We start from the raw sequence: 57671 nt of genomic DNA on the forward strand, positions 1-57671 counted from the left end.
GGTTAGTGACCGAGATCCTATTTTTCCAAGCGCATCTAGAATTTCTTTAAACATTAATCAAGCACTCAGATTTTGGTGTTTTCTCGCCCGCGAAGTTCGGCTTCACTTACATGAAGAGGCCATCATAAAGTTGCGAAGTTGCCGGGAATACTGACTTCACAGGCAAAAATCTATTTGCCTCAACAGAATTTTATAACGACACCAGAAGAAAACAAGCCACATCGCAACCTGGAGCTAGGTTACGTCCTTCATTCTCATGACGTCTATAAGAATTACTCCACCCGTGGCGTCGTCTATGATTACGAGGTTATGCGCAAGATAATGCAGTTATTACTTTCCCTGCTTCATGGCGAGCCTTGCGGTGTACTATCAAAACAACGAACAAGTGGCGGTCTCCCGGAGGCAGCCGCCGTCGCACCATTCTCCTGAGGGCATTGCGCAATGGATCTCGCACGTTTACAGCAACTCTTGAACGGACAGGGAGAGATCGTCAAGGGTTGTGACTTGTCAGCTGAAGACGCAACTAATTTTGTCCAAACCAATTTTGGCCAGTATTCGTTTTGCTTGGTGCGAAACTGGGTCTTGCTCGAATTGGAGCCCTGCGGCGAGGAATATGACGCTTTGCGTTCCCGTGGTTTGGAACCCGCGCTGGTCTACGCGCACAACGTCGTGTTCGACAGTCTCGGGCGCTTTAATCCAGGGCACTGGGTGCGCAGCACGTTTCAACAGAAATATGAGGGCGGAGGGCTCTTTTTCACCAAAAACACGCTTTATGTCCTGCTTGGTATGGGCACACGCCAGAGCATCACGCTGGGTGATCTCCTGAGTCTGAGTTGAACCGGCCACACCCGCGCGGCCCCTTGGCGCTCTTGTAATGACCTAACGGGTCCGCGACTGGGCGGCTCCAGATCTTTTGTCCAACGCCGGACGGACCACTTATCGCAATTTCAGGCCCGTACTTGGCCAAGTCTCTTTTATTCCATGACAAGCGTCGCTTCACGCGCGAGCATTGAGCATCCTTTTTGCTGACGACATGTCGGGTGGATTACTATGAGGAAAAGCATACGCTGCACCGTTTCGGCCCAAGCCACCCACGACGGCAGTGGTGATGTGATCGTCGACTTGCCTGCTGCGCTCCTTGAGGAGATGGGCTTGGCGATTGGGGACGATCTAGAGATCGCCGTCGCCGGCGACACAATTATCCTGACGCCAATCCGCGACCTTGAGCATGAATCTCTCAGAGTGCCCGACCTGAAACGTGCTCAAGCCAACGCCACGTATCAAGGCCGCATGACGGTGTTGCTTGGCATTCCCGATGACGCCACTGTCCAGCACATACACAACATGATCGAGGGAGGCCTTGAGGTAAGCGCAATTACGCCCTTGCGCGAACTGGCACTTGTCAGCCTTGGGTCCCTAGACGCACTCGTTCCTGCCCACACTCTCAAGGCAAAGCTGGCCAGCGGCGCGCGACTGAGCAGCAGTGAAAGTGACTGCCTTTTTCGCTTGGCACACACCATTGCCTTAGCCGAGCTCTTTTTTGGCGACACCGAAAAGGCCATGCGCTGGCTGTCCAAACCGAAGTCTCGCTTTTCGGGCAAAACCCCCATAGAAATGCTCTCTACGACCGCCGGGTCGCACCTGGTGGAGGAGCTTTTCACCCAAGCTACGGAAGGATTGTCACTCTGATTCCGTTCGCCATGATGCGAAGAAACGATCAGACAGCGTTATCGATTGGTCACTTGGTGTTAGTGCTGATTGAAAACTGACCCACCCTGCCGATTGAAAATTGACCCAGGGCGGATTGCTGATTTTTGCCCCAGCAATTGTGGATAAGCTTAGCAGTCGTGTTCCGGTTGAAGGCTCATCAAACCCCCACTAAGGAAGTAACGATGGCATCGGATAAAAAGCAGGCCAAACGGGCTAAGCGCGCCAAAGCGAAAGCCAAGCAGGCACGGACGGTTCGCAATGGCTCGTTTCAGGGCGAGTATGTGGAAACGGTTGAGGTCTCCGAGGGAATGGTCAGCTTACTCGTGCGGATGGCAGAAGCCGAGGCAATTAGCCAAGTCGAAATGCTTACCACCTTAATCAGTGACTCGGGCATGTCTAAAGCGGAAACATTAGACGACGAAGTCGATATGCAGATCGTGCTTCTCAAGGTGTACGGAAGGAGGATCGAAGGAAGAACAGAGGATTGGATGGAAGACGACGGATTCCTAGAGGCTTATGCACAAGCTGCACGCAGGCTCGGCCGGGAAGAACTCATCGAGGCTTGGCATGACGCTCATGACTTTTAACAGCTGATAGCCGCCAAATCGTACCTGTCGGGCCCGTGCAGGTACATCGCTGCACTTCATGAATAGCCCGAGTTTCGTAGACACTTCTCACAGGCCGCTTTTGGCCGAATTCGGTCGTGCATGCGTGGCAGCTATCGGCCAAAAGCGGTCATCCACGATCAAGTAGCTATTGGAGTCTTCGGCTAAAAGCTGCTCTGAAATCCATCTGTGCTCGGGGCGCTGCGTCCGGCATCATTGTTGCGATGTTAACGCCAACGCTTAACTGACCAGGTGCTGACGTGGGATTAACCCACCCTCAACTCGACACAAATCCAGCAAAGGTAGTGGTTCGCGAGCAGCCTGTTCGGGTCAGTGATATCTCGGCAACTGGGTCAATTCGGCGCAAGCGCCAACAAGCATCAATTTAACGGGGAGTTGGTGTCCGGTTTTGTAGGGGCAAGTCCAGTTTGATACGTTCCCGTTTTAGCAACTGGAAAAAGCTCTCGGCTAAGGCGTTGCCATGACAGTTGCGCTGCTCCCCTTCAACAATCAATTCTAACGGTCGCCAGTTATTATAACTCCGTAACAAAGCCACGTATGGGAGAGAGCGTCACCCACCGAGGGCCATGTAGATTAAGTCGCGGGCGTCGCTAAAATGGTGACCTTATCGACGCAGACTCATCACCCAAGTGCTGCTGCAAGTCATCTACCTGATCGAAAAGAGCTTTGAATACTTCCACTAGCTCAGGGTCAAAGTGCCGGCCGGATTGCTCGCACATATAAGATTGGGCCCGCTCTTGAGTCCAGGCTTGTTTGTAAGGTCGATGCGAAAGCAGGGCGTCGTAGACGTCACAGATAGCGACGATTCGTGCCGCCAGCGGAATGGCCTCGCCTTTGAGCCCATACGGGTAACCGCTACCGTCCCACTTTTCATGGTGGTACAACGCGATTTCGGCGGCCAATTCGGTCAGCGGTGACGCCTGTTCATCACGCAATATCTCGTAACCGATACGTGCGTGTTCGTTCATAATCACACGCTCTGCAGCGGTCAGTATTCCTGGCTTGCCGAGAATTGCGTCGGCAATGCCGATTTTACCGACATCATGCATAGGGGCCGCCAAGCGTAACTGCTCCACCCATTGAGGCGCATGCCCCAGGGCCGTGGCAAGCAATGCCGCCGACTCGCCGATGCGCAGGACATGATTGCCAGTCTCATTGTCTTTATAAGCTGCCGCCCGCGACAGGCTGCGGATTAGGGCTTGAAAGCTGCAGTTTAGTTGCGCTGTTCGTTCCTGAACCTGCTCCTCAAGCTGGTCACGCTCCTGATGCAGGCTTTGGCTGGCCAGGCTCAACTGCAAGTTGTTACGCACACGAAGGATGAGATCGGACAGATCGACAGGCTTGCAGATGTAGTCTTGAGCGCCCATTTCCAAGCCTTTACGACGATCTTCAGCGCGGCTTAGGGCAGAGATGATGATAACGGGGGAGCGGCTATGATCGCGCTGCGCCAGTTTCTGGAGAATGTCGAACCCGCTGGGAGTTGGCATGTCCAAATCCAGTAACAGGAGATCCCATGGGTTCTTTAGGAGCCAAGCCAAGCCTGCCGCCGAGTCGCTGAATGTCTTGATGTGTTCGAGGCCGAAGGTCCTCAAGCTGGACTCGAGGAGACGCAGATTGGAGGCTACATCATCGATAACCACCACTCTGGAAAAGCGTATCGCTTCAGACATCATTAACATGTACCTCTGATAGTAGTTTGCGCACCAGGAGGCGTAGTTCGCCCAAGTCTACTGGCTTGCTTAACACTCCCTGACAGTTCAAGGCCAGCAAGTGCTCGATATCTGGAGTGGCACTGAGGAGTATTACCGCCACGTAGCGGGTGGAGGGGTGCGCTCGCAGCTGATTCAACAGCGCATCTCCATCCATGTCGGGTAGATGGAAGTCCAGTAGCACAAGCGCTGGCGACTCTTCAAAAATTCGCTGTAGTGCTAAGTGGCCAGTGCCGACGACATGGACTTGAGCAAAATCGGCCAATGCTTTGCGCACCAGAAGTTGGCTGGCCGAGTCGTCTTCTACATAGAGCAGATGAGGTAAGTTGACCGTGGTTAGTCGCGACTCTTGATGCGGTACAGCAGCCGGCAGGGTCGCGCGGTCGAGCAGCGCCAATTCGATCCAAAAACGGCTACCTATGCCTAGTTCGCTGTGCAGGCCCATTTGAGCCTCCATCCTCTGGGCAAACCCGCGGCACAGCGACAGACCGATACCAGTGCCCGGAATTGCTGTATTTTCTCTGCCCAGGCGCTGAAAGGGTTCAAACAACTTCCCCTGTAGGTGCGCATCGATACCCAGACCGCTGTCCTCGACCATCAAACGGACATAGCCGCCAACCACCTGATAACTGAGAGTCACATGTCCTTCTGGCCTGTTGTACTTAATGGCATTAGACAAAAGGTTGATCAGCACCTGCCGCAATCGCTGTGGATCTGCACGCACCCATAGCATCTCATCCGGCAGAACAAGGTTGAACTGCAAGCGCTGCTCCTGCGCTTCGGCCCGGATCAACTCGGAGCATTCTCTCATCAGGCTGCTGATGTCCAACGCTTGCAGGTCGAGGGGCATTTGGTAAGTCTGGATGTTCGACCAGTCAAGAATATCGCCCACCAAGCGTTTGAGGTGACGGCTAGCTAGCAGAATTTCGTCTAAATAGTCAGCATCCTCGGTCTGCTCCGAGGGATTACGCTTCATGGTCATCAACTGAGCGAACCCCTGAATGGCATTCAGCGGAGTGCGCAGCTCATGACTCATGCTGGAAATAAAGCGAGACTTGGCCTCGCTTGCGGACTGTGCTTGCAGGGTGGCGTCACGCAGTTGGGCTTCGATTATCTTGAGCTCATCAATATCCACATAAGTACCGGCAACGAGGCTGGGCAAACCGCTATGTGGGTCGTCCTCCAACACTCGGCCACGGCTTAGTAGCCAGTGATAGCAACCGGAAGCATCAGAGAAACGAAACTCCGACTTGTAAACCCGGTTGAGCCCGGAGCGGACCCGCTCATAGGTCTGCCTAATAGACAATTGATCGTCAACATGGACCCGCTTAAGAAACTGCTCACCGCTCAGCTCTCCGTTCGGGAGGCTGAAACGCTGGCAAAATCGCCTGCTCAGCGCGACAGAACGGCTATTAAGATCGTACTCCCAGAGGCCTTCGGTAGCACAGTCGAGTACTAGGTCCAGACGTTGTTGTGCCATTACGCGCAACTGTGCGCTTTGCTCCAGCTGCTCGCCCAGTGCCGTTGCATGTGAGGCCATCTCGTCCAGCTCGTAAATATGCGAGCTGACTTGCGTGGGCCGTCTCTGTCCTTGGCCAATCTCACTCAACATCTGAGAAACTCTCGTGATGGGCGCTCGCAGTTGGCTGCTAAGTCGCAGAGCACGCATCCACATAAAGGCAAAAAACAGCAGATAAAAACCAATCAGACATACAATCATCCAGTAGCCAAGCTGCTGATAGTGTCCGGCCAATGCATTCGTCTGGCTGAAAATATCGACCTCATCAACCACCGTCAGTAAGCGCCAGCCCGTTTTTTTGATGGTAGTCCAGGCCACCCAATGCACTCGCTCACCAAGAATGATCGATTGAATACCCTCTGGCTGGGTAGCAATGATCTTGGCCAGTTCGCGGGTTTCATTGCGAGTGCGTAGATCGAAGTCTGCTGGCTTGAACAGCTCGCTGCGGATAGCCTCATCGTAAGAATGACCAGTCAGTTCATCGAGCCCAAAGTCGGCCTCTCCAGAGCTGGGCATAGCCATGATCCGCAGATCATTACTGATCAGCATGGCGTAACCACTCCATGGCACGGACAACTGCTCAATCTGCTGAAGGATGCTTCCCACCGTTATGTCCATTCCACTGACGCCCTCAAGGAAGTCGTCTCGGTACACGGGGGCAACGGCCGACATCATCCACCCCTGTCCTGCCGGATCAAGGTACACATCGGTCCAGACCACGTTGCGCCCAGGGTTATGTGTGGCATCGGCCAGGTAATAGAAGTTGTAGTTGGGGATCACCATGTCATGGGGGTACTGGTCCTGCGTACTGAACCAAGGGTAAATATAATTGAGACTGTCCCAGCTGTTGAAATACACGCTGGCAATAAGCGGTTGGTGCTCCTTGAGCTGCTTCATCAATGGAGTGATGCTCTCCAGTCGAGCCACTTTCGCCAGATCCTGACGTGCTAGCGGCGTGCCGTTAGCGTAGAACACTGCAGCGCCACCCAAGTCCTTGGGGCTATAGCGCACACCATCATCGGTGGTCATCAATTCTTCGGTCGTGCCGAGAGGGTCATTTTGCAAGGCTTTAGCGGTGAGATTGCGGTAGAGGTCGGTGAGTGCGCCCAAGTTCGTTAACTGCTCATCAATGATGCGTCCCTCGTTCTTGGCCGAGTACTGCAAGTCGGTCAGAGCGTTCTCCCGCAGATAATCGATTTGCGCCTCGCGAATGGCACCGTTGGTCAGCAAGTACACGGCAATCAGCAACGTTTCTACTAACAGCAAGGGTATCAGGGCGCTTTTTGCAAAAGCTCCCCAGATCCACCTACGAAGACTGATGAGGTTTGTTGCGGACAAGGGGCAGCACTCCAATGGCTACGCACGGAACAGAGTGACTGATTACGTAAAAATCACGAAATAAGCAGTCACCCGACAATATCATGGCGCCATTTTTTTAACGAATTTGGTTTCCACCTTCAAAGTCCTACGTAAATATGGCAGGCGATACGCACATTACCTATCAGCTTCTGCGTGTGTCGTATGGTGTGCTAAGACCTGTAGCGCTTATAAATCAGGACCCAGCCTTTCGCTCCAGCTGTCCCCATTATTCACCGTTGATGAGCCGGGCTACCTCCATTTTATCTGCTGCCTTCAATAGCTCGTGGTACTGCTACTCGGCACTCATCCAGGCTACTGGGTGCCCAAGTATCCTGCGCCATGAGGCCAGCGCCGATGGTCTCTTTTCATTTATGTATGCACCATAACCCCTCCGAATGCGATATCAAAGGGCCGCTATACGTGGCATGTAGTGTTCTAATGAAACCGGACACCCATTTAGGCGCGAATGCTCGCCAGATCGAGGTGTCAGATGACCAAACAACACCGTTCCTTTTCTGCTGAATTCAAATGCGAGACTGCCGACCTCGTGCTCAAGCCAACCTACAGCTACATTGAAGCCAGCCGCTCACTTGGCATTGGTGTGTCGGCGCTGCGTCGCTGGGTTGACCAGGTTCAGAAGGAGCACCAAGGCGTCACTCCGCAGAGCAAAGCGCTGACCCCAGAGCAGCAGAAATTCAGTAGCTGGAAGCCCGGATCGCAAGGGTTGAGCGATAAAAATCTTTACAAAAAAGGCTACCGCTCTCTTGATGTCGGAAGATCACGAGCGTTTGAGCTGATTGATCATCTGAGTGCCCATGAGCCGGTTGATTGGCTGTGCAAGGTGTTTGAGGTCACCCGCTCGTGCTACTTCGCCCAGCGCGGCCGCGCCGCACGCCCGATGTTGAACGGCTTCAATTGCGTAGCCGGGTCAGTGAGCTGTTCTCGCAAAGTCGCAGTGCTGCGGGCAGTCGCAGCATCCTGTCACTGATGCGTGAAGACGGTGAGCAACTCGGTCGATTCAAACTGCGCAGTTTGATGCGCGAGCTAGATTTAGTCAGTAAACAACCCGGCTCACACGCCTACAAAACGAGCGACAGTAGAAAGGCTCGATATCCCGAATACCTTGAACCGTGAGTTTGATGTACCAGCCTCCAATCAGGTCTGGTGCGGTGACATCACTTATATTTGGGCACAAGGAAAGTGGCATTACTTGGCTGTCGTTCTGGATCTCTGCACGCGCCGGATAGTGGGCTGGGCACTGTCGGAAAAACCGGACGCTGAACTCGTGATCAAGGCCCTGGATATGGCCTACGAGCAGCGTTGCAGGCCTTCGGACCTGCTATTCCAATCGGATCAAGGGTCGGAAGCCGACTATTTCGCCAACGATTGTGGCGATACCGCATACGCCAGAGCATGAGTCGCCGGGGAAATTGCTGGGACAATGCACCGATGGAGCGAGTGTTCCGGAGTTTGAAAACTGAATGGATACCGACCTCAGGCTACAGAACTGCGCAGGAAGCACAGCGCGACATCAGCCATTTTTTGATGCATCGGTACAAATGGATTCGACCGCATCAGTTCAACGGTGGGCTGGCGCCAGCTCAGGCCGAGGAAAAACTTAACGTCGTGTCCGGGATTAGTTGACCACTACACTATAGGAAAGCCATCCTCTAGCCATTGAAGCGCTAGCCCTGCCCAGTATCCGGAATGTGATACCAACGGTGTGACCACTAGCGGCTGCAAACCTTCTGACCGAGGTTCAAAAGATTCACGTCCCGGCCGCCCGGGGCGATTCACTGACCGGCGGCTTTTGGCCGAAAGCGGACAGCAGTCTTACCCATTCTCGGCAGGTGCTCAACACCCACCCACTCACCCATGCGCACCGTGATTGCGGATTCCACGACACTTGGACACTCAGCCCACGATCATTTGGACACTCGTTCCATGCTCACTTGGACACCTGATCCACATCCACTTGGACAGGCAGTCGGAGCGCAGCGACGCAGGTTTGCATTGTTAGTCTGAAGTTCCTACCGCCGTCAATTTCGTTGCGCGTCTGCGCATCGATTCGCCCTTCAGTTCGATCCGATAAGCGTTGTGCACCAGCCGGTCGAGGATCGCGTCGCCCAAGGTCGGATCGCCGATCAGTGCATGCCATTTGTCCACGGGCATCTGGCTGGTCACCAGCGTCGAGCGGTTGCCGTAGCGGTCGTCCAGCAGCTCAAGCATGTCGCGCCGTTGCGCTGCGGTAAACGGCGCCAGGCCCCAGTCGTCCAGGATCAGCAAGTCGGTCTTGGCATAACCCGCCATCAGTTTCGCGAAGCGGCCGTCGCCGTGGGCCAGGCCTAGTTCTTCCATCAAGCGCGGTAAGCGTAGATAACGCACGCTGTAACCGTCGCGGCAGGCCTTGTGAGCCAGCGCGCAGGCGAGCCAGGTTTTGCCTACGCCAGTTGGGCCGCCGATGATCAGGTTCAGGCCGTCGCGCAGCCATTGGCCGCTGCCCAGTTGGAGGATCAAGGCCTTGTCCAGGCCACGCGGGCTGCGGTAGTCGATGTCTTCCAGGCAGGCGTTATGGCGCAGTCGTGCGGCTTTCAGGCGAGTCGTCAGGCGGGCGTCTTCGCGCTCGGTCAGCTCGCGGTCGACCATCAGACCGAGGCGTTCGTCGAAGCTGAGATCGTTGATGTCAGGCGTTGCGTGTTGTTCGCCAAGCGCCTTGATCATGCCGTGCAGGCGCAGGGTTTGCAGCTTATCGAGAGTTGGGTTGGGCAGCATTTTGATGCTCCTTTTTCAGTCAGTGGTAGTAGCCAGGGCCGCGCAGATTGATATGTTCTTCAGGCAGTAACGGCAGGTTTTGCTGGGCCAGCGGCAGCCGTTCCAGCCCTTGGCGCAGGATCGATTCAAGGCTTTTGTAACTGCACGCGCCCAGTGCCAGCGCACGCTGGCAAGCGGCTTCCAGCCGCTCTTCACCGTGCTGTTTACCCAGGCGCAGGATGCCCAGGCAGGCGCGGAAGCCGTGCTGCGGATGGATCCGGCGTTCGAGGATGTAGGCGATGACGCCGGCCGTATTCGGGCCTGTCTGCTCTGCCCAGTGGATCAATCGCTGCGGCGTCCATTCGGCATGTTCGCGGTGACTTTTGGGCATGTGCTCGGTTTGGGTGGTGTGGCGGCCTTTGTGCGGCGAGCGCAGATGGCTGGCCACCCGCTGGTTGGCGTGGAAGCACTCGACGGTCTTAGCGGTTAGCCGCACTTCGAGTTGGTGCTTCACCAGCTGGTACGGCACCGAGTAGTAATGGCCGTCGACCTCGACGTGGTAGTCGATGTGTACGCGTACCTTTTTCCATTCGGCGTAGACGTAAGGGTGTTCCGGCAGCGGTTGCAACGCCGGTTGGTCGATGGTCTCGAAGGCTGACCGGCGTGAGCCTGGCAGCTTCTTGAAGGGCTTCTGATTGAGGCGATCCAGCAGCAGCGCGATGGCTGTGTTGAGTTCGCCCAAGGAGAAGAACTGGCGGTTGCGCAGCACCGCCAGGATCCACCGCTCGACTACCTGTACGCCGACTTCAACCTTGGCTTTGTCCTTGGGTTTACGCGAGCGAGCGGGCAGCACGGCCACGCCGTAATGCTCGGCCAGGTCGCGGTAACTGGGGTTGATGTCGGGCTCGTAGCGATGTGCCTTGGTAACGCCGCTGCGCAGATTGTCGGGTACCAGTATCTGCGATGTGCCGCCGAGAAAGGCGAAGCAGCGGGCATGCGAGCCCAGCCAGTCAGAGAGTTTCTGCGACCAAGTGGCTTCGGCGAAGGTGTAGCTGGACGCCCCGAGGACGGCGACGAAGATCTGGGCTTGATGGATTTCCCCGGTCTGCCGGTCGATGACCGGCACGGTCTGGCCGGCGTAATCGACAAACAGCTTTTCGCCCGCACGGTGCTCCTGGCGCATGACCACGTCGACCTTGGCAGCCCAGAGGCGGTAGTGCTCGCAGAACCAGCTGTACTGGAAGCCTTGCGGGTGGGTGAGCCGATACTCTTGCCAAAGCAGGGCCAGGGTTACGCCGGGGCGGCGTAGCTCAGCATGCGCCCATGCCCAGTCCGGCATCGGACGTTGATCACTGGGAACCGTCGGTGCTGGCGGGAACAGACATCGCTCCAGTTCGGCGTCCGACAACGACGTCGGCCAAGTCAGCCCGCAAGCGTTGAAACGGTGCAGGTAATTGCCGGCACTGCCGCTGCTAATGCGCAGGCTGGTAGCAATTTTGCGCACGGACAGGCCGGCGTCGAACTTTAGGCGTAGTACCTCTCGGATTTTACGCATGGATATACGCTCCACGACGACCTCTTCGCTTCGATAAAAGAGGTCGATGGTAGTGAATAGTCCTGCGTTGCTGCCTGCCTGAGCTTGGGGTCGGATCAGTGAGAGATCACTGTCCAAGTGCTCGTGGAATCAGTGTCCAAGTGGCCGTGGAATGAGTGTCCAAGTCAGCGTGGAATCGCTGTCCAAGTGTTCGTGGAATGGGTGTCCAAGTGCGCATGGAATCCCCACCGTGATCGCAGCTACTTACATCAATCGTCGCCGGGCCACGTTTCGACACCTGATCATGGCTTGGCGAGTAACTGTTGCAATTTCCTAGTCGCCTCTTGACCAGAATGAGCGCGGCTCAGCAAGTGTGTGGACATCGTTTTGTACATTTCCACCGTTTCGGTTGAAGATGTGACGCTTGCAATACCAACGTGCAAATTCGGCAACTCACAAAGGCGGTACGGACTGACGGAGACGTAGCTTGTTGATGGCTGCTCGAATATCTGAAAGGCGGCGCTTGGCAGCGCTTCGTCGGTTAGATAAATGCTTGGATGACCATTGTTTGCCTCAACGATGCCAATCAGATTCTTGATCTCTTTGCGCGCTAGTAGCGCTCGTCCCATTCGTACACTGGTAGGCAAATCCAGGCGACCGACTAAGCCAATGTGTAGATAGTGTTCGATCTGACGCAAGCTAACAATGGATTTGACCCGGAATTTTCGCCGGGTAAATGTGGATTTCCGATCATCCAGAATGCGAAGTATTTCCTGCTCTATGGCGTCTTGGGACTTGCTGAACCATTGCGGCCTTGTCTCGTGAAGCATCGCCTGAAACAGCTCGGAATATTCAGGGGTCGTCAGAAGATATGAGAACGGTTCGAAGTAGGAGATGATGCTGATGGACTTGGCCTCAAACTGCCTCATTCGCTCAAAGTAACCCAACGCGTTGTCGAAATACTCAGTATCGGAGCCAAGCAAGCTGGTCAGCGACAGCTTCAGCAAATCCGCAAGGCTGACGAGCCATTGCTAGGGAAACTCTGAAGAAGACTTCCAAATCTGGTGAAATACCCGCCTGACACGAACACGACGGTTGAGTCCCGATGAAACAGATGTCCTTCGCCGATGCCGAGTACGCCGGCAAACGTAAGCAGACCCGCCGCGAGCGCTTCCTGATCGAGATGGATCAGGTCGTGCCGTGGAAGGGCTTGGTTACTTTGATCGAGCCGCATTATCCAAAGGGCGAAGGGGGCCGTCCGGCGTATCCGTTGATGGCCATGTTGCGCGTTCATTTGATGCAGAACTGGTTCGGCTACAGCGATCCGGCGATGGAAGAATCACTATATGAAACGACGATTCTGCGCCAGTTCGCGGGCTTGAATCTGGATCGGATTCCCGATGAAACCACGATCCTCAACTTCCGCCGCTTGTTGGAAAAGCATGAGTTGGCAGGCGGGATTTTGCAGGTCATCAATGGCTATCTGGGCGACCGTGGCCTGCTGTTGCGTCACGGCACGGTGGTCGATGCGACGATCATTCACGCGCCGAGTTCGACCAAGAACAAGGACAGTAAACGCGATCCCGAAATGCACCAAACCAAGAAAGGGAATCAGTACTTTTTTGGTATGAAAACGCACATCGGCGTCGATGCCAAATCCGGCTTGGTGCATAGCCTGTTGGGCACGGCGGCCAATGTGGCGGACGTGACGCAGGTCGATCAGTTGCTGCACGGTGAGGAAACTTACGTGTGTGGCGACGCCGGTTACACCGGCGTGGACAAACGTCCAGAGCATCAGGATCGCAAGATGATCTGGTCGATTGCCGCCCGACCAAGCAGCTATAAAAAGCACGCAAAAAAGAGTCTGATCGGGCGCATGCGACGCAAGATCGAATACGCGAAAGCGCAGGTGCGGGCCAAGGTTGAGCATCCGTTTCGCGTGATCAAGCGCCAGTTTGGTTATACGAAAGTGCGCTTTCGTGGTTTGTCTAAAAACATCGCGCAGCAGACAACGTTGTTCGCTTTGTCGAACTTGTGGATGGTGCGAAAACGGTTGATGGGTATGGGCGAGGTGCGTCTGTAATGCGGGCCAATTGCCCTGAAACAGTGCAATTAGGGAAACTCTGAAGAAGACTTCCAAATCTGGTGAAATACCCGCCTGACACGAACACGACGGTTGAGTCCCGATGAAACAGATGTCCTTCGCCGATGCCGAGTACGCCGGCAAACGTAAGCAGACCCGCCGCGAGCGCTTCCTGATCGAGATGGATCAGGTCGTGCCGTGGAAGGGCTTGGTTACTTTGATCGAGCCGCATTATCCAAAGGGCGAAGGGGGCCGTCCGGCGTATCCGTTGATGGCCATGTTGCGCGTTCATTTGATGCAGAACTGGTTCGGCTACAGCGATCCGGCGATGGAAGAATCACTATATGAAACGACGATTCTGCGCCAGTTCGCGGGCTTGAATCTGGATCGGATTCCCGATGAAACCACGATCCTCAACTTCCGCCGCTTGTTGGAAAAGCATGAGTTGGCAGGCGGGATTTTGCAGGTCATCAATGGCTATCTGGGCGACCGTGGCCTGCTGTTGCGTCACGGCACGGTGGTCGATGCGACGATCATTCACGCGCCGAGTTCGACCAAGAACAAGGACAGTAAACGCGATCCCGAAATGCACCAAACCAAGAAAGGGAATCAGTACTTTTTTGGTATGAAAACGCACATCGGCGTCGATGCCAAATCCGGCTTGGTGCATAGCCTGTTGGGCACGGCGGCCAATGTGGCGGACGTGACGCAGGTCGATCAGTTGCTGCACGGTGAGGAAACTTACGTGTGTGGCGACGCCGGTTACACCGGCGTGGACAAACGTCCAGAGCATCAGGATCGCAAGATGATCTGGTCGATTGCCGCCCGACCAAGCAGCTATAAAAAGCACGCAAAAAAGAGTCTGATCGGGCGCATGCGACGCAAGATCGAATACGCGAAAGCGCAGGTGCGGGCCAAGGTTGAGCATCCGTTTCGCGTGATCAAGCGCCAGTTTGGTTATACGAAAGTGCGCTTTCGTGGTTTGTCTAAAAACATCGCGCAGCAGACAACGTTGTTCGCTTTGTCGAACTTGTGGATGGTGCGAAAACGGTTGATGGGTATGGGCGAGGTGCGTCTGTAATGCGGGCCAATTGCCCTGAAACAGTGCAATTAGAGGAAAGAACCGTGGATTAAGGACAAGAAAGGTCTGATTTTCGCCGACTTATGATTTTTTTGAGTCTCAAGTAGTGAGGGCATCAAAAATCGGTGGGTACTTCAGACCTTCCTTAGAGGAAAGAACCGTGGATTAAGGACAAGAAAGGTCTGATTTTCGCCGACTTATGATTTTTTTGAGTCTCAAGTAGTGAGGGCATCAAAAATCGGTCGGTACTTCAGACCTTCCTTAGAAGTGACTAGTGTGCGGCCTCAATATAAAGTCACTATTCTCCTGGGTGGTTTTTAGGAGAGTCAGTTAGATGTGACCACCTAACGAAGACGTTTATTTCGAGACGGCACACAGGAGGTATTAATTATAGCTAAGAATAATTGTTTTATCTAAATAGGTCTTTTTATCGGACGCTTTAGCTTTTAACGTGTTGTTGTCTGTAAAGGATTGAATTCGATAATTTACACTTTTTTGATTATCTGCACTGATACATTTTGAATCTGTTCTCAGGTCGGGGCTAGTCAATTCTCTCTGGCTATTTTTTGATACGATTTGATGGAGCTTTTCTGTGGAAAGCTCACATGGGGTATTTGCTATACTTCCGTGAAAGCGAATAACTCCTTGAGACGCGATAGGTTCTGCTGCTGATATGGAGGAACTCATTATAAGCAATAGCGTCGGGATGACATTTTTATTATTCATGGTGTTTCCTTACTAAAGTCTATCTATTGGGCTGGGTAATACATTTATGTAGCTTTCGGCGTAGTGTTAAGCAACCCGCCTCGAACCTTCATCAGTGTATCGTCCAGTTTTCAATAAACTTGAGACTCTCGCACATTTTTGCACCAGGTCGTTGGTGGTCATTGAATGGCGCGGGAAACCGCAGGCAATCCGCAGTATAGCGGCCCCGAATTTATTAGTGCCAAACTCATTGGGTGGGCCGAGAAACAGGGCATCCGTTTGGAATATATTCAGCCGGGCAACCCGCAGCAGAATGCCTACGTCGAACGCTATAATCGCACGATACGTTACGACTGGCTGGGCCATTACTTGTTTGAGTCGATAGCTGAAGTTCAGGACTACGGCACGAACTGGACCTGGACATACAATCACGAGCGCCCGAATATGGCCCTCGGTGGTATTACCCACAAACAAAAGTTGGCCCTGGTGGCCTGACCTCGATTTCTGGAGAGTATTAGAAATAGTGGGATTACCCAGCTTCATCGAAGCCTTGCAATGCTTGAGCTACAACCGGTTGCGGGGCAAGCTTGCCGTCAAGCTGGAGGTGCGCTTTGGTACGCCTGTTCAGCTCCGCACTGCGAAAACTCCTCTAGGGAAGGTCTGAAGTACCCACCGATTTTTGATGCCCTCACTACTTGAGACTCAAAAAAATCATAAGTCGGCGAAAATCAGACCTTTCTTGTCCTTAATCCACGGTTCTTTCCTCTAATTGCACTGTTTCAGGGCAATTGGCCCGCATTACAGACGCACCTCGCCCATACCCATCAACCGTTTTCGCACCATCCACAAGTTCGACAAAGCGAACAACGTTGTCTGCTGCGCGATGTTTTTAGACAAACCACGAAAGCGCACTTTCGTATAACCAAACTGGCGCTTGATCACGCGAAACGGATGCTCAACCTTGGCCCGCACCTGCGCTTTCGCGTATTCGATCTTGCGTCGCATGCGCCCGATCAGACTCTTTTTTGCGTGCTTTTTATAGCTGCTTGGTCGGGCGGCAATCGACCAGATCATCTTGCGATCCTGATGCTCTGGACGTTTGTCCACGCCGGTGTAACCGGCGTCGCCACACACGTAAGTTTCCTCACCGTGCAGCAACTGATCGACCTGCGTCACGTCCGCCACATTGGCCGCCGTGCCCAACAGGCTATGCACCAAGCCGGATTTGGCATCGACGCCGATGTGCGTTTTCATACCAAAAAAGTACTGATTCCCTTTCTTGGTTTGGTGCATTTCGGGATCGCGTTTACTGTCCTTGTTCTTGGTCGAACTCGGCGCGTGAATGATCGTCGCATCGACCACCGTGCCGTGACGCAACAGCAGGCCACGGTCGCCCAGATAGCCATTGATGACCTGCAAAATCCCGCCTGCCAACTCATGCTTTTCCAACAAGCGGCGGAAGTTGAGGATCGTGGTTTCATCGGGAATCCGATCCAGATTCAAGCCCGCGAACTGGCGCAGAATCGTCGTTTCATATAGTGATTCTTCCATCGCCGGATCGCTGTAGCCGAACCAGTTCTGCATCAAATGAACGCGCAACATGGCCATCAACGGATACGCCGGACGGCCCCCTTCGCCCTTTGGATAATGCGGCTCGATCAAAGTAACCAAGCCCTTCCACGGCACGACCTGATCCATCTCGATCAGGAAGCGCTCGCGGCGGGTCTGCTTACGTTTGCCGGCGTACTCGGCATCGGCGAAGGACATCTGTTTCATCGGGACTCAACCGTCGTGTTCGTGTCAGGCGGGTATTTCACCAGATTTGGAAGTCTTCTTCAGAGTTTCCTTAGGGCTTACGGGATTCAGTATAGAGCTGTAACCGGTGAAAGCTTCAGGGCCAGTTGCATCCTCCAACCAAGTCCGGACCGTTCTCAGTTCTCGCGAATGGCTGCCTTTGATCGTCTCGTCCTTATGTGTCGATTGACTGCTTTTGGCCGTTAGCGGCCGCTTGCCAACGTCTGCTTAGGTCCGGCTCCTGCCGTTCGCAAAAGGCAGCAGGATTCGACCAAAGCAGTCAGCCAGCGACCATAAAACCGGGGACGACTCAGGCTGCGTATTGGCGTATTGCTCGCTCAAAAAAAATGGAGGAGTCGTGATATACAGTCAAGGGAGAAGCGTTATTTCAGTAATTGAGCAGCTTGATTAGTGAAACAAATGCAAAGACTGCCCCGAGCGTTGAAATCCAGAGAATCAAGGCACGTCAACGCGACTGTTTTATGTACTCGCAGTCGCGCTTGAAGTCGGTGTCGTTCTGCAAGATTCGATCTCTATCGCTATTCGACAGTAGGTCATCATAGCGTGTTTTGAACGACTGATAAATTGCCTTGAAGCGATCAAATTCAGCCTCGGATTCCCTGTAGGCATAGAAGAGAGTACTCAATGAGAGCAAGAGGAACATCAGAAAAATATAATAGATACCAGTCGTAAACGTCCCTTACGAAGCAGTTCTGGACATGGAGCGAATTACGAATGTCGTGACAATGAAGGAGTAGACAGTAAAGACCGATGTCCTTCGGTAGCTGCCGATGGTTTTCACCATGTCGGTGGCCTTTTCTGATTGTTTCTGTATTGTTCGGATAACTTGTTTTTTATATCAATGTACTGTTTAACGTTCTCTTTCGGGTAAATACTATGATTTGAAACCATTGCTTGCAGAGCGCCACTACGCATGTCACGGAAATCAGATTTTTCAATATGGATAGACAACAAATTTTTGGCAATACCTAGTTTATCGCAATTCTGCCGGTGGATGTCCCTCGTAGCGGGCGAACATGGTCACATCTGGCCAAGCCATCAAAAAAGTGAGACATGGGTCGAGTTCCATAGCGAATCAGTAGGTACTTGTGGGAAAACCAAAAGGTCAGATAATGATAGACCAGTCCCTCTGGATCTGAGTTCCACGCCCCCAAACAAAGGCCCCACATCGGAGCCAGAAGTGGGGGCCGTTTGAACATAGGTTGGATGTTCAATCAGGAGCATTTTCGGGAGGAAAGAAAGGTTAGGTTTTGAACACTAAATTTTACTCAGAATCAGCAAACGTGACTAAATAACAATCGTCGACAACGATTTGTGTAGAAAGACATGCTGGTAAGGCGGGAAAGGAAACAGATGGGCGGCTTCACCAATTGCGCTAAAACGTAACTAAAAAAAATAGCGCAGATTGGGATATTGAGCCATGGAGAACCTAGGGTCAGTGACTGATGAATGATTGGAGCGCAGGCGATGCCTGGCCAGGCTGTGCGCGTCGGCCGATTGATGGGTATCAATGCGTGCGCGCTAAAAAAGCCCTAGGAGCTGGAACGCTCCCGCGTAACCGGCAAAGCTACCTGAATGACCGATGGCAGTCCAGCCGAGCGGGACTGGCACTTTGCCACAACTCAAGGCATGCTAGCCGCCCTTCGGGCGTCCGGCTTATAGTGCACGTCGCGCCAGTCAAGCCAAACCGCAGGATTACAGTTTGTCTAATGTCTCTCCCCCTTCTTCCGTGAGCGCACTCAATCCTGCGACCGGCTCACCCCTGCGTGGATCCTTGAAGGGCGCGCTGGCGACGCTCGTCCTGCTGCTACTCGCGCTACTGTTTTGGCAGTTGCTGGATCAGCTTCGCGAAACCCAGAAAAACCAGCGTCAGTACACCATCGACTACACCGCCGATCTGGCCTCGCAAGTCAGCCTGAACATGGCGCTCAACGCCCAGATCGCCCTCAACCTGCTACCGATCGTCGAACAACCAAAAAGCGCCGACGAACTGCAGGCGCTGCTGCGCAAGCTGCAAAAATCCTTGCCCGACCTGCGCAGCCTTGCGTTGCTCAGCCCTTCCGGGAAAGTCCTCAGCGACAGTGCCGACGACAGCAACGACGCCGACTACCTGAGCGAACTGGTCCGACGCAGTCACGCCCAGGCCCATTATTTCAGCAACGCCAATGACGGTTCGATGGTGCATCTGCTCCTGCATCAGGCCAGCGGTAGCACCCGCGGCTACTGGGCTCTGCGCCTGACGCCGACAATTTTCTCGTCGCTCACCACACCAAACGAAGCCGGTATTCGCCCGCAGTGGCTGGTGGAAAACCGCGTCAACCACCAAGTCATCAGCCGCGATGAATCGCAGACTTTAGCCAAATTGAGCGAGCTGACCGCGAACGATGTAACCAACAGCGTGCTGACTGTCCCCCTGACCGGCAGCGACTGGCAACTGCGCGGGCTATTCGACCGGCAACGGGTAATCGAACAGTTGCTGCCGGCGTTCATCGGCAAATGCCTTCTGGGCCTGGCCTTCTCCCTGCTGCCGTTCATCGCCCTGCTGAACATGCGCCGCCGCCAGCGTCAGGTGCATGAAGGCCGTCGACGCTACCAGGATATTTTTGAAGGCACCGGCGTCGCCCTGTGTGTGCTCGACGTGTCCGGGCTCAAAAGCGTCTTCGACAAGGCTCAGCTGCACAGCAGCGAACACCTGAAGGCCTGGCTCGATACACCACAACAACGCCAGCAACTGCTGCAGGAACTGCGCATCACCGAGGTCAACCTGGTCGCCCTGCAACTGCTCAACGTCAACACTTGCGATCAAGCCTGGAAACTGCTGATCGACGGCAATCCGCAGGACGGCACCGCCATCGGCAATCAAGTGCTCGAAGCGGTGCTCAACCAGCAGAGACAGCTTGAACTGGAAATCAAACTGCAGGACGCCAATGGCCGCGACCAGCACGTGTGGCTGGTCCTGCGGTTGCCGGAAGACCTGGACGACTATAAATCGGTGATCCTGAGCATCACTGATATCACCAGCCGCAAGCTCGTCGAACTGTCGCTGCTGGAGCGTGAAGGATTCTGGTCCGACGTGGTGCGCACCGTGCCGGATCATCTGTACGTGCAAGACGTGATCAGCCAGCGAATGATTTTCAGCAACCACCACCTGGGCCAGACACTCGGTTACAACCGTACCGAACTGCACCAGATGGGCGAGTATTTCTGGGAAATTCTCCTGAATCCCGAAGATGCCGATTTCTACCACCGTTCGCGCCAAACCCAGCGGCAGGCTGGCTACAGACAATTGCTGCAATGCCAACTGCGCTTCCGCCACCGGGATGGTAAATGGCGGCGTTTCGACATCCGCGAACAGGCGCTGGCGCGGGACAAGCACGATCAGGTCACGCGGATCATCGGCGTGGCCAAGGACATCACCGAACAGATCGAAGCCAGTGAGTCCTTGCGCGACAGCGAGCAGCGTTACCGGATGCTCGCCGAAAGCATCAGCGACGTGATTTTCTCAACCGACAGCAAGATGGCGCTCAACTACGTCAGCCCGTCGGTGCAGGCCGTGCTGGGCTACGACGCTGACTGGATTTTCCAGAACGGCTGGCAATCGACCATCGCCAACCCGCAACAACTGACCGGCATTTACACCCTGATGGACCGGGTCAGCAAAGCGCTGAATAAACCCGAGCAACTGGCGCTGTTGCGCAGTCAGGTGCAGACCCAACTGTTTTTGTTCGACTGCCTGCGGGCCGACGGGCGCAAGATTCCCATCGAGCTGCGGCTGGTGCTGGTCTGGGACGAACACGGTGCATTCGAAGGCGTGCTGGGCGTCGGTCGCGACATCAGCCAGCAGCGCCGGGCTGAAAAAGACCTGCGCATGGCCGCGACAGTGTTTGAGCACTCGACCTCGGCGATCCTGATCACCGACCCGGCCGGCTACATTGTCCAGGCCAACGAAGCCTTCAGCCGTGTCAGCGGTTATGCGGTGGAGCAGGTGCTCGACCAGTTGCCGAACATGCTGACGGTCGATGAGCAGCAGGAGGCCCATCTGCGTTACGTGCTCAAGCAGCTGCATCAGCACAGCACGTGGGAAGGTGAAGTCTGGCTCAAACGACGCAATGGCGAGCATTACCCGGCCTGGGTCGGGATTACGGCGGTGCTGGATGACGAAGGCGATCTGGCCAGCTACGTGTGCTTCTTCAGCGACATCAGTGAGCGCAAGGCCAGTGAGCAGCGGATTCACCGTCTGGCCTATTACGACGCCCTGACCCACCTGCCGAACCGCACGCTGTTCCAGGATCGCCTGCACTCGGCGCTGCAATCAGCCGAACGGCAGAAGTCCTGGGTGGTGCTGATGTTCCTCGACCTGGATCGTTTCAAACCGATCAACGACTCCCTGGGCCACGCCGCCGGCGATCGCATGCTCAAGGAAATGGCCACGCGCCTGCTCGGTTGTGTCGATGATGACGACACCGTGGCGCGCATGGGTGGCGATGAATTCACCTTGCTGCTGCAACCGCGGCTCACCCGTGAAATCGCCTTGAACCGGGCGATTCATGTGGCCGAACAGATTCTCGCCAGCCTGGTAAAACCGTTCGTGCTTGAAGGCCGCGAGTTCTTCGTCACCGCCAGTATCGGGATCGCCCTGAGCCCTCAGGACGGCAACGAACTCAGCCAACTGATGAAAAACGCCGACACCGCGATGTATCACGCCAAGGAGCGTGGCAAGAACAACTTCCAGTTCTATCAGGCCGACATGAACGCCAGCGCCCTGGAGCGTCTGGAGCTGGAAAGCGACTTGCGTCACGCCCTGGAGCAGAACGAATTCGTCCTCTACTACCAACCGCAGTTCAGCGGCGATGGCAAACGCCTGACCGGCGCCGAAGCCTTGCTGCGCTGGAGCCACCCGCGACGCGGTCTCGTACCGCCGGGGGACTTCATCCCGGTGCTCGAAGAGCTCGGTCTGGTGGTGGATGTCGGCGACTGGGTGATCAGCGAGGCCTGCCGTCAACTCAAGACCTGGCATCAGGCCAAGGTCCGGGTGCCCAAGGTGTCGGTGAACATTTCGGCCCGGCAATTCTCCGACGGCCAACTCGGGACGCGAATCGCCACCATCCTCAAGGAAACCGGCCTGCCGCCAGCGTGCCTGGAGCTGGAACTGACCGAAAGTATCCTGATGCGCGAAGTCAGCGAAGCGATGCAGATACTTGCCGGGCTGAAAAATCTCGGCCTGAGCATTGCGGTCGACGACTTCGGCACCGGTTACTCATCGCTCAACTACCTCAAGCAGTTCCCCATCGACGTGCTGAAAATCGACCGCACCTTCGTCGACGGCCTGCCGTCGGGTGAGCAGGATGCGCAAATTGCCCGCGCGATCATCGCCATGGCCCATAGCCTCAATCTGGCAGTCATCGCCGAGGGCGTGGAAACCCACGAGCAACTCGACTTCCTGCGTGAGCATGGTTGCGACGAGGTTCAAGGGTATCTGTTTGGCCGTCCGATGCCGGCGAGCCGGTTTGAAGCGCAGTTCAGCAATGATGCGCTCTTCATGTTTGACTGAGACCTTTGATCCCGTCATGAAGCCCACTTGTCTGCGACATGATGTCCTTTCATATGCCATCTAAAACCCATTGGGTTAGAATGCCCCCCTTTTCTGCCCCGATCCTTGAGGACCGCCATGTTCAGCCGTGATTTGACTATTGCCAAGTACGACGCCGATCTCTTTGCCGCCATGGAGCAAGAAGCTCAGCGCCAGGAAGAGCACATTGAGCTGATCGCTTCGGAAAACTACACCAGCCCTGCGGTGATGGAAGCTCAAGGCTCGGTACTGACCAACAAGTACGCCGAAGGCTACCCGGGCAAGCGCTACTACGGTGGTTGCGAGTTCGTCGACGTGGTTGAGCAACTGGCCATCGATCGTGCGAAGGAACTCTTCGGCGCCGATTACGCCAACGTTCAGCCGCACGCCGGTTCGCAAGCCAACAGCGCCGTTTACCTGGCTCTGCTGCAAGCGGGCGACACCCTCCTGGGCATGAGCCTGGCTCACGGCGGTCACCTGACCCACGGTGCCAGCGTTTCCTCTTCCGGCAAGCTGTACAACGCCGTTCAGTACGGCATCGATGCCAATGGCCTGATCGACTACGACGAAGTCGAGCGTCTGGCCGTTGAGCACAAGCCGAAAATGATCGTGGCCGGTTTCTCTGCCTACTCGCAGATCCTGGACTTCCCGCGTTTCCGCGAAATCGCTGACAAAGTCGGCGCCTACCTGTTCGTCGACATGGCCCACGTGGCGGGTCTGGTCGCCGCTGGCGTCTACCCGAACCCGGTGCCTTTCGCTGACGTCGTGACCACCACCACGCACAAGACCCTGCGCGGTCCACGGGGCGGTCTGATCCTGGCTCGCGCCAACGCCGACATCGAGAAGAAGCTGAACTCCGCGGTATTCCCGGGCGCCCAGGGTGGCCCGCTGGAGCACGTAATCGCCGCCAAAGCGATCTGCTTCAAGGAAGCGCTGCAGCCTGAGTTCAAGACTTACCAGCAACAAGTGGTGAAGAACGCCAAGGCCATGGCCGGCGTGTTCATCGAGCGCGGTTTCGACGTGGTATCGGGCGGTACTGAAAACCACCTGTTCCTGCTGTCGCTGATCAAGCAGGAAATCTCCGGTAAAGACGCCGACGCCGCTCTGGGCAAGGCTTTCATCACCGTGAACAAGAACTCCGTGCCAAACGATCCACGCTCCCCGTTCGTCACCTCCGGTCTGCGCTTCGGTACTCCGGCTGTGACCACTCGCGGCTTCAAGGAAGCAGAGTGCAAGGAACTGGCCGGCTGGATCTGCGACATCCTGGCTGACCTGAACAACGAAGCGGTGATCGATGCCGTTCGTGAGAAGGTCAAGGCCATCTGCAAGAAGCTGCCGGTATACGGCGCCTAATCAGCCCGCTAAACCGCAGCAACGAAAAACCGGCCAGTGATGGCCGGTTTTTTTTCGTCCGCGATTTTTTAAAACAGTGAAATGGCTCAAGGTCGGGGCATTGCGCCCAACTGGTAAGACCGGTAAAGCCAATCTGCAAATTTCCACTTGCGAACACCCAAAAACAGCGCCTAGACTGCGCCTGCACTGGACATACCGGTAAGACCACAATAATTAAGTCCTGAATCTGATGCGCTTAAGCGCACGGCAGCCAGGACACCGACCAGGATTCCTCCCATGCTCAAATGGTGCTCGCGTTCAATCTTCCTCCAAGTGGTTCTCGGACTGGTGCTCGGCATCGTCTGCGGGCTGACCCTTCCTGAATACTCCGCCCAGCTCAAACCGCTCGGCGACGGTTTCATCAAACTGATCAAGATGCTCATTGGCTTGATCGTGTTCTGCGTAGTGGTCAGCGGCATCAGCGGTGCCGGCGACCTGAAGAAGGTCGGACGCATCGGCCTGAAATCGGTGATCTACTTCGAAATCCTGACCACCATCGCCCTGGTGATCGGCCTGGTGTTCGCCTTCAGCACCGGCATTGGCAGCGGCGCGAACATTCATCTGGATCAGCTTTCCGCCGCGGACATGGGCGACATCGCCCAGCGCGGTCAACACATGCACACCACCACGCAATTCCTGATGGACCTGATTCCGACCTCGGTGATTGGCGCTTTTGCCGACAACAACATCCTGCAAGTCCTGCTGTTTTCAGTGCTGTTCGGTAGCGCGTTGAATCTGGTGGGTGAAGCGGCTTCGGGTATTTCCCGGTTGATCAACGAACTCAGCCACGTGATTTTCCGCATCATGGGTATGATCGTGCGCCTGGCGCCGATTGGTGTGTTCGGGGCGATTGCCTTCACGACCAGCAAATATGGCCTGGACTCGCTGCAACACTTGGGCAGCCTGGTCGGCCTGTTTTACCTGACTTGCGTGGCGTTCGTGTCGCTGATTCTCGGCCTGGTGATGCGCCTGTCCGGCCTGCGGATGTGGCCACTGCTCAAGTACCTGCGCGAAGAACTGCTGATCGTCATGGGCACCGCTTCTTCCGACGCCGTGCTGCCGCAGATCATGCGCAAGCTTGAGCACCTGGGCATCGGCAGTTCGACGGTCGGGCTGGTGATTCCAACCGGTTACTCGTTCAACCTGGACGGTTTCTCGATCTACCTGACCCTGGCCATCGTGTTCATCGCCAATGCCACCGGCACGCCGCTGGCCATGAGCGACTTGCTGACGATTCTGCTGGTGTCGTTGATCACCTCCAAAGGTGCCCACGGTATTCCCGGCTCGGCGCTGGTGATTCTTGCGGCAACGCTGACGGCAATCCCGGCGATTCCGGTGGTGGGCCTGGTGCTGGTGCTGGCGGTGGACTGGTTCATGGGCATCGGCCGGGCGCTGACCAACCTGATCGGCAACTGCGTGGCTACCGTAGCCATCGCCCGCTGGGAGAAGGACATCGATATTCAACGGGCGAACAAAGTGCTTTCCGGCCAAGTGGGTTATACCTTCCAGCCAAGAAAACCTGTCGCCCCGGCGCATCAGCAGGAATTTTGAATAATCGCCGTGCCTGCCTGCGGGCAGGCACGGTCATCAATCGTTTTGGATGCTCGTGGAGCGAACAGTGATTACCTCGTCGACCGTTGTGAATTCAGTCGTAGAAAAACTCAGGGCCGCTTTGGTCCGTGGTCAGTGGCGATCCGGCGAGATGCTGCCGGGGCAACGTGAGCTGGCCGAACAACTGGGCATCAGCCGCCCGAGCCTGCGTGAAGCCGTCATCGTGCTGGAGACCCTCGGGCTGGTGCGCTCCATGCCGGGTAAAGGCGTGGTGGTGTTGGAGGTCAATCTCAGCGACAGCCAAAGCCACGACAGCGCGGTGGCCGGTGCGAGCCTGGAAGACGTGCTGCAACTGCGCTACACCCTCGAGCCGTTCATTGTCGGCCTGGTCGCGCAGTCGATCAGCAGCAAGGAAGTCGGGCAACTGCGCCTGACCCTGATGGACATGCGCGAAGCCCTTGAGGCCAACGACAGCGAAGCCGGCGTGAACGCCTACATCGCGTTCCACGAAGAGCTGTTCACGCTGACCTCGAACCCGATTTTCCAGAGTGTGGTGCAACAGACCAGCAACGCCCTCAAGCAAAGCGCCGACGTGCTGCGCAATTCGCCAGAGCATCTGGCTGAACGTCTCGAAGAAAACGAAGCGGTAGTGCGGGCGATCCGCAGCAAGAACAGCGCCCTGGCCAGCGCCGAAATGCGTCGGCACATCCTTCGCGAAGGCCAGCGGATGGGCATCGAATTGAACATTCCGGACGACAACCTCGACAGTTGAGCCCGCTTCGAACTGGAGACAAGCCATGAACAGCTTCGCCTCGCCGCAAACACTCACGGCCCTGCCCTTCCCTCGAACGAATACCGGGAAGCCGTCGGCGGATGATCTCTACTCACGGATGTTCGATGCCATTCTCGAACAGCGCATCGTCCCCGCTAGCCGCTTCACCGAAGAAAGCCTGGGGGACATGTTCGGGGTCAGCCGCAGCAGCATCCGCCAGGTACTGACGCGCCTGTCGTATCAGCAGATCATCATCCTTCGCACCCATCATCGTCCCCGAGTCGCCGCGCCAGACATCGAGCAAACCCGCCAAACCCTTCATGCCCGGCGCCTGACCGAGATCACGCTGGTGCAACTGGCCAGCCAGCAGCCTCAAGCAGAAGATCTGAAACGCCTGCATGACCTGATCGCGCGGCAGCGCCGATGCATGGAGCGCGGTGAGCGCGGCCCGGCAATTCGACTGTCTGGAGAATTCCATCTACAACTGGCCGAGATGGCCGGCAATGCACCGCTGGCGCATTTCCTCGGCAGCCTGGTCCCCATGACATTGCTGGCCATCGCTCGACATGAACGACCCACGCCCAGTTATAGCGAATGGCATGAAAGCACACTGCTGGTGCAGGCTCTGGAGCGCGCAGACGTTACAGCAGCGGTTCGACTGATGACCCGGCAACTGGATCATCTTGAACAGACGCTACTGATGCCGCGCCCTGAAACTCGAGCGATAGAACATTAGGCAACTCCGCATCCAGGGCATGCAGCAAGGCTTGCCCGACCCCGGCAATGCCCAGCATCATCCCCAGATCGGGAATGCTGTCTTTACCGATAAAGTCTTCATTGAAGAAGTTGTGCACAGCCTCGGAAAACGCCTGCAACACGCGGGCGACGCCCTGGTCGTTTGTGTCCCGACGGTACAGATCCAGCAAGCACACAAGATTCCCGAAATCACCGTGACAAAGGCTGTAACCACTTCCCAGGCCATGCCCCCAGAGATTGTTTTCACAGGTTTTGATGTCTGCTTCGACTGCCGTCCTTACGTCGTGGCTCAAGGCATTTGCCAGCGCCCTGCTCAGTTGCAACCGGGAGATCAAAATACCCGCGTCGCCATGACACCATTTGTTCATATAGCTTTGTCTGGAGCAATCACGCAGATCGAGCCAGAAGCCTTGGACGGTCAGACGGTTTTCGGCCTCCAGCAATTGCGTGATCAACGTCACGAGCGACGAATCCCGAGTGACCTCGTACACCTTGGCCAGCGCATGGAGAATGCCGGACATCCCATGAGAGAACCCCGTCAGCAGCGGCACCCGAGTGTCACCGAGCACAAATGTGCCGTCTTCGTACCTCAGTCGGGACTTGATCGCTTCGGTAAACGTTTTTATGAGGGGCAGCAACATCGCGCGCTTCTCCAACAAGTAGAGATTCGCCAACATTGTCACCGTGCCGCACCCGCCATTGAGAAAGTCGTACTCGTCATCGGGGCGAGGACAGTCGGCGAGCTTGAGCAGTAACCCATCGATGGTTTGTTGGTGATTCTGCCGTCCTGTCACACGCTGGTAATTGACCAGCACGTACACATAGGATGCCAACCCGAAATAGGCGCTGACCGTCATGTCACTGTCAAAATGGCCATGGGACTTTGCCATCGAACGCAGGATCTCGTCAGCCTTATCGTTGTAATGTTCCTGGCCGCTGACGCTGAATAGACTCATGTAAAAAATCGCAAGCCCGCCCATGCCGTTGTACAAGCTGTTACCCATTGCAGAAATGTATTTGCGCCGGGTTCGCGGATGAGTATTCAAGAACATCCACCCGACATCGCCCTCCTCACCCTTGATACGAAAGCGCTCGATTGCCCCGGCGATGCTCATTGCAGCATCAAGGTACTGCGGCGAGCTCAGCCCCGGCGCTCCGTCACATCGATGTTTACGGTTCATGGGCAAGGCGTCGTTGGAAACGGGAAACAGGCACTCCCGAAGTATGTACTTCTGGAAGGTTTTATCGCTGGGCGAGAGTGATCTCAACTTGCGCCGGCAACTGTCAAAAGGGGTTTCGATCGCCAGTTGCGTCAACTCCACACCTGCAGCACCGACTATTCGGCTTGAACCGATAGACATGGTGAAACAAGGGATGTTGGCCTTCTGCAAATCGTTCAATTCGTACCGTGGTAGCTGATGGCCAGTGAGCGCCTCGTTCAACTCTGCCCACAACGTTGCCAGCAGCACCTCACGCTGAATCATGCATTGCATGAAGCGCGGATGAAGGGACAGTTCGATGAAGTCGGCGTAACGCTGCGTATTTTTTAACAGGACACGGGTTTTCAGCTGGCTGACGTGCTGGGTGATCAGTTCCTGTACCGCGTCGATATGGTTCACGATCTGGTCGTAGGCATCTTCGAACCCTTGGAAGAACACGTGCTGGTACTCATCCACTGAACGCGGCTCACCCTTGAAAACCGGCAGGTGTCTGATCACAGGAACCTTGTCGACCTTGACCGTTTTCAAACGATAGAAACTTTGCTCACGAATCAGCTGCTTCTTTTTCGAAATGAAGGTTTTCTGCCGAGTCAGCCCGCCGGTGTCATTGTCGGCGTCTGGCGAATAGGCGACAAAACCGCTCGAGAAGACGGACTGACTGTTGCGTTTGAGGGTTTTGAACAATGCACGGGTGTGTGGAAGGTTGATCTTCAGATCAACCATGGCGGCCGTGAACAGACACTCCAGGTCGATCATCACCGGGCTGTTGCCGCAGGCAATGATGTTTTCGTAGTGGAAATCGATGCCGTTCAAGGCGTGAACGACCGCAATCTGTGCTCCCATCCGCCGGTAGAATAACGACAGATCGGTCTCTGCTGCGCACGCCAGATTCTCGATTTTTTCGATCCAGCAGCGCCCCTCCCTGGCTACCGTTATCGGCGCATAGATGGCAAAGCTGTCATCGCCGGTCAGCTCATGAAGGCGCTTTAGCAGTGCATTGTAGAACAAGGCCTCATGATTGCTCCGTGGCTTGTACACCAGCGATTGACTGCCAACCTGTACAGAGCAGACCGTTTCTCCGTCCGCATGGGGATCGCCCAACCCGAGGTTGATTGCGTCTATCCGTTTGCCAGGCAAACTGAATGTACGTTGGAGTAGGTCAGCGTCGTCGGCAAAATGAAAAACGACCTTGTACAGGTACGCTACCGTGCTGTTGATCTGCTCGATCAAGAGACGGGTGAGAACCGGGTATGATTTCAGAACCGCGCCTGTTATTCCGGTTTTCAATCGCTGATTGAAGGTCTGTAGATCCAGATCGGCATTTTCGGATATCTGCGTATTCAGCGCATGGACAAGAGACTTCTCCGATAAACGTTTGACGCCTGCGATGACGTAAGACTTGACACTCGCCAGCAAACTATCAACATTCGTCAAGTTGCACACCTCAATAAATCGTCGCTCTTCTTCGAAGCACTTCTTGAAGTATTCGTAAAAAACATAATAAAAGCAGTAGAAACATTCCTGACCTACGTCTTCCACATGCTCGCCCAGTAACAGCGACTCTATAATGTCAATTTCGTGTTTCAAAGACACTATCACCGACGACTCATGTTCACGCTCGACAGGCCTGTTGTTACTTTCAACTCGTTGAATCAGTTGCTGCCGATCCAGACCAAAATAATGCAGTAGAGCATTATCATTTTTATGCAGCTGCGCAATGGTCTTATGCAACAGGGCAACATCTATCGACGCACCGGCGCCCGTTATTTCACGCTCTTGAAACGTCAGTACATCAGCCAACATTTGATGACACCTATGACGGATATGGCGAGCCATCGACTCGCCATAGGTGACTGCCTGCTTAGCAGTCCAGAACGGTGCAGCCCAGGGTGCCGCACGATACGGTGGTCGCCATGACCTCTGCGCCTGCGGTCTGGTTGTCGCCTGCTTTTACGTAGGCTTCGAATTCCGCATCGAACTCACCCGACAGATCCATGATTTGCTCTTTCATTCAATTCTCCATACTCAACAAGTTAACGCCAATATTAGCGCCCAAAGACTGTATCACCCGGATGAAATAATGAAAGATTAGAAACCCAACCAAATGTAACTTACACCCCCCTCTAACTCCGCCACTAAAAGCCAAATCAGAAATAACCTTTAATGCTTTAACACACACAGCAATCATTCAGCCGAACACAGCAATACTTATCCAACAAGGACACGGAACAATATTAATTCTGAATTTCAACAAGAAATCTTTAGTCGTCATTGCGACGACGTGAAAAAGTGCCCAATGCAATGGGCACTGAACTTTTAGTCCGCGGCTATCCGCGCAAACCCTTCACGAATCTTCTCTTCTGGCAAATCATCGGCAATAAACACGATCACGCTTTCGCGCGTTTCATCGTTCGCCCACTCGGTGTCCCAATCGAATCCGTACAACTTCAACACGCCCTGAAACACCATGCGCCGTGGCTCACCCAGGATGTTCAAAACGCCTTTGTAGCGCAGCAGTTGCTTGCCATGGTCTTCCAGCAGCTCGTTCATGAACTCGCTGAGTTTGTCGATATCCAGTGGCTTGTCGGTGCGCAGTACCAGGCTGGAAATACGGTCGATGGACGGCGCTTTGTTCACCGGGCGCAGGCTGACGCCGCCAAGGTCGGCATTGAGATTGAAACCGCGCACGTCAAGCAATTCGGCCAGGTCAATCTTGCCGTGCTCGACCACGCGAATCGGTGCGCGACGGTTGATCCGGGTCAGCCGCTCGCTGAGGGCGTTGAACGTCGCCTCGTCCACCAGATCGCGCTTGCTCACCAGTAAGCGGTCGGCGAAACCGATCTGCGCCTGGGCGATGGTTTGGGTCAGGTGAGTGTCGGCATGAGCGGCGTCCACCAAGGTGATGATGCCGTCAAGGATGTAGCGCTCGCGCAGCTCTTCATCGATGAAGAACGTCTGCGCCACCGGTGCAGGGTCGGCCAGGCCGGTGCATTCGATCACCAGACGGTCGAAGGCGATTTCGCCGCTGTCCAGGCGTTCGAGCAGCAAGTACAGAGCCTTGGTCAGGTCAGTGTGGATGGTGCAGCAGACGCAACCGTTGGACAGCGTCATCACTTGCACCGGTTCGTCGCCCAATAGTTGGGTATCGATTCCGGCGTCGCTGAATTCGTTCTCGATCACGGCGATTTTCAGGCCGTGTTCGGCTTTGAGCAGGTGGCGCAGCAGGGTGGTTTTTCCCGCGCCGAGAAAGCCACTGAGGATTGTTACAGGGATAGGGGTCAACAAAATAAGGTCTCCCGGACGCAAAAAAACTGTAGGAGCCTGGCTTGCCGGCGATGGCGTCCTGAAGATCGCCATCGCCGGCAAGCCAGGCTCCTACAGTGGTGTGTTGCCTAGACCTCGTGCATCAACAGCACTTCGGCCCACCCTTGCCACCGTAACGAGCCTCCTGGCGTTCCCGGAAGAACATCTCGTAGCTCATCACCGGTTTGTCCGGGTGTTTGCTTTGCATATGCTCGACGTAAGTGTCGTAGTCGGGCATCCCGACCATCAGGCGCGCGGCCTGACCGAGGTATTTACCGAGGCGACTCAGGTCATTGAACATGGTGCAATCCTCGATTACGCGTCCGGCAGAGCCTGGAATGGCGCTTCTTTATCCGTACGTTCTTTGGTGCCCCAAGCGGCGATACCGACCTTCAGTGCAAAGAACAGGATGCTGAAGACCACCAGCAAGAACATCGCCGTCAATGTTGCGTTGGTGTAGGCGTTGTAGATCACGTGCTGCATCTGCTCGATACTTTTGGCCGGGGCGAGGACCTGACCATTGGCCAGGGCATCGCTGTATTTCTTGGCCAAGGCCAGGAAACCGATCGCCGGATTGGCATCGAACAGCTTGATGAAACCGGCGGTGGTGGTGCAGATCAGCAACCACACGGCTGGCAACATGGTGACCCAGACGTAGCGTTGGCGTTTCATTTTGATCAGTACGACGGTCGCCAACATCAGCGCGATACCGGCCAGCATCTGGTTGGAGATACCGAACAGCGGCCACAAGGTGTTGATGCCACCCAGCGGATCGATCACGCCCTGGTACAACAGGTAACCCCACATCGCCACACATCCTGCAGTTGCGATCAGGTTGGCGGTCCAGGAATCAGTACGCTTCAGCGCCGGCACGAAGGAGCCGAGCAGGTCTTGCAGCATGAAACGTCCGGCACGGGTCCCGGCGTCCACCGCTGTGAGGATGAACAACGCTTCGAACAGGATCGCGAAGTGGTACCAGAACGCCATGGTGTTTTCACCCGGCAGGACACTGTGCAGGATCTGCGCGATACCGACCGCCAGGGTCGGCGCACCGCCGGCACGGGCCAGGATGGTGGTTTCCCCGATGTCCTTGGCCACCGCTTGCAGGGCTTCCGGCGTAATCGCAAAACCCCAGCTGCTGACGGTTTGTGCCACAGCCACCACGTCACCGCCGACGATCGCCGCCGGACTGTTCATGGCGAAATACACGCCAGGCTCGATCACCGACGCGGCAACCATGGCCATGATGGCCACGAAGGACTCCATCAGCATGCCGCCGTAACCGATGTAACGGGCATGGCCTTCGTTAGCCAACAGTTTCGGCGTGGTCCCGGAAGCGATCAGCGCATGGAAACCCGACACCGCGCCACAGGCGATGGTGATGAACAGGAACGGGAACAGCCCGCCCTTCCACACCGGTCCGGTGCCATCGATGAACTGGGTCAACGCCGGCATTTTCAGGTCGGGCATGGTGATCAGGATGCCGATCGCCAAGGCCACGATGGTGCCGATCTTCAGAAAGGTCGACAGGTAGTCACGCGGCGCCAGGATCAGCCACACCGGCAATACCGCTGCGACGAAACCGTAGCCGATCAGCATCCAGGTAATCTGGATCCCGGTGAAACTGAAGGCCTTGGCCCACACCGGATCAGCGGCAATTTGCCCGCCCAGCCAGATCGAACCGAGCAGCAGCAACACGCCGACCACGGAGATTTCGCCGATGCGGCCCGGGCGGATGTAGCGCATGTAGATGCCCATGAACATCGCGATCGGGATGGTCGCCATCACCGTGAAAATCCCCCACGGACTCTCGGCCAGGGCCTTGACCACGATCAGCGCCAGCACCGCGAGGATGATGATCATGATCAGGAAGCAGCCAAACAGCGCGATGGTCCCGGGGATGCGGCCCATTTCCTCACGAACCATGTCGCCGAGGGAGCGGCCGTTGCGGCGGGTGGACATGAACAGAACCATGAAGTCCTGAACGGCACCGGCCAACACCACGCCGGCAATCAGCCACAGCGTACCGGGCAAATAGCCCATCTGCGCCGCCAGGACCGGACCGACCAGCGGCCCCGCGCCAGCGATGGCGGCGAAGTGGTGACCGAAGAGTACGTGTTTGTTGGTCGGCACGTAGTCCAGACCGTCGTTGTTGACGACAGCGGGCGTGGCACGATTGGGGTCGAGTTGCATCACCTTGTTGGCGATGAACAGGCTGTAGTAACGATAAGCGACGAGATAGATAGCGACTGCTGCGACTACGATCCAGAGGGCGTTGATCGCTTCGCCGCGGCGCAGGGTCACGACACCAAGGGCGCACGCTCCCAGGATTGCCAGCAGCAGCCAGGGCAAGTGGCGTAGCAGGCTATTATTATTTTTCATTTTATGATTCCATCCAGGGTGGACAAGAAAGACAGCCGTTCGGAGTTTAGCGCTAACGGCCGCAAAGGCCATACCCCGACTTTGGTTGAGCCTTCACTTTGCTGGCAGCCTTTAAGGAAGCGGGTCTATAGTCAGCGAACCTTTTCGAGGATTGCGCCATGAGCGAGCACCCTGCCGATCGCCGCCGTTTCAAACGTATTGCGTTCGATGCCCGAACCGAGCTGAGCCAAGGGGCCTTCATCTGGCCAGTAACGCTGATCGACCTGTCGCTCAAGGGACTGTTAATCGAAAAGCCCGAGCCGTGGCTGGGGAGTCGAGAGCAGGATTTTTCTGTCGACATTCATCTTAGCGATGACATCGAAATCAAGATGGATGTGCATCTGACCCATGATGACCACAGCCAGCTCGGCTTCGTCTGCCGGCATATCAGCTTGGAATCCATTGAATGCCTACGGCGATTGATCGAATTCAACTTGGGTGACCCGAAAGCGCTGGAGCGGGAGCTGGGGGCGCTGATCGAAGTCTGATCAACACCCCCGACCTCATTACTCGAACAACGCGTCCAACGCCTGTTCCAGACGTGTCACAGCAACAATCTGCAACCCCGGCGGCGCCTCTTTCGGCGCATTGCCCTTGGGCACGATGGCGCGTTTGAAGCCGTGCTTGGCGGCTTCTTTCAAGCGTTCCTGGCCGCTTGGCACCGGGCGTACCTCGCCGGAAAGCCCGACTTCGCCGAACACCAGCAGGTCATGGGGCAGTGGCCGGTTGCGCAAACTGGACATGACCGCCGCCATCAGCGCCAGGTCGGATGCCGTTTCCAGCACCTTCACCCCGCCAACCACGTTGAGAAACACGTCCTGATCATGGGTCGGAATGCCACCGTGACGGTGCAGCACCGCCAACAGCATCGCCAGACGATTCTGATCCAGACCCAGCGTTACCCGACGCGGATTGGCAAGGTGGCTATCATCAACCAGCGCCTGGACTTCCACCAGCATCGGCCGCGTCCCTTCCCACGTCGCCATGACCACACTGCCCGGCACTTCTTCCTGCGCACGGGTGAGAAAAATCGCCGACGGGTTAGAGACTTCTTTCAGGCCCTTGTCGGTCATACCGAAAACGCCCAGCTCGTTGACGGCGCCGAAACGGTTTTTCACCGCCCGCAACAAACGCAAGCGCCCATCGGATTCGCCTTCGAAATACAGAACCGTGTCGACCATGTGCTCCAGCACTCGCGGCCCGGCCAATGCACCTTCTTTGGTCACGTGGCCGACCAGGAAAATCGCTGTGCCGCTCTGCTTGGCATAGCGCACCAGCAACGCCGCACTTTCCCGAACCTGCGACACGCCGCCCGGTGCCGATTGCAGCTGCTCGGTGAAGATCGTCTGGATCGAGTCGATCACCATCACCTTGGGTTTTTCCTGTCGGGCCGTGGCGATGATGGTTTCGATGCAGGTTTCGGTCATCACCCGCAGTTGATCCTGAGGCAAGCCGAGACGGCGGGCGCGCATGGCCACTTGCTGCTGGGATTCTTCGCCGGTGACGTACAGTGCCGGCATGACTTTGGCGAGATTGCACAAGGTTTGCAGCAGAATGGTCGATTTGCCGATGCCCGGATCACCGCCGATCAGCACCACCGAGCCGTCTACCAGACCACCACCCAGCACCCGATCGAGCTCGCTGGAGGCGGTGGAAAAACGCGGGATTTCTTCGACGCTGACTTCGGCCAGGGTCCTGATCTGTGCCTGTTGTCCGGTCCAGCCGGTGCGACCGCTGGGTGCTGCGGCGCCTCCACTTTCCACCATGGTTTCGGTCAGCGTGTTCCAGGCCCCGCACTCGCCGCACTGGCCAGCCCACTTGGGGAAGGTTGAGCCGCACTCGGTGCAGCCATACATGCGCTTGGCCTTGGCCATCTGAACTCCCGGCAAAAACCGCGATGATAGCTCAGCTGGCGCGGATCAGCGCGGCGTCGCGGTGCGGATTTCACCGCTGGCCAGACGCGCGGCGCTATTGCCCAGCGGATCCTCGGCGTAAAGGTCCGCCCCCTTGGCTTTGAGCGCGTCGAGCAACTCGACGCGCTTGAACAATCCGGCGTACATCGCTGCGGTTTGCCCGGCACCATTGCGTTGATCGGGGCTGCAATTGGTCGCCAGTAGGGTTCGAGCAATCTGTACTTCGCCCTTGAAAATCGCGCCCATCAGCGCCGTGTTGCCACGAGGGTCCTGAGCACAAGCGTCTGCCCCGGCAGCGAGCAATCGGTCCACCGCCGCACTCTGCCCGTGATAAGCCGCCAGAATCAGTGCGGTGTAGCCCTTGTTATCGTGAGTATCGAGGAAGTATCCAGCCTCGATGAAGGCCTCGAGCATCGGCACATCGCCGCGACGGGCAGCATCGAAGTAGTAGTCCTGCAATTGGGCTTTCAGTGCAGCAGGATCTTTCGTGCCTTGCGTGGCCGGCCCGGCGAGCACGCTGAACGGCAAACACGCCAGAAAAAATGACAGATAAAAACGCATGACAAGGCTCCTTTGCCAGACGGGACCTCGCATGAGGCCCCGCTTCAGGCTGAAAAATCAGTCAACCAGTTTGGCGGCCAGAGCCTTGACCCGGTTCAGATCCCCCTTGGCAACCTCGGTCACCCCGGCCCCGTACTCCGGGTCGGCCTTATAGAGGAAGGACAGCATGATGTGTTTGCTCTCATCATCGGTGGTGACCAGCGAACCACCGAAGCTCTCGATCAGGTCCTTGCGTTCTTTCTTGCTGAAGGAGCGATACAGATCGCCGGCCTGCTTGAAGTTTTGTTCACGCTGAATCTTCACCTGCTGCGTGCTGCCCGACAGCGCCGATTGGCTGTAGCGCGCGGTTTGCAGCTCTTCACGAGGCAGCAATCGGCTTGGCTGGTAATTCACCCCAGTGCTGCTGTGGCCGATATTCATTGCGCCGTCCTGATGGCCGTTGTTTACCGCAGTCTTTGGAGCATTGATCGGCAACTGCATCGCATTGGCCCCCAGACGGTACAGTTGCGTATCGGCATAAGAGAACACGCGCCCCTGCAACAATCGGTCTTCCGAAGGTTCGATACCGGGAACAAGATTGGCCGGAGCCATAGCAACTTGCTCCGTTTCCTGGAAGACATTCGCAGGATTACGATTCAAGACCATTTGTCCAACTTTTCGCTCTGGAACGCCGGGCCAAATCTTGGTTGCATCCAAAGGATCGAAATCAAACTTGTACAAGTCTTGAGGATTTAAAACCTGAATGTACAAGTCCCATTTCGGAAAATCGCCTTTGTTAATATGTGCAACCAAGTCCTTGGTCATATGACTGTAATCTTCACCTTGAATTTTCGTCACGGCTTTCGGGTCGAGATTGTTAATCCCTTGCAAACTGTTCCAGTGAAACTTCACGTAGTGAACTTCACCTTTGGCGTTAATTAACTTATAGGCGTGAACACCATTACCATCCATTTGCCGATAACTGGCCGGTGTACCGGAGTTAGAGTACAACTCGGTCAGGGTGCGAGTCGCCTCCGGAACATGCGAGAAGAAATCGAAACGACGGGCGTCATCGTCAAGGTTGGTACGCGGGTCAGGCTTGAAGGCATGGACCATGTCTGGAAACTTGATGGCGTCACGGATGAAGAAGGTCGGGAAATTGTTGCCGACCAGGTCCCAATTGCCGTCCGCGGTGTAGAACTTGGTGGCAAAACCGCGAGGGTCACGCAGGGTTTCCGGTGAATGGTTGCCGTGGACCACCGCCGAAAAGCGTACAAACACCGGAGTGTTCTGGCCAGCGGCGAACACCTTGGCCTTGGTCAGATCAGTCAGGTCGTCAGTCACGCTGAAGGTGCCATGGGCACCCGTACCGCGGGCATGCACCACTCGCTCAGGAATGCGTTCACGGTCAAAGCGCTGGAGCTTCTGGATCAATTGCACGTCTTGCAGCAACACCGGGCCGGTCGCGCCGGCGGTTTGCGAGTTCTGGTTGTCGCCCACCGCAGCACCGTTATCGCGGGTCAGGGTTGCTGCGTTGACGGAGAAAGACAGCAGACTGGCGGTCAAAACGCCAAGGGTGCGCCGACGGGGAAAAGCCCCAAGGCCAATGGTCAAATTCATTTCAGGTTCCTCTGTTTTTTAAGGCGCAATCCAAGTGCGCTTATCAGAGGCTAGAGGTCGAAGTCGCAGAACATAAATAGAAAGAACGTAATGCGATGATTTAGAATTTTATGTGGATAATCAGGTGGCTAACGTGTATTAAACGTGCGCGACCGATGGCACTTTGTCAACTAATTACCGGCAAACGTGTCGATAACACCGAGCATTGTAAGAAGGTGTTTCGAGCAAGACCCGTTTAGCTGATTTACACTGCGCTCACCAACCTCATCTGTAACAAGGAAATAACCTATGGGCGTGATAACTGAGTTCAAGGCCTTCGCGGTCAAAGGTAACGTGGTCGACATGGCCGTCGGCATCATCATCGGTGCCGCCTTCGGCAAGATCGTTTCATCGTTTGTCGGCGATGTGGTGATGCCACCCATCGGCCTGCTGATCGGAGGGGTGGATTTCAGCGACCTGGCCATTACGCTCAAGGCAGCCAACGGCGATATCCCGGCGGTAATGGTGGCGTACGGTAAATTCATCCAGAGCATGATTGACTTCATCATCGTCGCCTTCGCGATCTTCATGGGCGTAAAAGCCATCAACCGTTTGAAACGCGAAGAGGCCGTTGCGCCAACGCTGCCGCCGGTTCCGAGCAAAGAAGAGGAGCTGTTGGAAGAGATCCGCGATCTGCTTAAGGCCCAGAACAATCGGCCCTGAACGCTTTTGTAAAACAAGAATCGGCGCCCTCGAGGCGCCGTTTTTTTACCAGTAGTTTTCCACCGCCACTTGCCCGGGGCGTCGGCTGAGGCTCAAGTGCATGTGGCGCTGTTTGAGCAATTTACGCGTGTCATCAATCATTTGCGGATTGCCGCAGAGCATGACCCTGGAATGCTCGGCCGTCAGCGCCAAGCCTGCCGCCCGCTCCAGCTCGCCACTTTCGATCAGCGTCGTTATCCGGCCACTCAGGGCCCCAGGATGCTCCTCGCGAGTGACGGTAGTGATGAACCGCAGCTTGTGCGCAAACTCCGCTAAGTAGTCGCGCTGCGCCAACCCGCTGATAAGCTCCTGATAAGCCAACTCCCGGGCTTCGCGCACACTGTAGACCAGGATAATTCGTTCGAATTTCTTCCAGACCTCGAAGTCCTGCAGGATCGACAGAAACGGCGCCAGACCAGTGCCTGTGGATAACAACCAAAGGTCACGGCCATCGACGAAGCGATCAAGCGTCAGGTAACCAAAGGCCTGGCGTTCGACCAGCAGCGTATCGCCGACGCCCAGCCGACTCAGCTCACTCGTGAACTCCCCCCCTGGCACCACAATGGAAAAGAACTCGAGGAATTCGTCATAGGGCGACGACACCATGGAGTAGGCGCGCCATACCGTGCTGCCGTCAGCCTTGGTAACGCCCAACCGGGCGAATTGCCCGGCACGAAAACGAAAACCCGGATCCCGGGTGGTGCGCAGGGTGAACAGGCTGGGGGTCAACGGCTGGACGTTGAGCAAGGTCTGGCGAGTGAACTTTTCTGCACTGGCGGTCATGGGGTGCTCCATTCAACAGATAGCCACAGTGTCCCGCAAAGCGAGTGGCTTAAACACCGATGATTTGTAGTGGCTTTAGCCAGGTACGCTCACCCTCAAAAACTTCATATAGACGATCTAATACTAACCGCTCAGATAACTCACAATTACAAAGCCAATTATATTAAGCCCGACATCCCGCTATCCAGGCTCATGCTGCTAAACGTTAGAACCAGAGACTATTTTAAAGAACGTCAGTAACGCAAAATATTCTCAACGCGCACGTAGGAATTATCCTACACTCGGCTCGTACATAAATTGGATCCAAAAAAACACCCCCGGGTAATTCCACAAATGGAGAAACAAGATGGAGAGGTGGAAGGAATCACAGCTCAACCAATTATCGTGTGCAACGGAGATTGATACTGCCTACAGGATTTCACTTGGATTCGCGAAAAATATAGGGTTTAAATTTTTCGCCTTTTCAACGACATACCAAATAAAAACTGACGAGTTTAAGACTGTTCAGCTCAATAACTACCCTACAGACTGGAACATTGAATATGAACAAAAAAACTTCGGCTCGATAGATCCGGTATTGGCTCATTGCAATCACTCCAGACTACCGGTCCTTTGGAGTGAAGAACTTTTTTCCAAGACCCCGTGGATATGGGACGCGCTTGAGCAACGAGGATTGCAGCACGGTTGGTCACAATCGTTCCATGACGAGGAAAACGGTCATTGCAGCATTCTGAGCCTGGCGAGAAGCCATTGCCCGATAACGGCATTTGAGCTGTATGAAAATCTCGGTTTTTCAATGTTCATTGGGCACCATCTCCACACGTTAATCGCGCAGACACTGCCCAAGAAAGCGGTGAAGCCCTCCGCACCGCATTTGACCCCCCGCGAAATCGACGTATTGAAACTGGCGGCTGTGGGTAAGACTGCGTATGAGAGTGCCAGAATCCTTAATCTCAGCGCACGCACGGTCAATTTCCATGTGCAAAGCGCGATTCTGAAACTGGGAGTCAATAACAAAATTTCGGCAGTGCTCGCCGCAACCAAGTGCGGCTCTCTCAACAGCAGCGCTATAGGTTGATCATAAAAACCTGCAAGTAATCCAAATGAAAAAAACGTACCATTTGCGGTTCCCCCTGAGTGATGACGTGTAAAACTACACGCTGCAGTCCACTCGGACGGTCCCGCCCGCTACAACGCCTCAGGGCTGCGGGACATCTCTATTGAATACCCCCGTTGATTACCCAGAGCCCCCGCCCAATGCCCTTGCTCGAAACCCCCTTCGCCCGACTCGACCTGATCCGCCAGCCCGACCAGCAGAACGAACCGCTGCAGGCGTTTGATGCCGCAGACGAATACCTGCTCAATCATTTGGCTGACCAACAGCCCTCGGCCGACACTCGGGTTTTGGTGCTCAACGACAGTTTTGGCGCATTGGCCGCCAGCCTGGTGGGCAAGGTTCAAGTGACCAGCAGCGGCGACTCGTTCCTGGCCTTTCAGGGGCTGGAAAAGAATCTGATCCGTAACGGCCAGGCGTTTGATGCGGTGCCGAGCGTACCGGCCAGCGAAGCCTTTTCGGGCCCTTTTGACCGGGTACTGATCCGGATCCCGAAAACCCTCGCCTTGCTGGAAGAGCAATTGATTCGCTTGCAGGGACAACTCGCGCCGGGTGCTCAGGTGATTGCTGCCGCAATGATCAAGCATTTACCCCGAGCCGCGGGCGATCTGCTGGAACGCTACATCGGCCCGGTGCAAGCCTCGTTGGCGGTGAAGAAGGCTCGGCTATTGATCGCGAGCGCTGAAATCAAAGCGCCCGACGTGTCCCCCTACCCGACCCGTTATCGACTCGACACGCCTGAGATCGAACTGCTCAATCACGCCAATGTGTTCTGCCGCGAAGGGCTGGATATCGGCACGCGAGCGTTTTTGCCGCACCTGCCAAAGAACCTCGGCTCGGCGCGGGTCGCCGACCTCGGTTGCGGTAACGGGGTTTTGGCCATCGCCAGCGCTTTGCAAAACCCTGAGGCCCATTACACGATGGTGGACGAATCGTTCATGGCCGTGCAATCGGCCGCCGAAAACTGGCGCACGGCGCTCGGTGACCGGGAAGTGGTTGTACGTGCCGACGATGGATTGGCGGGTCAGGAACCTCAGTCCCTGGACGTGGTGCTGTGCAATCCACCGTTTCACCAACAACAAGTCGTCGGCGACTTCCTGGCCTGGCGCATGTTCCAGCAGGCCCGAGAGGCACTGGTGGTGGGCGGCGCGTTGTACATCGTCGGCAACCGGCATCTGGGTTATCACAGCAAGCTCGCGCGGTTGTTCCGCGGCGTCGAGCAAGTGGCGGCCACACCCAAGTTCGTGATCCTTAAAGCCCGCAAATGACGGGTAAAAAAAACCCTCCATCGGGAGGGTTGTAAATCCGTGCCGCAAGGTAACGGAATGGGATCAGGTGTCCAAAAATCAGTGGGTCGTCAGGCCCGCGGCATTCATGAACAGGCGCATCAGGCTGGCCACGATGAACAGCGCCACAACGCTGCCGGTCCAGATCATCGCCAGCCAACCGAGTCGCTGCCAGAGCGGCTTTTTCTCTGCTGCTTCGATTTCCTGCAAGGAATGTTTACCCGCCATCATCGCAATCTCCTCTGAAAGGGCGCAGGTATCAGCACTGCGCCGCTGTCGCGTGTTCTAGTGGTAACCATCTTCGTGGGTGACCTTGCCGCGGAACACGTAGTAGCTCCAGAAGGTGTAACCCAGGATGAATGGGATGATGAACAACGTGCCCACCAGCATGAAGCCCTGACTTTGCGGCGGTGCGGCGGCGTCCCAGATCGAGATCGACGGCGGCACGATGTTTGGCCACAAGCTGATGCCCAGGCCGCTGTAGCCCAGGAAGATCAGCACCAGCGTCAGCAGGAACGGCGTGTAGTTCGCATTGCGAGCCACCGCGCGGATCAGACCGTACATGGTCACCAGCACCAGAATCGGCACCGGCAGGAACCAGAACAGATTCGGCAGGGTAAACCAGCGAGACGCGATGTCGGCGTGGGCCAGGGGAGTCCAGATGCTGACGATACCGATCACCGCCAGCACCACGAAGGCCAGTGGTCGTGCCAGGTCATGCATCTGTTCCTGCAACTTGCCTTCGGTCTTCATGATCAGCCAAGTGCAGCCAAGCAGCGCGTAAGCCACCACCAGCGCTGCGCCACAGAACATTGTGAACGGCGTGAACCAGTCCAGTGAGCCGCCGGCAAACTGACGGTTGACCACTGGAAATCCATCGATGAACGCCCCCAATGCCACGCCCTGGAAGAAGGTGGCGGCGATTGAGCCACCGATGAACGCCTTGTCCCAGAGATGGCGCTTGTCGTCCTTGGCCTTGAAGCGGAACTCGAAGGCCACACCGCGGAAGATCAGCCCGATCAGCATAAAAATCAGCGGCAGGTACAACGCCGAGAGCACCACCGAATACGCCAGCGGGAAGGCACCGAACAACGCTGCGCCGCCCAGTACCAGCCAGGTTTCGTTACCGTCCCAGACCGGCGCGACGGTGTTCATCATGACGTCACGATCAGCCTTGCCCTTGATGAACGGGAAGAGAATCCCGATGCCCAGGTCGAAGCCGTCCATGACCACGTACATCATGATGCCGAAGATGATGATCACGGCCCAGATCAGCGGAAGATCAATACCCATGATTCAAATCTCCTTGGTCAGGCTGGGGCTGTGATCACCGTCACCGTTGTCATCGGCGGCGGACAGCGGACGGGCCGGCGTGCGTTTCTGGCCAGGACCACCATCGTTGGTTTCCTTGCCTTCGTCGATCTTCGGCCCTTTGCGCACCAGGCGCATCATGTAACCCAGACCGGCACCGAACAGCGCGAAATAGACCACGACAAACATGATCAACGTGATGCTCATCTGCATGAAGCTGTGATTGGAAGATGCATCCGCGGTGCGCATCAGGCCGTAGACCACCCACGGCTGACGGCCGATTTCAGTGGTGAACCAACCGGCGAGGATCGCAATCAGGCCGGACGGGCCCATCCATAACGCCAGGTACAGGAACGGCCGCGAGGTATAGAGCTTGTCGCTCTTGCGCAGCCACAGGCTCCACAGACCAGTGAAGATCATCAGAAGGCCCAAGCCGACCATGATCCGGAACGACCAGAAAACGATGGTCGAATTCGGCCGGTCTTCAGGCGGGAAGTCCTTGAGCGCCGGCACCTGCTTGTCCAGCGAGTGCGTGAGGATCAGGCTGCCCAGGTACGGAATCTCGACGGCGAATCTGGTTTTCTCGGCTTTCATGTCCGGCCAGCCGAACAGGATCAGCGGAGTCGGTTCATCACCGACGTTTTCCCAGTGGCCTTCAATCGCGGCGATTTTCGCTGGCTGATGCTCAAGCGTATTCAGCCCGTGGAAGTCTCCGATGACGGCCTGAATCGGCGCCACGATCAACGCCATCCACATGGCCATCGAGAGCATGGTGCGGATCGCCGGGTTGTCCTTGCCGCGCAGCAAATGCCAGGCCGCCGAGGAACCGACGAAGAAGGCGGTCGCAACGAACGCCGCCGTCGACATGTGCAACAGGCGGTAAGGAAATGACGGATTGAAGATCACCGCCAGCCAGTCCACCGGAATGACCTGGCCATTGACAATTTCGTAGCCCTGCGGGGTCTGCATCCAGCTGTTGGAGGCAAGAATCCAGAAGGTCGAGATCAGCGTGCCGATGGCCACCATCACCGTGGCGAAGAAGTGCAGATTGCGCCCGACCTTGTTCCAACCGAACAGCATGACGCCGAGGAAACCGGCTTCGAGGAAGAAAGCGGTGAGTACTTCGTACGTCAGCAACGGCCCGGTCACCGAGCCGGCGAAGTCCGAGAAGCGGCTCCAGTTGGTGCCGAACTGATAGGCCATGACGAGCCCGGAGACCACGCCCATGCCGAAGTTGACGGCAAAGATCTTCGACCAGAAGTGGTACAGATCGCGGTACGTGTCGTTATGGGTTTTCAGCCACAGGCCTTCGAGCACCGCCAGGTAACTCGCCAGGCCAATGGTGATGGCGGGAAATAGAATGTGAAACGAAATGGTGAACGCGAACTGAATCCGGGCAAGATCAAGTGCCTCCAAACCGAACATAAGTCTTCCTCTGTCAGGTAATACCGGCTGAAGGCTTGTGGCCTACACCCACTGCCCCCACGGATATGGAGTGTGGCGAATTTGAATTCGTTCTTTTTTTACAAACATCACAACGTAGGGAGTCTGGCCAGCTGGCCTGCGGATCATTTCCACGAGCGTTCTTGATCTGGATCAAGCAACGTTAAAAGAGTAGTCCCATTTTTGACGATGGACGGTGTGGTCTTTTGCCGCGTGACAGGTTGCCTCACCGATGGGGGCCAGGCATATCGGTGTCTAGCTAACGAAATTTCCGAGCGCTGCAACTTTTGGTTACAGCTTGGTGATGGGCGGTCAAGCCGGATTCAAACTCGCCCAACTGTCGGGGCGCTGCTGATGTCGCTGTACCTGGCGAGATTTGCCGTGGAGCGTTCGTGTGCCGGTGGAAGAAGTGAAGGCCTGAAGCAGTTGTCGATCAATCTATCATCGAACCCATTGCCGTCCACGCCTGACACGCTCTAAACCACCAACTCCCCCGCCACCGCCGCTCGCGTGGCCTTACCGCAGAGTTGTTCCACCAGCGTCAGGGCGAACGGCAACACCGCCCCTGAACCCTGCGCGGTGATGCAGTTGCCATCGACCACCACCGGTTGATCGACGAAGTTGCACCCCAACAGTTGATGGCTGGCCGATGGCAGGCAGGTCATGCGCCGCTGACGCAGTACGCCAAAGGCTTGCAACGCCAGCGCCGGGGCCTCGGCGATGCCGGCGAACAGGCGTCCGGCCGCGGCCTGATCCTTGATCAATTGTTGCAGGGGTTGATGGGCCGCCAGATGTTGCGCCCCCACGGCACCGCCGGGCAGGACAATCAGGTCGAACGGCTGGGCCAGCACGTCCACCAGCATCGCGTCGGACGTCACTCGGGTGCCGCGCGCGCAGGTGAGCATGCGCCGCCGCTCGATGCTGGCCACCACCAGTTCAACCTTGGCGCGGCGCAACACATCAATCAGGGTCACTGATTGCAGGTCATCGATGCCCTCGGCGAGGGTAATCAGAGCTCTAAAGGTCATGGGCGCAGTCCACAGGATGATCTTTAAAGCGTAGTCAGCTTTCCTGCCCCTTGTTCGAACCCGCCGTTACTTGATGTAAAGCTGCGTCGACAGCGTATTGCCTGGCGCGTTGATCGACGTGTTGCTGAAGGTGAAAGTACCTTCCTGCTTACCGGCCAGATCGAAGACATACAAATAGCCGACGGTTTTTTTCCCGACGGTGCACTCAGTCAGGTTGCCATTATCAAAAGCACAGACCGGGGTTCGCGTGCCGTTCACCTCAAAACCATCCAGCCCGACATGCGCGCTGCGACCGTAACCGACTTCCAGCACGTAGACCTTGATGTTCGGTCCGCTGTGATTGCAGCGGGTTTGCTCTTGCCCCTGCGCGATGTCTTCAAAGCCGCAGCCCGGCGACTCGACCTTGAGTACCTTCACCTGACTCAACGGCGCCGCCGATGCAGCCGAGGCGGTGTGTGCCCCCAGGAACAAGGCGATCGACACTGCGCATACGGCAATCAGACGTCTATTCATGCAATACATAAGTACCCCCAAAACCAGCGCGCAGTATGGCGCAGTTGGCTTTACCGCAAAACATCGACGACGATCGCAGCCATAAGCAGCCATAGCCCCACGCTGCTGGTATGATGCGCGGCTTTTTCCGACCCACAGAAAATCACCAGGGCGCCATTAGCGGTCTGTGCTTTGCTGTTGAGGTCGATACATTCACGGCGCCGGGCGCGCCACGGGGAGCAGACATGCTGGAAAGGCTGTTTCAACTCAAGGCACACAACACCAACGTGCGGACCGAGATTCTGGCGGGCGTCACGACCTTTTTGGCCATGGCCTACATTCTGTTCGTCAACCCGAGCATTCTCGGCGAGACCGGCATGGACAAGGGCGCGGTGTTCGTCGCCACGTGCCTGGCAGCCGCCTTCGGCTCCACGGTGATGGGCCTGATCGCCAACTATCCGATCGCCCTCGCGCCGGGCATGGGCCTGAACGCCTTCTTTACCTACACCGTGGTCCTGCACATGGGCCATACCTGGCAAGTGGCGCTGGGGGCGGTGTTCATCTCGGCGGTGCTGTTTTTCCTGCTGTCGATCTTCCGCATCCGCGAATGGATCATCAACAGCATCCCGTTGCCGCTGCGTTCGGCGATTGCCGCCGGTATCGGCCTGTTCCTGGCACTGATCGCCCTGCATAACGCGGGCATCGTGGTGAGCAACCCGGCAACCATGGTCGGCCTCGGCGACTTGAAACAACCGGCCCCGATCCTCGCGACCCTCGGCTTTGCCCTGATCGTGGCACTTGAAGCGCTTAAAGTGCGCGGCGCGGTACTGATCGGCATTCTGGCGGTGACCGTCGCCTCGATCGTGATGGGCTTCACCCCGTTTGGCGGCGTGATGTCGATGCCGCCGTCCCTGGCCCCGACGTTCCTGCAACTGGACATCAAGGGCGCCCTGGACATCGGGCTAGTCAGCGTGATTTTCGCCTTCCTGTTCGTCGACCTGTTCGACAACTCCGGCACCCTGATCGGCGTCGCCAAGCGCGCCGGCCTGATGGGCAAGGACGGTCATATGCCGAAAATGGGGCGCGCCCTGATCGCAGACAGTACCGCGGCCATGGCCGGTTCGCTGCTGGGCACTTCGACCACCACCAGTTACATCGAATCCGCCGCCGGCGTGAGTGCCGGTGGCCGCACCGGCCTGACCGCCGTTGTCGTGGCGATTCTGTTCCTGCTGGCGCTGTTTTTCTCGCCATTGGCGGCCAGCGTTCCAGCCTTTGCTACCGCGCCTGCACTGCTGTTCGTCGCGGTATTGATGACATCTGGCCTGGCCGAAATAGACTGGGACGACATCACCGTCGCCGCACCGGTCGTGGTCACCGCCCTGGCCATGCCGTTCACTTATTCCATCGCCAACGGCATCGCCTTCGGTTTCATCTCCTGGACCGCGATCAAGTTGCTGTCCGGTCGCGCCCGTGAGCTCAACTCGGCGCTGGTGATTCTGTCGATCCTGTTCGTGATCAAGTTGGGTTGGTTCAACGCATGACTTTTGATTCCCAGGCTTACGCCGTTCAGCTCGAAGATAAGGTCACGCGCCTGCGTGACCTGCTGGCCCCGTTCGGTGCGCCAGAACCTGCAGTGTTCGACTCACCGCTGCAAAATTTCCGTCTGCGCGCCGAATTCCGCTTGTGGCGCGAAGCCGGTGAGCGTCACTACGCGATGTTTTCCCAGGAAGATAAACGCACACCGATCCTGATCGAAGCGTTCCCGATCGCAAGCCTGCGTATCAATCAGTTGATGCCGCAGCTTAAGGCGGCGTGGCAAGCCAGTGCGGCCTTGAGCCACAAGCTGTTTCAGGTGGAGTTCCTGACCACGCTGGCTGGCGATGCGATGATCACGCTGTGCTATCACCGCCCGCTGGATGAGCACTGGCACGCGGCGGCCTCGAAACTGGCCGCCGACCTGAACGTCAGCATCATCGGCCGTTCCAAGGGTAAACGCGAAGTGATTGGTCACGATTACGTGGTCGAGCAGATGGACGTCGGCGGTCGCACCTTCAGCTACCGCCAGCCGGAAGGCGCGTTCACCCAGCCCAACGGCACCGTGAACCAGAAGATGCTCAACTGGGCTTACGACGCACTCGGTGATCGCTCCGACGATTTGCTGGAGCTGTATTGCGGCAATGGCAACTTCACCCTCCCGCTCGCAACGCGCGTGCGCAAAGTGCTGGCCACCGAAATCAGCAAGGCCTCGGTTAACGCGGCGTTGAGCAATCTCAGCGAAAACGCTGTGGATAACGTCACGTTGGTGCGTTTGTCCGCCGAGGAACTGACCGAAGCCCTGAACGAAGTTCGTCCGTTCCGTCGTCTGCACGGCATCGATCTGAAGAGCTACGAGTTCGGTAGTGTCTTCGTCGATCCACCTCGCGCCGGCATGGACCCGGACACCTGCGAGCTGACCCGCCGCTTCGACAACATCCTCTATATTTCCTGCAACCCGGAAACCCTGGCGGCCAACATCGCCCAACTGCACGACACCCACCGCATCACCCGATGCGCAATGTTCGACCAGTTCCCGTGGACCCATCACATGGAATCCGGGGTGTTGTTGACTCGGCGTTGATTGCCGGTGCCAGACAAGAAAGCCGTCTCAATGACGGCTTTTTTTTCACACAATCACCCAGGCTGATTTTTTCGATACTCGGTCGTGGTCATTCCGGCATAACCCCAGTTATCCGTGTCGACCTCCTCGATCACGATGTGGGTCAGGTCCGGACGCTTGCCGAGGACTCGCTGCAAGGTGTCGGTGATTTCGGCGATGACCTGGGCTTTCTGCTCCCGGGTCACGCCGTCACGGGTAATACGTACGCTGACGAAAGGCATGACGTTTCTCCTGTCCGGTGATTAAAAAAGACCGACCACTTGCCGGTAATGAAGTCGGCGCTGGTCAAGTAAAGCACCGCTTCGGTGATTTCATCTACAGTGGCGAAATCCAGCACTTCATTTGATCCCCGGTGTCATCAATCATGCAGCGACAATTCGACGATCTTCAGTTGGGCAGCATCGAGCTGTTTTGTCTGGCCGCCGAGGCTGGCAGCTTTACCGCCGCCGCGCTGGTGGCTGGCGTGACGCCGGCAGCCGTGAGCCGCTCGGTATCGCGCATGGAAGAGCGCCTGGGCGTGCGGTTGTTCGCCCGCACCACCCGCAGCGTCAAACTGACCGACAGTGGTCGGCGGTATTACGAGGAATGTCGTCAGGCGCTGGCGCAACTGGTCGAGGCCCAGCGCGAGGTCATGGGCCATCAGCAACAGCCTTCCGGCACGTTGCGCATCAGCATTCCCACCACCTATGCCCATCACCGGATTCTGCCGTTGCTGCCAGCTTTTCGGGCACGCTTTCCGATGGTGAAGGTCGAGTCGCACATCAGCAATCGCAATATCGATTTTGTCGGTGAGGGTTATGACATGGCGATCCGCGTGCGGGCGATTCCGGATTCCGGCCTGATCGCCCGCCACTTGGAGGATGCAGCACTGGTGATGATTGCCAGTCCCGATTACCTGAAACGTGCCGGTGTCCCGCACACACTGGATGACCTTCAGCAGCACGAATGCATTCAGTACGAACTGCCCAGCAGCGGTCGGCGGATTGCCTGGCTGTTCAACGACAATGGCGTGCACCGGGAGATTCTGGCCGAGGGTAATCTCAGTTGTTCCGACGACGTACTGGGCGGCGTGACCCTGGCCAAATACGGGGCGGGGTTGTTTCAGACCTACCGCTTCATCGTCGAAAAAGACCTGGCCGATGGCTCGCTGGTGGAAGTACTCAAGCCTTGTGGCGGGCGCTCGCGGCCGTTCACCCTGCTCTACCCGCAAAGTCGCCATATGCCGCTGCGGTTGAGGGCGTTTATCGATTTTCTGGTTGAACAGCTGCCTCGCTAGAAACCCGAAACCGTCCGATCACCGCACACAAAAACCTTGCGAACCGCCTCTTCAATTGACCAGATTAACCAGCTAGTACAATTTATCTCCCGAGGCTGAAACCCTCAGCCAATGCCAAAAATAATAAGTGGAGAGACCCCGATGCCCCCGATCGTTCTGGTGCTCAACGGCCCGAATCTGAACCTGCTAGGCACCCGAGAGCGCTGGAGCATTTAGTCCACGTTTGAAGGGGTGAAGGCCGTGACTTAGAACAACGCGGTATTGGCCGGACTGATCGGCGCCGGCATCCAGGCTTCCCGCACCCCTGCGCTGCACGAGCATGAAGGCGGCACAGGGTTTGCGTTACCTCTATCGCCTGATTGATCTGGATCAGTTGAAACTCGACAGCGACGCCCTGCCCGATCTGTCGATGGCCGCCGAACGCATGAATTTCACCGGCCTGAATATCACCTTTCCGTGCACATCAGGCCTGCAGATACCGCAAAACCGACTCGCAGATCATCTCCCGATGACGCTGCTTGATGCTTTCGTCCGGCAAGTCGATCTGAAAAGTCTCAGCGAAAGTATGGCGGTTCGATACGCGATAGAAGCAGAACGAGCTGATCAGCAGGTGCACATCCAGCGGCTCAAGTCCCGCGCGAAAAACGCCTTCCTCAGCACCACGACGCAAAATCTCGCCCAGTGAATCGAGAATGGTGTTGTTCATCGCCTTGATCGCATCGGAACGTTTCACGTATTCAGCGTTGTGAATGTTCTCGATGCTGACAATCCGCACAAAGTCGACGTTGCGATCATGGTGGTCGAAGGTGAATTCAACCAGCCGACGAATCGCTTCCACCGGCGCCAGTTCGGTCAGGTGCAGACGGTTTTCGGTGCTGCGGATATCGTCGTAGAGTTTCTCCAGTACCTCGACGTAGAGCTGTTCCTTACTGCCGAAGTAGTAATAGATCATGCGTTTGGAGGTGTGGATGCGCTCGGCGATCGCATCGACGCGTGCGCCGGAAAGCCCCTGCTGGACGAACTCGACAATGGCTTCTTGAAGGATGTTCTCGCGGGTCTTTTCCGGGTTGTTCTTGCGACTCTTGCGGGGCTCGGCCATGGGTTCGTCGGGCGCTGGGGAGAGTTCTGAAATAATTGTCATTGCGGGCTCACGGCCATCACGGCACAGGCTGGCAATTATGGGGCGCGCCGCACAGTGAAGGAAGCCGCGCGGCAGCGGTTTGTACCCGTGTTTACGATTTCCCTACAACTTTGCCTGACATACGGCACCACTGCGGATTTGGCCATGGCCGCCAGTCGCACCGCCACGTTGGCCGCACCGTATCCCGCGTAGCCATTCTTGCGCTGGATAATTTCAAAGAAAAACCACCCTTCAAACGGTTCGGTGAGCCGGCCATGATCGAGGCTTTCCTCGAAGCCGACCACCGACCGGGACCTGTCGCGCACGATCGAGACCCTGGTGTCGCTCAAGGATGCGGTCGACCAATAATCCCGCCGACGCAGGCGGTCGCCTGCTCGATAAAAATCCATCGCCTGAAGGAATTAGATGGGTTGTCCGTGTTCAATACGAGTCTGGAGTATTCCCGGCAACCCACCACAGGTTGCCGGGAAGGCTCCTGCGCGCAACAAAAGATGGACGACCGGACTGGCGCCGCTCCCACTCAGCAGCAACACTCATCCCCACGGACAATCAGAGGATTCCCACATGCTATGGAAAAAAGGCCGACGCAGCGACAACGTGGTCGATGCCCGTGGAGATGATGCCGGCGGTGGTGGTGGCGGGATGCGCTTCGGTGGCGGCAAGGGCCTGAGCCTGACGGCGATTATATTGATCGTCGGGATCGGCTGGATCACCGGCCAGGACCCGATGCAAATCCTCGGGCAACTGACCGGGCAGATGAGCGAGCAATCGGCACCCGCACCGACCGAAACCCGCAAGGCCCCGCCGGCCAATGATGAAGGGGCCGAGTTCGTGCGCTCGATCCTCGGCGATACTGAAGACACCTGGAATCAGATTTTCCAGCAGGCGGGTCGTCAATATAAGGAACCGACCCTGGTGCTGTTCAGTAGCCGCGTCAATTCGGCCTGTGGCCTGGCAACATCGGCGACCGGCCCTTTCTATTGCCCGGAGGACCAGAAGGTTTACCTGGACATGAGTTTCTTCCAGGAAATGTCTCAACGCTTCTCAGCTGCTGGCGACTTCGCTCAGGCCTACGTGATCGCTCACGAAATCGGACACCATGTGCAGACCTTGCTCGGTGTTTCGGCGAAGATTCAGACCGCCCGCCAACAGGGCCGGCAGATGGAAGGCGACGGCGGTTTGCTGGTGCGCCAGGAACTTCAAGCCGATTGCCTGGCCGGGGTCTGGGCCAACAATGCGCAGAAACGTCTGAACTGGCTGGAACCCGGTGACATCGAAGAAGCCTTGAACGCCGCCAACGCCATCGGCGATGACCGCTTGCAGCAACAAGGTCAGGGGCGCGTGGTCCCGGACTCGTTTACGCATGGTACGTCGGCGCAAAGGGTGCGCTGGTTCAAAACCGGATTCGCGCAAGGCCAGGTCGGCCAGTGCGATACCTTTGCAGCGAAAAACCTATAAATGAATAAGTGGCTGTTAGCTCTACTGATCACCTGCGCAAGCGCCCAGGCTGCCGAGCATGCGGTCAAGGAGGTCAGCCCCGGACGCCTGCTGCTGACTTCAGGTGAAATCGCGGTGGGCATCGGCCCGGCGCCGACGAAAATCGAACGCGTGCTGATCATCATCCACGGTCGATTGCGCAATGCCCAAACCTATCGCCAGAGCGCAGAGCACGCGGCCGAGCAGGCCGGGCAAAGCGCAACCACCTTGGTGATCGCCCCGCAATTTCTCAATGAAACCGACGTCGCGCTCCACCCAGTGGCTGACAGCGTATTGCGCTGGCAGGGCAATGACTGGATGGCTGGCGGCTTATCCACTGCTCCGTTTTCCCTGAGCTCCTACGCGGCGCTCGACGAAATCATCGCCCGAATCGGCGATCGAAAACAGTTTCCGGACGTGAAGCAAATTGTCATTGCCGGTCACTCCGGTGGCGCTCAGGTGGTGCAGCGATACGCGTTGCTGGGCCACGATCAGCCAGCGCTCAAGGCGGCCGACATACAGGTGCGTTACGTCATTGCCAACCCGTCGTCTTATGCGTACTTCGATGAACGACGGCCGGTGGCGTTCAGCCACGCCGGTTGCCCGAATTTCAATCGCTGGAAATATGGGCTGGCGAATCTCCCTGCCTACGCTGATGGGCAAACACCCGCGCAGCTGAAGGAAAACTACGTCAAGCGTGACGTCGTTTATCTATTGGGGCAGCAGGACATCGACCCGAAGCAACCGGCGCTGGATAAAAGCTGTGAGGCCCAAGCTCAGGGAGCCAATCGATTGATTCGCGGGCGCAATTATTTTGCTTATCTGAAACGGCTGCACCCTCAAGGACTGAGTCAGCAACTGATCGAAGTGCCTGGGGTCGGGCATGATGGGGAGGGTATGTTCAACTCGCCTGAGGGGCAGAAGGCGTTGTTCGGGCAGTGAGTTTTTGTGGTGTTTTAGCCGACGCCATCGCCGGCAAGCCTTGCTCCTACGGGGTTGTGGTGTGCACGCGATTGCATTTACACCAAGGACCTGTAGGAGCAAGGCTTGCCCGCGAAGGGGCCCTCAAGCCGACAACATCTGCCGCAACGCCACGCAATCGGCGGCATGCCAATCAGTCAATTCCGGCCAGGGATTATCCGGCAGGTTCACCAACACCGTCCGCGTCCCTGCCGCCCGGCCGCAATCCAGATCAAAGCGGTAATCACCGACCATCACCATCTCACTGGCCGGTACATTCCAGGCCTGGGCCAACTTCAGCAAACCACCTGGATGGGGTTTTGGCGGTGCTTCATCACGGCCCAGCACATCTTCCACCGCGAAGCAGTCGGCCAGACCGATTGCCTCCAGCGTCACATGCGCCAGTTCGCGAGCATTGCGGGTGAGAATGCCCAGGCGATAGCCGCGCCCGGCCAGTTCACGCACCAGTGCTACCGCGCCCGGTGCCGCTGTCGAACCCAGCGCCAGGTCTCGTTCGTGTTCCAGCAACCATGCATGTTTGGCCATAGCTTCATCGGCCGGGAGCGCGGCGAGGTGGGTCAGGATGTCGTCTTCGGCCGGGATCGCCAGCGCCACGCGAATTGCCGCGAAATCATGCACGGCCACCGTCAGAGTGCCGTCCATGTCGAACACCCAGTGCCGCACATCGGCCAGGCTCATGCCCAATCCTTGCGGTGGCGAATCAGGCCTTCCTGCGTGACCGAGGCCACCAGTTGCCCGGCGCGGTTGAACACGCTGCCGCGGGAGAAACCACGGGAATTGCCGGCCCACGGGCTGTCCATCGCATACAGCAGCCAGTCATCGGCGCGCAGATCGGCGTGAAACCACAGCGAATGATCGAGGCTGGCGACCTGCATGTCTTTCTGCCAGACCGACTTGCCGTGAGGCTGCATTGACGTGGTCAGCAGACCGAAATCCGAGGCGTAGGCCAGCAGGTATTTATGCAACGCCGGGGAATCGGCCAAGGCACCGTCGGCGCGAAACCAGACGTACTTGATCGGATCGGACGGTTGCGGGTTGTAGGGATCTTTCTCGGTGATCGGTCGGAACTCGATCGGTTTGGGGCACAGAAATTTTTCGCGCATGTGCTCGGGAATCAGGTGCGCACGCTGCTGGGTGAGTTCCAATTCCGACGGCAGGTTTTCCGGGCCGACCACAATCGGCATCTCGGCCTGGTGCTGGAAGCCTTCTTCGTCGTACTGGAAGGAAGCGCTGCAGGTGAAGATTGGGTTGCCTTTCTGAATCGCTGTCACCCGACGCGTACTGAAGCTGCCGCCGTCGCGTACCCGATCAACCTGATAAACCACGGGCAACGCGGAATCGCCCGGACGCAGGAAATAACCGTGCATCGAATGCACATGGCGCGCTTCTTCGACCGTCTGACTGGCCGCCGACAGGGACTGACCGATTACCTGACCGCCGAACAGCTGACGAAAACCCAGGTCCTGGCTGCGGCCACGGAACAAGTTTTCTTCGATCGGTTCCAGGGTCAACAGGTCAACCAGATCATCCAACACTTGGCTCATTCAGACTCTCCTCACACAACGCATGCCGCGCAGTCTTGGCTGCGACGGTCGATTCAATTTCTGGCCAGGGCCCATGGGAGCCATTGTAAACGTCCGTGCCGGCTTATCCATGCAAGGTTTGCAGCCATTGTTCACGAGTGATGCGGTACAGCACATGGTGACGCAGGGGATGATCGACCGCGAGCTTCGGATGTTCAAAATCATCGGCTGAATCATGGTGCATGCCGATCGCCTGCATGACTTTCTGCGACGGCAGGTTGGTTTCGCTGGTGAAGGACACGACTTCTTTCAGCGGCAACCGGTCAAACCCGCAGCGCAGAGCGGTCCACGCCGCTTCACTGGCGTAGCCAAGGCCCCAGTGCTCGCGGGCCAGGCGCCAGCCAATTTCGGTGGCCGGGGTAAAAGGCGCGTCGAAACCAATCACCCCGAGCCCGGTAAACCCGATAAATGCCCCGGTATCCTTGCGCTCCAGCGCCCAGAGACCGAAGCCATGCTCGGCAAAATGGCCACGAATCCGTCCGATCAGCGAAGCACTTTCCAGTCGACTCAAGGGCGCCGGAAAATATCGCATCACCTGTGGATCGGCGCACATCGCCGCAAACGCCGGCAAATCCTCATCGCGCCACTGCCGTAACAGCAGTCGCGCGCTCTCGAGTTCCAGTATCGGCTCCATCGTGCCCCCCGTTTCCATGCCGCAAGTCTACATCGCTGGTAGGATCCTTCCTTCATTCCGAACTGAATTCGTCATGCCCCCGCCCCTGATCTACCACGAAGACTACAGTCCCGAGTTCCCGGCGGATCACCGCTTCCCCATGGACAAGTTTCGCCTGCTGCGCGATCACCTGGTGGACAGCGGCCTGACCCGGGAAGCCGACCTGCTGCGCCCCGACCTCTGCCCGCCAGAGATTCTCGCCCTCGCTCATGACTCTGCGTATATCGAACGCTACATGAGTGGCGAATTGTCCCGCGAAGACCAGCGGCGCCTCGGCCTGCCGTGGAGCGAAGCCCTGGCCCGGCGCACGGTTCGGGCAGTTGGCGGCTCGCTTTTGGCCGCCGAGCAGGCGCTGGAACATGGTCTGGCCTGTCATTTGGCGGGTGGCACCCATCACGCTCACTACGACCATCCTGCCGGGTTTTGCATCTTCAATGACCTGGCAGTGATCAGCCATTTCTTGCTGGAAAGTGGCCGTGTGAATCGGGTGCTGATCTTCGACTGCGATGTGCATCAGGGTGACGGTACTGCACGGATTCTGCACAACACCCCGGACGCGGTGACCGTTTCCCTGCACTGCGAAAAGAATTTTCCTGCACGCAAGGCCGAAAGTGACTGGGACATTCCACTGCCCATGGGGATGGGCGATGCCGACTACCTGAAGGTGGTGGACGATGCGCTCAACTATTTGCTGCCGCTCTACCAACCTGACCTCGTGCTGTACGACGCCGGCGTCGATGTGCATAAAGATGACGCACTCGGTTACCTGAAGCTGACCGACGAAGGCGTGGCCGCTCGCGATGAAAGTGTGATGCGTCATTGCCTGGGCCGCGATATTCCGGTGGTCGGCGTGATCGGCGGCGGCTACAGCAAGGACCGCAAGGCGTTGGCGCGCCGTCATGGAATCCTCCATCACAGCGCGCAGCGGGTCTGGCAGTCATCAGGTTGTCATTGAGGTGTGGGTCTTTACCCACAATGTCTGTGGAACTGCCTGTGGATAACCTGAGTGAAAGGTACTGCAGGCCATGCTGCCTATAGCCTGCACAGGGGTGGTTGTTTTTCGATCAGCTTCTTCAACAACGCCCACAATGATTCGTGCTGGTAGAATGCGCGGCTTATTCCGCCACGCCGCAGCTCTAGCCATGACCCAGCCCTCGCCTTCCTCCACTTCTCACGTTGCCATCATCGGCGGCGGCCCCGCCGGTTTGATGGCGGCTGAAGTGCTGAGCCAGGCCGGGATCAAGGTTGATCTGTACGACGGCATGCCTTCAGTGGGGCGAAAATTCCTGCTGGCCGGTGTGGGTGGCATGAACATCACCCATTCCGAAGCTTATCCGGCGTTTCTCTCGCGCTACGCCGAACGCGCGCCGCAGATTGCGCCGCTGCTAAGGTCCTTCGGCGCCGATGCGTTGTGCCAATGGATTCATGACCTGGGCATTGAAACCTTTGTCGGCAGCTCCGGCCGAGTTTTTCCTACAGACATGAAAGCCGCCCCGCTGTTACGCGCCTGGCTCAAACGACTGCGAGACGCTGGCGTAGTTATCCACACCCGCCACCGCTGGCTTGGTTGGGATGACAGCGGTGGTTTGCGCATTGATAGCCCCGACGGCGAAAAAACCGTTCAACCCGACGCAACCTTGCTGGCCCTCGGCGGCGGCAGCTGGTCGCGCCTCGGCTCGGACGGCGCCTGGATGCTGCCACTGGAACAACGCGGCGTAGGACTTGCGCCGCTGCAACC

General features: G+C 56.8%; 48 protein-coding genes and 4 pseudogenes (2 of these 52 only partly in view). 24 read left to right on the forward strand and 28 right to left on the reverse strand.

Annotated elements, in window-relative coordinates; genetic code table 11:
- Positions 1-54, reverse strand: partial view of a hypothetical protein gene (locus ACYZT3_RS25480; RefSeq protein WP_462030997.1) — the start only. Its footprint begins 390 nt before the window's first position; only the first 54 of its 444 coding nucleotides appear in the window; the start codon lies at positions 52-54; its stop codon lies off the left edge, out of view.
- Between the two features lie 387 nt (positions 55-441).
- Between ACYZT3_RS25480 and ACYZT3_RS25485 the strand changes: the two genes are divergently transcribed.
- From ACYZT3_RS25485 to ACYZT3_RS25495, 3 genes are all read left to right on the forward strand, one after another.
- The gene (locus ACYZT3_RS25485) at positions 442-837 is read left to right on the forward strand and encodes a DUF6957 family protein (protein ID WP_462030998.1); all 396 of its coding nucleotides are present in this window, start codon (positions 442-444) and stop codon (positions 835-837) included.
- Positions 838-1050: 213 nt separating this feature from the next.
- A complete protein-coding gene (locus tag ACYZT3_RS25490; RefSeq protein ID WP_462030999.1) occupies positions 1051-1689 on the forward strand; it encodes an antitoxin Xre/MbcA/ParS toxin-binding domain-containing protein in 639 nt (212 codons plus the stop codon).
- 203 nt (positions 1690-1892) lie between these two features.
- A complete protein-coding gene (locus tag ACYZT3_RS25495; protein ID WP_462031000.1) occupies positions 1893-2297 on the forward strand; it encodes a hypothetical protein in 405 nt (134 codons plus the stop codon).
- Positions 2298-2926: 629 nt separating this feature from the next.
- On the opposite strand, the gene ACYZT3_RS25500 is transcribed toward ACYZT3_RS25495, so the two are convergent.
- Both ACYZT3_RS25500 and ACYZT3_RS25505 read right to left on the reverse strand, forming a co-directional pair.
- On the reverse strand, positions 2927-4009 hold the full coding sequence (locus ACYZT3_RS25500) for an HD-GYP domain-containing protein (protein ID WP_462031001.1): 1083 nt from the start codon (positions 4007-4009) through the stop codon (positions 2927-2929).
- Positions 3999-6902 carry a hybrid sensor histidine kinase/response regulator gene (locus ACYZT3_RS25505; RefSeq protein ID WP_462031002.1) on the reverse strand — a complete coding sequence of 968 codons (2904 nt, stop codon included), beginning with the start codon at positions 6900-6902 and terminating at the stop codon, positions 3999-4001. The genes ACYZT3_RS25500 and ACYZT3_RS25505 overlap by 11 nt, the downstream gene beginning before the upstream one ends.
- Before the next feature lie 511 nt (positions 6903-7413).
- Between ACYZT3_RS25505 and ACYZT3_RS25510 the strand changes: the two are divergent.
- Positions 7414-8567: pseudogene (locus ACYZT3_RS25510) on the forward strand (IS3 family transposase).
- Positions 8568-8939: 372 nt separating this feature from the next.
- Here the strand turns inward: ACYZT3_RS25510 and istB are convergent.
- The 3 genes from istB to ACYZT3_RS25525 all read right to left on the reverse strand — a co-directional run bounded on the left by istB (position 8940) and on the right by ACYZT3_RS25525 (position 12215).
- Entirely contained in the window at positions 8940-9695 is a 756-nt protein-coding gene (istB, locus tag ACYZT3_RS25515; RefSeq protein ID WP_462030508.1) for an IS21-like element ISPsy14 family helper ATPase IstB, read from the reverse strand.
- A 19-nt stretch (positions 9696-9714) separates the two neighbouring features.
- Positions 9715-11229, reverse strand: coding sequence for an IS21 family transposase (gene istA / locus ACYZT3_RS25520; RefSeq protein WP_462030507.1), 1515 nt, complete (start codon positions 11227-11229; stop codon positions 9715-9717).
- A 281-nt stretch (positions 11230-11510) separates the two neighbouring features.
- Complete coding sequence (locus ACYZT3_RS25525; RefSeq protein ID WP_462031003.1) at positions 11511-12215, reverse strand: helix-turn-helix domain-containing protein; 705 nt, start codon at positions 12213-12215, stop codon at positions 11511-11513.
- Between the two features lie 98 nt (positions 12216-12313).
- Here ACYZT3_RS25525 and ACYZT3_RS25530 point away from each other — a divergent pair, with 98 nt between their 5' ends.
- Both ACYZT3_RS25530 and ACYZT3_RS25535 read left to right on the forward strand, forming a co-directional pair.
- Positions 12314-13291 (forward strand): IS5 family transposase, encoded by a 978-nt coding sequence (locus tag ACYZT3_RS25530; protein WP_462031004.1) that lies wholly within the window; start codon positions 12314-12316, stop codon positions 13289-13291.
- A 103-nt stretch (positions 13292-13394) separates the two neighbouring features.
- A complete protein-coding gene (locus ACYZT3_RS25535) occupies positions 13395-14372 on the forward strand; it encodes an IS5 family transposase (protein ID WP_462031004.1) in 978 nt (325 codons plus the stop codon).
- A gap of 384 nt (positions 14373-14756) precedes the next feature.
- On the opposite strand, the gene ACYZT3_RS25540 is transcribed toward ACYZT3_RS25535, so the two are convergent.
- On the reverse strand, positions 14757-15098 hold the full coding sequence (locus ACYZT3_RS25540) for a hypothetical protein (protein ID WP_462031005.1): 342 nt from the start codon (positions 15096-15098) through the stop codon (positions 14757-14759).
- Positions 15099-15255: 157 nt separating this feature from the next.
- Here ACYZT3_RS25540 and ACYZT3_RS25545 point away from each other — a divergent pair.
- A pseudogene (locus tag ACYZT3_RS25545) lies at positions 15256-15572 on the forward strand (integrase core domain-containing protein); the annotation flags it as partial.
- A gap of 303 nt (positions 15573-15875) precedes the next feature.
- Here ACYZT3_RS25545 and ACYZT3_RS25550 read toward each other — a convergent pair.
- Entirely contained in the window at positions 15876-16853 is a 978-nt protein-coding gene (locus ACYZT3_RS25550; RefSeq protein ID WP_462031004.1) for an IS5 family transposase, read from the reverse strand.
- Between the two features lie 1741 nt (positions 16854-18594).
- Between ACYZT3_RS25550 and ACYZT3_RS25555 the strand changes: the two genes are divergently transcribed.
- From ACYZT3_RS25555 to ACYZT3_RS25575, 5 genes are all read left to right on the forward strand, one after another.
- On the forward strand, positions 18595-22443 hold the full coding sequence (locus tag ACYZT3_RS25555) for a sensor domain-containing protein (RefSeq protein ID WP_462031006.1): 3849 nt from the start codon (positions 18595-18597) through the stop codon (positions 22441-22443).
- Between the two features lie 117 nt (positions 22444-22560).
- Positions 22561-23814 carry a serine hydroxymethyltransferase gene (glyA, locus tag ACYZT3_RS25560; protein WP_282381040.1) on the forward strand — a complete coding sequence of 418 codons (1254 nt, stop codon included), beginning with the start codon at positions 22561-22563 and terminating at the stop codon, positions 23812-23814.
- A gap of 276 nt (positions 23815-24090) precedes the next feature.
- Positions 24091-25404 (forward strand): C4-dicarboxylate transporter DctA, encoded by a 1314-nt coding sequence (locus ACYZT3_RS25565; RefSeq protein ID WP_282381038.1) that lies wholly within the window; start codon positions 24091-24093, stop codon positions 25402-25404.
- 67 nt (positions 25405-25471) lie between these two features.
- Positions 25472-26176, forward strand: a complete 705-nt coding sequence (locus ACYZT3_RS25570) for a FadR/GntR family transcriptional regulator (protein ID WP_282381036.1) — start codon at positions 25472-25474, stop codon at positions 26174-26176.
- A 25-nt stretch (positions 26177-26201) separates the two neighbouring features.
- Positions 26202-26912, forward strand: a complete 711-nt coding sequence (locus tag ACYZT3_RS25575; RefSeq protein ID WP_462031007.1) for a GntR family transcriptional regulator — start codon at positions 26202-26204, stop codon at positions 26910-26912.
- On the opposite strand, the gene lanM is transcribed toward ACYZT3_RS25575, so the two are convergent.
- The 5 genes from lanM to ACYZT3_RS25600 form a co-directional block, all read right to left on the reverse strand.
- Positions 26818-29955 carry a type 2 lanthipeptide synthetase LanM gene (gene lanM, locus ACYZT3_RS25580; protein ID WP_462031008.1) on the reverse strand — a complete coding sequence of 1046 codons (3138 nt, stop codon included), beginning with the start codon at positions 29953-29955 and terminating at the stop codon, positions 26818-26820. The two genes, ACYZT3_RS25575 and lanM, sit on opposite strands and share 95 nt — an antisense overlap.
- A gap of 58 nt (positions 29956-30013) precedes the next feature.
- Entirely contained in the window at positions 30014-30163 is a 150-nt protein-coding gene (locus ACYZT3_RS25585; protein ID WP_282381030.1) for a hypothetical protein, read from the reverse strand.
- A 305-nt stretch (positions 30164-30468) separates the two neighbouring features.
- Positions 30469-31437, reverse strand: a complete 969-nt coding sequence (gene yjiA, locus ACYZT3_RS25590; RefSeq protein WP_282381028.1) for a GTPase — start codon at positions 31435-31437, stop codon at positions 30469-30471.
- 121 nt (positions 31438-31558) lie between these two features.
- Positions 31559-31756, reverse strand: coding sequence for a YbdD/YjiX family protein (locus tag ACYZT3_RS25595; protein WP_126366556.1), 198 nt, complete (start codon positions 31754-31756; stop codon positions 31559-31561).
- Positions 31757-31770: 14 nt separating this feature from the next.
- A complete protein-coding gene (locus tag ACYZT3_RS25600) occupies positions 31771-33837 on the reverse strand; it encodes a carbon starvation CstA family protein (protein ID WP_462031009.1) in 2067 nt (688 codons plus the stop codon).
- A gap of 158 nt (positions 33838-33995) precedes the next feature.
- Between ACYZT3_RS25600 and ACYZT3_RS25605 the strand changes: the two genes are divergently transcribed.
- Positions 33996-34364 carry a PilZ domain-containing protein gene (locus ACYZT3_RS25605; RefSeq protein WP_282381243.1) on the forward strand — a complete coding sequence of 123 codons (369 nt, stop codon included), beginning with the start codon at positions 33996-33998 and terminating at the stop codon, positions 34362-34364.
- 18 nt (positions 34365-34382) lie between these two features.
- On the opposite strand, the gene radA is transcribed toward ACYZT3_RS25605, so the two are convergent.
- From radA to ACYZT3_RS25620, 3 genes are read right to left on the reverse strand one after another with little or no spacing between them, the layout of a single operon-like run.
- Entirely contained in the window at positions 34383-35750 is a 1368-nt protein-coding gene (radA, locus tag ACYZT3_RS25610; RefSeq protein ID WP_462031010.1) for a DNA repair protein RadA, read from the reverse strand.
- Positions 35751-35795: 45 nt separating this feature from the next.
- Positions 35796-36350 carry an ankyrin repeat domain-containing protein gene (locus ACYZT3_RS25615; protein ID WP_282381248.1) on the reverse strand — a complete coding sequence of 185 codons (555 nt, stop codon included), beginning with the start codon at positions 36348-36350 and terminating at the stop codon, positions 35796-35798.
- A gap of 57 nt (positions 36351-36407) precedes the next feature.
- A complete protein-coding gene (locus ACYZT3_RS25620; protein WP_282381250.1) occupies positions 36408-37949 on the reverse strand; it encodes a catalase in 1542 nt (513 codons plus the stop codon).
- A 288-nt stretch (positions 37950-38237) separates the two neighbouring features.
- Between ACYZT3_RS25620 and mscL the strand changes: the two genes are divergently transcribed.
- Positions 38238-38651, forward strand: a complete 414-nt coding sequence (gene mscL, locus ACYZT3_RS25625) for a large-conductance mechanosensitive channel protein MscL (protein WP_282381253.1) — start codon at positions 38238-38240, stop codon at positions 38649-38651.
- Between the two features lie 45 nt (positions 38652-38696).
- Here the strand turns inward: mscL and ACYZT3_RS25630 are convergent, their stop codons facing one another.
- Positions 38697-39473 carry a ferredoxin--NADP reductase gene (locus ACYZT3_RS25630; protein ID WP_282381255.1) on the reverse strand — a complete coding sequence of 259 codons (777 nt, stop codon included), beginning with the start codon at positions 39471-39473 and terminating at the stop codon, positions 38697-38699.
- A 346-nt stretch (positions 39474-39819) separates the two neighbouring features.
- On the opposite strand from ACYZT3_RS25630, the gene ACYZT3_RS25635 reads away from it, so the two are divergent.
- Both ACYZT3_RS25635 and ACYZT3_RS25640 read left to right on the forward strand, forming a co-directional pair.
- Positions 39820-40551, forward strand: a complete 732-nt coding sequence (locus ACYZT3_RS25635) for a helix-turn-helix transcriptional regulator (RefSeq protein WP_462031011.1) — start codon at positions 39820-39822, stop codon at positions 40549-40551.
- Between the two features lie 179 nt (positions 40552-40730).
- Positions 40731-41855 carry a methyltransferase gene (locus ACYZT3_RS25640; protein ID WP_462031012.1) on the forward strand — a complete coding sequence of 375 codons (1125 nt, stop codon included), beginning with the start codon at positions 40731-40733 and terminating at the stop codon, positions 41853-41855.
- Positions 41856-41933: 78 nt separating this feature from the next.
- On the opposite strand, the gene ACYZT3_RS25645 is transcribed toward ACYZT3_RS25640, so the two are convergent.
- The 5 genes from ACYZT3_RS25645 to ACYZT3_RS25665 all read right to left on the reverse strand — a co-directional run bounded on the left by ACYZT3_RS25645 (position 41934) and on the right by ACYZT3_RS25665 (position 46177).
- Positions 41934-42101, reverse strand: coding sequence for a DUF2474 domain-containing protein (locus ACYZT3_RS25645; protein WP_462032426.1), 168 nt, complete (start codon positions 42099-42101; stop codon positions 41934-41936).
- A gap of 57 nt (positions 42102-42158) precedes the next feature.
- The gene (gene cydB, locus ACYZT3_RS25650; RefSeq protein WP_462031013.1) at positions 42159-43166 is read right to left on the reverse strand and encodes a cytochrome d ubiquinol oxidase subunit II; all 1008 of its coding nucleotides are present in this window, start codon (positions 43164-43166) and stop codon (positions 42159-42161) included.
- 3 nt (positions 43167-43169) lie between these two features.
- Positions 43170-44609, reverse strand: coding sequence for a cytochrome ubiquinol oxidase subunit I (locus ACYZT3_RS25655; RefSeq protein ID WP_282381263.1), 1440 nt, complete (start codon positions 44607-44609; stop codon positions 43170-43172).
- A 494-nt stretch (positions 44610-45103) separates the two neighbouring features.
- Entirely contained in the window at positions 45104-45655 is a 552-nt protein-coding gene (locus ACYZT3_RS25660) for a DJ-1 family glyoxalase III (RefSeq protein WP_282381265.1), read from the reverse strand.
- Between the two features lie 66 nt (positions 45656-45721).
- Positions 45722-46177 (reverse strand): DUF4879 domain-containing protein, encoded by a 456-nt coding sequence (locus ACYZT3_RS25665; protein ID WP_282381267.1) that lies wholly within the window; start codon positions 46175-46177, stop codon positions 45722-45724.
- A gap of 215 nt (positions 46178-46392) precedes the next feature.
- Between ACYZT3_RS25665 and ACYZT3_RS25670 the strand changes: the two genes are divergently transcribed.
- A complete protein-coding gene (locus ACYZT3_RS25670; RefSeq protein ID WP_282381269.1) occupies positions 46393-47688 on the forward strand; it encodes an NCS2 family permease in 1296 nt (431 codons plus the stop codon).
- Positions 47685-48764, forward strand: coding sequence for a tRNA (uridine(54)-C5)-methyltransferase TrmA (trmA, locus tag ACYZT3_RS25675; protein WP_462031014.1), 1080 nt, complete (start codon positions 47685-47687; stop codon positions 48762-48764). The genes ACYZT3_RS25670 and trmA overlap by 4 nt, the downstream gene beginning before the upstream one ends.
- Before the next feature lie 53 nt (positions 48765-48817).
- Here the strand turns inward: trmA and ACYZT3_RS25680 are convergent, their stop codons facing one another.
- Positions 48818-49024, reverse strand: coding sequence for a tautomerase family protein (locus ACYZT3_RS25680; RefSeq protein WP_271407487.1), 207 nt, complete (start codon positions 49022-49024; stop codon positions 48818-48820).
- 143 nt (positions 49025-49167) lie between these two features.
- Here ACYZT3_RS25680 and ACYZT3_RS25685 point away from each other — a divergent pair, with 143 nt between their 5' ends.
- Together ACYZT3_RS25685 and ACYZT3_RS25690 are read left to right on the forward strand one after the other, a co-directional pair.
- Positions 49168-50079, forward strand: a complete 912-nt coding sequence (locus ACYZT3_RS25685; protein WP_282381278.1) for a LysR family transcriptional regulator — start codon at positions 49168-49170, stop codon at positions 50077-50079.
- Positions 50080-50340: 261 nt separating this feature from the next.
- Positions 50341-50539: pseudogene (locus ACYZT3_RS25690) on the forward strand (shikimate dehydrogenase); the annotation flags it as partial.
- A 3-nt stretch (positions 50540-50542) separates the two neighbouring features.
- On the opposite strand, the gene ACYZT3_RS25695 reads toward ACYZT3_RS25690, so the two are convergent.
- Both ACYZT3_RS25695 and ACYZT3_RS25700 read right to left on the reverse strand, forming a co-directional pair.
- Complete coding sequence (locus ACYZT3_RS25695; protein ID WP_462031015.1) at positions 50543-51220, reverse strand: TetR/AcrR family transcriptional regulator; 678 nt, start codon at positions 51218-51220, stop codon at positions 50543-50545.
- Between the two features lie 35 nt (positions 51221-51255).
- Positions 51256-51465, reverse strand: a pseudogene (locus ACYZT3_RS25700) (hypothetical protein); the annotation flags it as partial.
- A gap of 319 nt (positions 51466-51784) precedes the next feature.
- Between ACYZT3_RS25700 and ypfJ the strand changes: the two are divergent.
- Positions 51785-52678, forward strand: a complete 894-nt coding sequence (ypfJ, locus tag ACYZT3_RS25705) for a KPN_02809 family neutral zinc metallopeptidase (RefSeq protein ID WP_282381280.1) — start codon at positions 51785-51787, stop codon at positions 52676-52678.
- Positions 52679-53638: an alpha/beta hydrolase gene (locus ACYZT3_RS25710; protein ID WP_282381281.1), complete on the forward strand. Its 960-nt coding sequence runs from the start codon at positions 52679-52681 to the stop codon at positions 53636-53638. It begins immediately after the preceding gene.
- A gap of 123 nt (positions 53639-53761) precedes the next feature.
- Here the strand turns inward: ACYZT3_RS25710 and ACYZT3_RS25715 are convergent, their stop codons facing one another.
- The 3 genes from ACYZT3_RS25715 to ACYZT3_RS25725 form a co-directional block, all read right to left on the reverse strand.
- Positions 53762-54355 carry an HAD family hydrolase gene (locus ACYZT3_RS25715; RefSeq protein ID WP_462031016.1) on the reverse strand — a complete coding sequence of 198 codons (594 nt, stop codon included), beginning with the start codon at positions 54353-54355 and terminating at the stop codon, positions 53762-53764.
- A complete protein-coding gene (gene tesB, locus ACYZT3_RS25720; RefSeq protein ID WP_462031017.1) occupies positions 54352-55221 on the reverse strand; it encodes an acyl-CoA thioesterase II in 870 nt (289 codons plus the stop codon). Before tesB ends, ACYZT3_RS25715 begins: the two co-directional genes overlap by 4 nt.
- A 103-nt stretch (positions 55222-55324) precedes the next feature.
- Positions 55325-55894 carry a GNAT family N-acetyltransferase gene (locus ACYZT3_RS25725; RefSeq protein ID WP_282381286.1) on the reverse strand — a complete coding sequence of 190 codons (570 nt, stop codon included), beginning with the start codon at positions 55892-55894 and terminating at the stop codon, positions 55325-55327.
- Between the two features lie 73 nt (positions 55895-55967).
- Between ACYZT3_RS25725 and ACYZT3_RS25730 the strand changes: the two genes are divergently transcribed.
- Both ACYZT3_RS25730 and ACYZT3_RS25735 read left to right on the forward strand, forming a co-directional pair.
- Entirely contained in the window at positions 55968-56888 is a 921-nt protein-coding gene (locus ACYZT3_RS25730) for a histone deacetylase family protein (RefSeq protein WP_462031018.1), read from the forward strand.
- 187 nt (positions 56889-57075) lie between these two features.
- Positions 57076-57671, forward strand: the 5' end (the start) of a protein-coding gene (locus tag ACYZT3_RS25735) for a TIGR03862 family flavoprotein (protein ID WP_462031019.1). Its footprint extends 646 nt past the window's final position; the window shows 596 of its 1242 coding nt (coding positions 1-596); its start codon is at positions 57076-57078; its stop codon lies off the right edge, out of view.

The organism is Pseudomonas sp. MDT1-16 (genome assembly GCF_054898115.1).

Bases quoted from the DNA above. Each gene is read 5' to 3' on its own strand.
- ACYZT3_RS25670 (WP_282381269.1), top strand. From the start codon at position 46,393: ATGCTGGAAAGGCTGTTTCAACTCAAGGCACACAACACCAACGTGCGG.
- istA (WP_462030507.1), bottom strand. From the start codon at position 11,229: ATGCGTAAAATCCGAGAGGTACTACGCCTAAAGTTCGACGCCGGCCTG.
- lanM (WP_462031008.1), bottom strand. From the start codon at position 29,955: ATGTTGGCTGATGTACTGACGTTTCAAGAGCGTGAAATAACGGGCGCC.
- ACYZT3_RS25680 (WP_271407487.1), bottom strand. From the start codon at position 49,024: ATGCCTTTCGTCAGCGTACGTATTACCCGTGACGGCGTGACCCGGGAG.
- ACYZT3_RS25725 (WP_282381286.1), bottom strand. From the start codon at position 55,894: ATGGAGCCGATACTGGAACTCGAGAGCGCGCGACTGCTGTTACGGCAG.
- tesB (WP_462031017.1), bottom strand. From the start codon at position 55,221: ATGAGCCAAGTGTTGGATGATCTGGTTGACCTGTTGACCCTGGAACCG.
- ACYZT3_RS25585 (WP_282381030.1), bottom strand. From the start codon at position 30,163: ATGAAAGAGCAAATCATGGATCTGTCGGGTGAGTTCGATGCGGAATTC.
- ACYZT3_RS25495 (WP_462031000.1), top strand. From the start codon at position 1,893: ATGGCATCGGATAAAAAGCAGGCCAAACGGGCTAAGCGCGCCAAAGCG.
- ACYZT3_RS25540 (WP_462031005.1), bottom strand. From the start codon at position 15,098: ATGAATAATAAAAATGTCATCCCGACGCTATTGCTTATAATGAGTTCC.
- cydB (WP_462031013.1), bottom strand. From the start codon at position 43,166: ATGGGTATTGATCTTCCGCTGATCTGGGCCGTGATCATCATCTTCGGC.
- ACYZT3_RS25605 (WP_282381243.1), top strand. From the start codon at position 33,996: ATGAGCGAGCACCCTGCCGATCGCCGCCGTTTCAAACGTATTGCGTTC.
- ACYZT3_RS25490 (WP_462030999.1), top strand. From the start codon at position 1,051: ATGAGGAAAAGCATACGCTGCACCGTTTCGGCCCAAGCCACCCACGAC.
- ACYZT3_RS25550 (WP_462031004.1), bottom strand. From the start codon at position 16,853: ATGAAACAGATGTCCTTCGCCGATGCCGAGTACGCCGGCAAACGTAAG.
- ACYZT3_RS25695 (WP_462031015.1), bottom strand. From the start codon at position 51,220: ATGACAATTATTTCAGAACTCTCCCCAGCGCCCGACGAACCCATGGCC.
- ACYZT3_RS25665 (WP_282381267.1), bottom strand. From the start codon at position 46,177: ATGTATTGCATGAATAGACGTCTGATTGCCGTATGCGCAGTGTCGATC.
- ypfJ (WP_282381280.1), top strand. From the start codon at position 51,785: ATGCTATGGAAAAAAGGCCGACGCAGCGACAACGTGGTCGATGCCCGT.
- ACYZT3_RS25710 (WP_282381281.1), top strand. From the start codon at position 52,679: ATGAATAAGTGGCTGTTAGCTCTACTGATCACCTGCGCAAGCGCCCAG.
- ACYZT3_RS25715 (WP_462031016.1), bottom strand. From the start codon at position 54,355: ATGAGCCTGGCCGATGTGCGGCACTGGGTGTTCGACATGGACGGCACT.
- ACYZT3_RS25535 (WP_462031004.1), top strand. From the start codon at position 13,395: ATGAAACAGATGTCCTTCGCCGATGCCGAGTACGCCGGCAAACGTAAG.
- radA (WP_462031010.1), bottom strand. From the start codon at position 35,750: ATGGCCAAGGCCAAGCGCATGTATGGCTGCACCGAGTGCGGCTCAACC.
- ACYZT3_RS25685 (WP_282381278.1), top strand. From the start codon at position 49,168: ATGCAGCGACAATTCGACGATCTTCAGTTGGGCAGCATCGAGCTGTTT.
- ACYZT3_RS25630 (WP_282381255.1), bottom strand. From the start codon at position 39,473: ATGACCGCCAGTGCAGAAAAGTTCACTCGCCAGACCTTGCTCAACGTC.
- ACYZT3_RS25530 (WP_462031004.1), top strand. From the start codon at position 12,314: ATGAAACAGATGTCCTTCGCCGATGCCGAGTACGCCGGCAAACGTAAG.
- ACYZT3_RS25575 (WP_462031007.1), top strand. From the start codon at position 26,202: ATGAACAGCTTCGCCTCGCCGCAAACACTCACGGCCCTGCCCTTCCCT.
- ACYZT3_RS25595 (WP_126366556.1), bottom strand. From the start codon at position 31,756: ATGTTCAATGACCTGAGTCGCCTCGGTAAATACCTCGGTCAGGCCGCG.
- ACYZT3_RS25485 (WP_462030998.1), top strand. From the start codon at position 442: ATGGATCTCGCACGTTTACAGCAACTCTTGAACGGACAGGGAGAGATC.
- trmA (WP_462031014.1), top strand. From the start codon at position 47,685: ATGACTTTTGATTCCCAGGCTTACGCCGTTCAGCTCGAAGATAAGGTC.
- ACYZT3_RS25635 (WP_462031011.1), top strand. From the start codon at position 39,820: ATGGAGAGGTGGAAGGAATCACAGCTCAACCAATTATCGTGTGCAACG.
- ACYZT3_RS25600 (WP_462031009.1), bottom strand. From the start codon at position 33,837: ATGAAAAATAATAATAGCCTGCTACGCCACTTGCCCTGGCTGCTGCTG.
- istB (WP_462030508.1), bottom strand. From the start codon at position 9,695: ATGCTGCCCAACCCAACTCTCGATAAGCTGCAAACCCTGCGCCTGCAC.
- ACYZT3_RS25620 (WP_282381250.1), bottom strand. From the start codon at position 37,949: ATGAATTTGACCATTGGCCTTGGGGCTTTTCCCCGTCGGCGCACCCTT.
- ACYZT3_RS25645 (WP_462032426.1), bottom strand. From the start codon at position 42,101: ATGGCGGGTAAACATTCCTTGCAGGAAATCGAAGCAGCAGAGAAAAAG.
- ACYZT3_RS25565 (WP_282381038.1), top strand. From the start codon at position 24,091: ATGCTCAAATGGTGCTCGCGTTCAATCTTCCTCCAAGTGGTTCTCGGA.
- ACYZT3_RS25500 (WP_462031001.1), bottom strand. From the start codon at position 4,009: ATGATGTCTGAAGCGATACGCTTTTCCAGAGTGGTGGTTATCGATGAT.
- ACYZT3_RS25640 (WP_462031012.1), top strand. From the start codon at position 40,731: ATGCCCTTGCTCGAAACCCCCTTCGCCCGACTCGACCTGATCCGCCAG.
- ACYZT3_RS25660 (WP_282381265.1), bottom strand. From the start codon at position 45,655: ATGACCTTTAGAGCTCTGATTACCCTCGCCGAGGGCATCGATGACCTG.
- ACYZT3_RS25730 (WP_462031018.1), top strand. From the start codon at position 55,968: ATGCCCCCGCCCCTGATCTACCACGAAGACTACAGTCCCGAGTTCCCG.
- glyA (WP_282381040.1), top strand. From the start codon at position 22,561: ATGTTCAGCCGTGATTTGACTATTGCCAAGTACGACGCCGATCTCTTT.
- ACYZT3_RS25655 (WP_282381263.1), bottom strand. From the start codon at position 44,609: ATGTTCGGTTTGGAGGCACTTGATCTTGCCCGGATTCAGTTCGCGTTC.
- ACYZT3_RS25615 (WP_282381248.1), bottom strand. From the start codon at position 36,350: ATGCGTTTTTATCTGTCATTTTTTCTGGCGTGTTTGCCGTTCAGCGTG.
- mscL (WP_282381253.1), top strand. From the start codon at position 38,238: ATGGGCGTGATAACTGAGTTCAAGGCCTTCGCGGTCAAAGGTAACGTG.